General features: G+C 65.8%; 55 protein-coding genes, 2 pseudogenes and 1 riboswitch (1 of these 58 only partly in view). Of the genes and pseudogenes, 22 read left to right on the forward strand and 35 right to left on the reverse strand.

Annotated elements, in window-relative coordinates:
• On the forward strand, positions 1–620 hold the 3' portion of the coding sequence (locus ON44_RS31145; RefSeq protein WP_040696644.1) for an exodeoxyribonuclease III. It extends 196 nt beyond the left edge of the window; the window shows 620 of its 816 coding nt (coding positions 197–816); its start codon lies beyond the left edge, outside the window; its stop codon occupies positions 618–620.
• 3 nt (positions 621–623) lie between these two features.
• Here the strand turns inward: ON44_RS31145 and ON44_RS31150 are convergent, their stop codons facing one another.
• Together ON44_RS31150 and ON44_RS31155 are read right to left on the reverse strand one after the other, a co-directional pair.
• On the reverse strand, positions 624–1,205 hold the full coding sequence (locus ON44_RS31150) for a Uma2 family endonuclease (protein ID WP_040696646.1): 582 nt from the start codon (positions 1,203–1,205) through the stop codon (positions 624–626).
• Positions 1,206–1,341: 136 nt separating this feature from the next.
• A complete protein-coding gene (locus ON44_RS31155; protein ID WP_051182651.1) occupies positions 1,342–3,291 on the reverse strand; it encodes an acyl-CoA dehydrogenase family protein in 1,950 nt (649 codons plus the stop codon).
• Positions 3,292–3,457: 166 nt separating this feature from the next.
• Between ON44_RS31155 and ON44_RS31160 the strand changes: the two genes are divergently transcribed.
• The 3 genes from ON44_RS31160 (at position 3,458) to fahA (ending at position 6,649) form a co-directional block, all read left to right on the forward strand.
• Positions 3,458–4,084 (forward strand): TetR/AcrR family transcriptional regulator, encoded by a 627-nt coding sequence (locus tag ON44_RS31160; protein ID WP_040696773.1) that lies wholly within the window; start codon positions 3,458–3,460, stop codon positions 4,082–4,084.
• 136 nt (positions 4,085–4,220) lie between these two features.
• Positions 4,221–5,477, forward strand: coding sequence for a homogentisate 1,2-dioxygenase (locus tag ON44_RS31165; RefSeq protein WP_051182638.1), 1,257 nt, complete (start codon positions 4,221–4,223; stop codon positions 5,475–5,477).
• Positions 5,474–6,649, forward strand: coding sequence for a fumarylacetoacetase (gene fahA / locus ON44_RS31170; RefSeq protein ID WP_040696648.1), 1,176 nt, complete (start codon positions 5,474–5,476; stop codon positions 6,647–6,649). Before ON44_RS31165 ends, fahA begins: the two co-directional genes overlap by 4 nt.
• Positions 6,650–6,653: 4 nt before the next feature.
• Here fahA and ON44_RS31175 read toward each other — a convergent pair whose 3' ends face one another.
• Positions 6,654–7,415 (reverse strand): TetR/AcrR family transcriptional regulator, encoded by a 762-nt coding sequence (locus ON44_RS31175; RefSeq protein ID WP_245567406.1) that lies wholly within the window; start codon positions 7,413–7,415, stop codon positions 6,654–6,656.
• Positions 7,416–7,436: 21 nt separating this feature from the next.
• On the opposite strand from ON44_RS31175, the gene ON44_RS31180 reads away from it, so the two are divergent.
• Entirely contained in the window at positions 7,437–8,828 is a 1,392-nt protein-coding gene (locus tag ON44_RS31180; RefSeq protein ID WP_157187361.1) for a lipase family protein, read from the forward strand.
• Positions 8,829–8,964: 136 nt separating this feature from the next.
• Here the strand turns inward: ON44_RS31180 and thiC are convergent, their stop codons facing one another.
• Positions 8,965–10,590, reverse strand: coding sequence for a phosphomethylpyrimidine synthase ThiC (thiC, locus tag ON44_RS31185; RefSeq protein ID WP_040696652.1), 1,626 nt, complete (start codon positions 10,588–10,590; stop codon positions 8,965–8,967).
• Positions 10,582–10,707: riboswitch (TPP riboswitch) on the reverse strand. It overlaps the preceding gene by 9 nt.
• A 222-nt stretch (positions 10,708–10,929) precedes the next feature.
• Positions 10,930–12,036, reverse strand: a pseudogene (locus ON44_RS54150) (RNA-guided endonuclease InsQ/TnpB family protein); the annotation flags it as partial.
• A gap of 88 nt (positions 12,037–12,124) precedes the next feature.
• On the opposite strand from ON44_RS54150, the gene ON44_RS31195 reads away from it, so the two are divergent.
• On the forward strand, positions 12,125–12,319 hold the full coding sequence (locus tag ON44_RS31195) for a hypothetical protein (protein WP_040696654.1): 195 nt from the start codon (positions 12,125–12,127) through the stop codon (positions 12,317–12,319).
• On the opposite strand, the gene ON44_RS31200 is transcribed toward ON44_RS31195, so the two are convergent.
• A complete protein-coding gene (locus tag ON44_RS31200) occupies positions 12,312–12,794 on the reverse strand; it encodes a VOC family protein (RefSeq protein ID WP_040696656.1) in 483 nt (160 codons plus the stop codon). The two genes, ON44_RS31195 and ON44_RS31200, sit on opposite strands and share 8 nt — an antisense overlap.
• 67 nt (positions 12,795–12,861) lie before the next feature.
• Positions 12,862–13,269, reverse strand: a complete 408-nt coding sequence (locus ON44_RS31205) for a VOC family protein (RefSeq protein ID WP_040696658.1) — start codon at positions 13,267–13,269, stop codon at positions 12,862–12,864.
• A 58-nt stretch (positions 13,270–13,327) separates the two neighbouring features.
• Between ON44_RS31205 and ON44_RS31210 the strand changes: the two genes are divergently transcribed.
• Positions 13,328–13,789: a MarR family winged helix-turn-helix transcriptional regulator gene (locus ON44_RS31210; RefSeq protein ID WP_040696659.1), complete on the forward strand. Its 462-nt coding sequence runs from the start codon at positions 13,328–13,330 to the stop codon at positions 13,787–13,789.
• Between the two features lie 27 nt (positions 13,790–13,816).
• Here ON44_RS31210 and ON44_RS31215 read toward each other — a convergent pair whose 3' ends face one another.
• From ON44_RS31215 to ON44_RS31225, 4 genes and pseudogenes are all read right to left on the reverse strand, one after another.
• Entirely contained in the window at positions 13,817–14,011 is a 195-nt protein-coding gene (locus ON44_RS31215) for a hypothetical protein (protein WP_040696661.1), read from the reverse strand.
• Between the two features lie 31 nt (positions 14,012–14,042).
• Positions 14,043–14,228 (reverse strand): annotated as a pseudogene (locus ON44_RS54420) (hypothetical protein); the annotation flags it as partial.
• Positions 14,229–14,271: 43 nt separating this feature from the next.
• Positions 14,272–14,637 carry a VOC family protein gene (locus ON44_RS31220; RefSeq protein ID WP_040696662.1) on the reverse strand — a complete coding sequence of 122 codons (366 nt, stop codon included), beginning with the start codon at positions 14,635–14,637 and terminating at the stop codon, positions 14,272–14,274.
• Positions 14,638–14,752: 115 nt separating this feature from the next.
• Entirely contained in the window at positions 14,753–14,989 is a 237-nt protein-coding gene (locus ON44_RS31225; protein WP_157187362.1) for a hypothetical protein, read from the reverse strand.
• Positions 14,990–15,028: 39 nt separating this feature from the next.
• On the opposite strand from ON44_RS31225, the gene ON44_RS31230 reads away from it, so the two are divergent.
• Positions 15,029–15,268, forward strand: coding sequence for a hypothetical protein (locus tag ON44_RS31230; RefSeq protein WP_157187363.1), 240 nt, complete (start codon positions 15,029–15,031; stop codon positions 15,266–15,268).
• A gap of 180 nt (positions 15,269–15,448) precedes the next feature.
• On the forward strand, positions 15,449–15,925 hold the full coding sequence (locus ON44_RS31235; RefSeq protein WP_040696668.1) for a DUF1772 domain-containing protein: 477 nt from the start codon (positions 15,449–15,451) through the stop codon (positions 15,923–15,925).
• Between the two features lie 137 nt (positions 15,926–16,062).
• Here the strand turns inward: ON44_RS31235 and ON44_RS31240 are convergent, their stop codons facing one another.
• A complete protein-coding gene (locus ON44_RS31240) occupies positions 16,063–16,620 on the reverse strand; it encodes a TetR family transcriptional regulator (RefSeq protein WP_040696671.1) in 558 nt (185 codons plus the stop codon).
• A gap of 39 nt (positions 16,621–16,659) precedes the next feature.
• Between ON44_RS31240 and ON44_RS31245 the strand changes: the two genes are divergently transcribed.
• The 3 genes from ON44_RS31245 to ON44_RS47165 all read left to right on the forward strand — a co-directional run bounded on the left by ON44_RS31245 (position 16,660) and on the right by ON44_RS47165 (position 20,529).
• Positions 16,660–17,904, forward strand: coding sequence for a KasA/KasB family beta-ketoacyl-ACP synthase (locus ON44_RS31245; RefSeq protein WP_051182640.1), 1,245 nt, complete (start codon positions 16,660–16,662; stop codon positions 17,902–17,904).
• Between the two features lie 81 nt (positions 17,905–17,985).
• Positions 17,986–18,777, forward strand: coding sequence for a thioesterase family protein (locus ON44_RS31250; protein WP_040696673.1), 792 nt, complete (start codon positions 17,986–17,988; stop codon positions 18,775–18,777).
• A 246-nt stretch (positions 18,778–19,023) separates the two neighbouring features.
• Entirely contained in the window at positions 19,024–20,529 is a 1,506-nt protein-coding gene (locus ON44_RS47165) for an SH3 domain-containing protein (RefSeq protein WP_051182641.1), read from the forward strand.
• An 83-nt stretch (positions 20,530–20,612) separates the two neighbouring features.
• Here the strand turns inward: ON44_RS47165 and ON44_RS31265 are convergent, their stop codons facing one another.
• Positions 20,613–21,260 carry a TetR/AcrR family transcriptional regulator gene (locus ON44_RS31265; protein WP_051182642.1) on the reverse strand — a complete coding sequence of 216 codons (648 nt, stop codon included), beginning with the start codon at positions 21,258–21,260 and terminating at the stop codon, positions 20,613–20,615.
• Positions 21,261–21,345: 85 nt separating this feature from the next.
• On the opposite strand from ON44_RS31265, the gene ON44_RS31270 reads away from it, so the two are divergent.
• Both ON44_RS31270 and ON44_RS31275 read left to right on the forward strand, forming a co-directional pair.
• Positions 21,346–22,482 (forward strand): epoxide hydrolase family protein, encoded by a 1,137-nt coding sequence (locus ON44_RS31270; RefSeq protein ID WP_040696674.1) that lies wholly within the window; start codon positions 21,346–21,348, stop codon positions 22,480–22,482.
• Positions 22,483–22,727: 245 nt separating this feature from the next.
• Positions 22,728–23,351 (forward strand): NAD(P)-dependent oxidoreductase, encoded by a 624-nt coding sequence (locus ON44_RS31275; RefSeq protein WP_040696676.1) that lies wholly within the window; start codon positions 22,728–22,730, stop codon positions 23,349–23,351.
• A gap of 103 nt (positions 23,352–23,454) precedes the next feature.
• Here ON44_RS31275 and ON44_RS31280 read toward each other — a convergent pair whose 3' ends face one another.
• From ON44_RS31280 to ON44_RS31285, 3 genes are read right to left on the reverse strand one after another with little or no spacing between them, the layout of a single operon-like run.
• Positions 23,455–24,600, reverse strand: a complete 1,146-nt coding sequence (locus ON44_RS31280) for a GTP-binding protein (protein ID WP_040696679.1) — start codon at positions 24,598–24,600, stop codon at positions 23,455–23,457.
• A 44-nt stretch (positions 24,601–24,644) separates the two neighbouring features.
• Positions 24,645–24,800 (reverse strand): hypothetical protein, encoded by a 156-nt coding sequence (locus ON44_RS50620; RefSeq protein WP_157187364.1) that lies wholly within the window; start codon positions 24,798–24,800, stop codon positions 24,645–24,647.
• Positions 24,800–25,942, reverse strand: coding sequence for an LLM class flavin-dependent oxidoreductase (locus ON44_RS31285; RefSeq protein ID WP_040696681.1), 1,143 nt, complete (start codon positions 25,940–25,942; stop codon positions 24,800–24,802). The genes ON44_RS50620 and ON44_RS31285 overlap by 1 nt, the downstream gene beginning before the upstream one ends.
• A gap of 91 nt (positions 25,943–26,033) precedes the next feature.
• Here ON44_RS31285 and thiD point away from each other — a divergent pair, with 91 nt between their 5' ends.
• Positions 26,034–26,873: a bifunctional hydroxymethylpyrimidine kinase/phosphomethylpyrimidine kinase gene (thiD, locus tag ON44_RS31290; RefSeq protein ID WP_040696683.1), complete on the forward strand. Its 840-nt coding sequence runs from the start codon at positions 26,034–26,036 to the stop codon at positions 26,871–26,873.
• A gap of 176 nt (positions 26,874–27,049) precedes the next feature.
• Here the strand turns inward: thiD and ON44_RS31295 are convergent, their stop codons facing one another.
• Positions 27,050–27,772, reverse strand: a complete 723-nt coding sequence (locus ON44_RS31295; protein ID WP_040696685.1) for a TetR/AcrR family transcriptional regulator — start codon at positions 27,770–27,772, stop codon at positions 27,050–27,052.
• Positions 27,773–27,839: 67 nt separating this feature from the next.
• Positions 27,840–27,971, reverse strand: a complete 132-nt coding sequence (locus ON44_RS53535; protein ID WP_281005308.1) for a hypothetical protein — start codon at positions 27,969–27,971, stop codon at positions 27,840–27,842.
• A gap of 284 nt (positions 27,972–28,255) precedes the next feature.
• On the opposite strand from ON44_RS53535, the gene ON44_RS31300 reads away from it, so the two are divergent.
• The 3 genes from ON44_RS31300 to ON44_RS31310 all read left to right on the forward strand — a co-directional run bounded on the left by ON44_RS31300 (position 28,256) and on the right by ON44_RS31310 (position 32,277).
• Positions 28,256–28,894 carry a class I SAM-dependent methyltransferase gene (locus ON44_RS31300; protein ID WP_040696688.1) on the forward strand — a complete coding sequence of 213 codons (639 nt, stop codon included), beginning with the start codon at positions 28,256–28,258 and terminating at the stop codon, positions 28,892–28,894.
• A gap of 69 nt (positions 28,895–28,963) precedes the next feature.
• Positions 28,964–30,220 carry a bifunctional glycosyltransferase family 2/GtrA family protein gene (locus tag ON44_RS31305; RefSeq protein WP_040696796.1) on the forward strand — a complete coding sequence of 419 codons (1,257 nt, stop codon included), beginning with the start codon at positions 28,964–28,966 and terminating at the stop codon, positions 30,218–30,220.
• Entirely contained in the window at positions 30,217–32,277 is a 2,061-nt protein-coding gene (locus tag ON44_RS31310; RefSeq protein WP_040696690.1) for an ArnT family glycosyltransferase, read from the forward strand. Before ON44_RS31305 ends, ON44_RS31310 begins: the two co-directional genes overlap by 4 nt.
• A gap of 127 nt (positions 32,278–32,404) precedes the next feature.
• On the opposite strand, the gene ON44_RS31315 is transcribed toward ON44_RS31310, so the two are convergent.
• Entirely contained in the window at positions 32,405–33,178 is a 774-nt protein-coding gene (locus tag ON44_RS31315; RefSeq protein WP_040696693.1) for an SDR family oxidoreductase, read from the reverse strand.
• Positions 33,179–33,394: 216 nt separating this feature from the next.
• On the opposite strand from ON44_RS31315, the gene ON44_RS31320 reads away from it, so the two are divergent.
• Positions 33,395–33,784, forward strand: coding sequence for a hypothetical protein (locus ON44_RS31320; RefSeq protein ID WP_040696695.1), 390 nt, complete (start codon positions 33,395–33,397; stop codon positions 33,782–33,784).
• Between the two features lie 353 nt (positions 33,785–34,137).
• Positions 34,138–34,293 carry a hypothetical protein gene (locus tag ON44_RS50625; RefSeq protein WP_157187365.1) on the forward strand — a complete coding sequence of 52 codons (156 nt, stop codon included), beginning with the start codon at positions 34,138–34,140 and terminating at the stop codon, positions 34,291–34,293.
• Positions 34,294–34,317: 24 nt separating this feature from the next.
• Here ON44_RS50625 and ON44_RS31330 read toward each other — a convergent pair whose 3' ends face one another.
• The 7 genes from ON44_RS31330 to ON44_RS31360 form a co-directional block, all read right to left on the reverse strand.
• Positions 34,318–34,956, reverse strand: a complete 639-nt coding sequence (locus ON44_RS31330; RefSeq protein WP_051182643.1) for a TetR/AcrR family transcriptional regulator — start codon at positions 34,954–34,956, stop codon at positions 34,318–34,320.
• Between the two features lie 4 nt (positions 34,957–34,960).
• Positions 34,961–35,749: an enoyl-CoA hydratase family protein gene (locus tag ON44_RS31335; protein WP_040696707.1), complete on the reverse strand. Its 789-nt coding sequence runs from the start codon at positions 35,747–35,749 to the stop codon at positions 34,961–34,963.
• Between the two features lie 61 nt (positions 35,750–35,810).
• A complete protein-coding gene (locus ON44_RS31340; RefSeq protein WP_040696709.1) occupies positions 35,811–36,971 on the reverse strand; it encodes an acyl-CoA dehydrogenase family protein in 1,161 nt (386 codons plus the stop codon).
• Complete coding sequence (locus ON44_RS31345; protein ID WP_051182644.1) at positions 36,971–39,058, reverse strand: acetyl/propionyl/methylcrotonyl-CoA carboxylase subunit alpha; 2,088 nt, start codon at positions 39,056–39,058, stop codon at positions 36,971–36,973. The genes ON44_RS31340 and ON44_RS31345 overlap by 1 nt, the downstream gene beginning before the upstream one ends.
• An 83-nt stretch (positions 39,059–39,141) precedes the next feature.
• A complete protein-coding gene (locus ON44_RS31350) occupies positions 39,142–40,740 on the reverse strand; it encodes an acyl-CoA carboxylase subunit beta (protein ID WP_040696710.1) in 1,599 nt (532 codons plus the stop codon).
• A complete protein-coding gene (locus ON44_RS31355; RefSeq protein WP_040696712.1) occupies positions 40,737–41,927 on the reverse strand; it encodes an acyl-CoA dehydrogenase family protein in 1,191 nt (396 codons plus the stop codon). Before ON44_RS31355 ends, ON44_RS31350 begins: the two co-directional genes overlap by 4 nt.
• A complete protein-coding gene (locus tag ON44_RS31360; RefSeq protein ID WP_040696714.1) occupies positions 41,924–43,636 on the reverse strand; it encodes an acyclic terpene utilization AtuA family protein in 1,713 nt (570 codons plus the stop codon). The genes ON44_RS31355 and ON44_RS31360 overlap by 4 nt, the downstream gene beginning before the upstream one ends.
• A gap of 157 nt (positions 43,637–43,793) precedes the next feature.
• On the opposite strand from ON44_RS31360, the gene ON44_RS51395 reads away from it, so the two are divergent.
• Positions 43,794–43,937 carry a CG2302 family histidine operon protein gene (locus ON44_RS51395; RefSeq protein WP_169338115.1) on the forward strand — a complete coding sequence of 48 codons (144 nt, stop codon included), beginning with the start codon at positions 43,794–43,796 and terminating at the stop codon, positions 43,935–43,937.
• Positions 43,938–44,148: 211 nt separating this feature from the next.
• On the opposite strand, the gene ON44_RS31365 is transcribed toward ON44_RS51395, so the two are convergent.
• The 8 genes from ON44_RS31365 to thiO form a co-directional block, all read right to left on the reverse strand.
• Complete coding sequence (locus ON44_RS31365) at positions 44,149–45,078, reverse strand: adenylate/guanylate cyclase domain-containing protein (protein ID WP_373283224.1); 930 nt, start codon at positions 45,076–45,078, stop codon at positions 44,149–44,151.
• A gap of 369 nt (positions 45,079–45,447) precedes the next feature.
• Entirely contained in the window at positions 45,448–46,206 is a 759-nt protein-coding gene (locus tag ON44_RS31370) for an ABC transporter permease (protein WP_040696716.1), read from the reverse strand.
• The gene (locus tag ON44_RS31375) at positions 46,206–47,150 is read right to left on the reverse strand and encodes an ABC transporter ATP-binding protein (RefSeq protein ID WP_040696718.1); all 945 of its coding nucleotides are present in this window, start codon (positions 47,148–47,150) and stop codon (positions 46,206–46,208) included. Before ON44_RS31375 ends, ON44_RS31370 begins: the two co-directional genes overlap by 1 nt.
• A 364-nt stretch (positions 47,151–47,514) precedes the next feature.
• Positions 47,515–47,829 carry a hypothetical protein gene (locus ON44_RS31380; RefSeq protein WP_040696804.1) on the reverse strand — a complete coding sequence of 105 codons (315 nt, stop codon included), beginning with the start codon at positions 47,827–47,829 and terminating at the stop codon, positions 47,515–47,517.
• A gap of 198 nt (positions 47,830–48,027) precedes the next feature.
• Positions 48,028–49,185, reverse strand: coding sequence for a helix-turn-helix domain-containing protein (locus ON44_RS31385; protein ID WP_040696719.1), 1,158 nt, complete (start codon positions 49,183–49,185; stop codon positions 48,028–48,030).
• Positions 49,186–49,312: 127 nt separating this feature from the next.
• Entirely contained in the window at positions 49,313–50,086 is a 774-nt protein-coding gene (locus tag ON44_RS31390) for a thiazole synthase (RefSeq protein WP_373283226.1), read from the reverse strand.
• Complete coding sequence (thiS, locus tag ON44_RS31395) at positions 50,079–50,291, reverse strand: sulfur carrier protein ThiS (protein ID WP_040696722.1); 213 nt, start codon at positions 50,289–50,291, stop codon at positions 50,079–50,081. The genes ON44_RS31390 and thiS overlap by 8 nt, the downstream gene beginning before the upstream one ends.
• Positions 50,288–51,385 carry a glycine oxidase ThiO gene (gene thiO, locus ON44_RS31400; protein WP_040696808.1) on the reverse strand — a complete coding sequence of 366 codons (1,098 nt, stop codon included), beginning with the start codon at positions 51,383–51,385 and terminating at the stop codon, positions 50,288–50,290. The genes thiS and thiO overlap by 4 nt, the downstream gene beginning before the upstream one ends.
• A 57-nt stretch (positions 51,386–51,442) precedes the next feature.
• On the opposite strand from thiO, the gene thiE reads away from it, so the two are divergent.
• The gene (gene thiE, locus ON44_RS31405; RefSeq protein ID WP_040696724.1) at positions 51,443–52,150 is read left to right on the forward strand and encodes a thiamine phosphate synthase; all 708 of its coding nucleotides are present in this window, start codon (positions 51,443–51,445) and stop codon (positions 52,148–52,150) included.
• 153 nt (positions 52,151–52,303) lie between these two features.
• Here thiE and ON44_RS31410 read toward each other — a convergent pair.
• Positions 52,304–52,941: NUDIX domain-containing protein (locus ON44_RS31410; RefSeq protein ID WP_040696727.1), on the reverse strand; the 638-nt coding region annotated here is incomplete at its 5' end.

Consider the following 52,941-nt stretch of genomic DNA (forward strand, 5'->3'; position numbering starts at 1 on the left):
CCATCGCCTCACGCATCGGCCTCGACGATGTGGAGGCCGCGTTCCCGGACCAGCCCGGCTTCGACAAGGATGCGGCCGATTCGCTGATCAGCACCCCGATCGTGGAATCGCGCGCACTCGGTGCGACCTGCGGCGGCGTCCGGGTGTGGAGCCTCTACGTCCCCAACGGCCGCACCCTGCACGACCCGCACTACACCTACAAACTGGAATGGCTTGCCGCCCTGCGCGCCAACGGCGCCCGGTGGCTCGCCGAGCATCCGGAGGCGCAGATCGCCCTGGTCGGCGACTGGAATATCGCCCCGACCGACGACGACGTCTGGTCCGTCGAATTCTTCGCCGATAAAACCCACACCTCCCAACCCGAACGCGACGCCTTCAACGCCATCGTCGAAACCGGCTTCGCCGACGTCATGCGCCCCTACGCCCCCGGCCCCGGCGTCTACACCTACTGGGACTACACCCAACTGCGCTTCCCCCGAAAAGAAGGCATGCGCATCGATTTCATCCTCGCCTCCCCCACCCTCGCCGCCCGCACCAAGGACGCGATGGTCGACCGCGAGGAACGAAAAGGCAAGAGCCCCAGCGACCACGCCCCGGTGATCGCCGAATTCACCGACTGACGTTCAGCGGACCCAGTTCTTCAACGGTTCCGTCTTCAGCTCGACGTCCACCGGCTCGGGCAGTTTCACCACGGCACCGAACGGCACCGTAACGATCTGCTCGTACCGATTCCCCTTTGGCTTGCTGTATACGGAGACCTCACACGAATCTCGATCTATGAGCAAATATATGGGTATGCCGGTGTCAGCGTAGGCGCGCGGCTTCTCATGCCTGTCACGCCGATCGGTGTCCCGGTCGTCCGACGTCACCTCGATAGCCAGCAGAACTGACTCGGGATCGGCCCATTCCCCTTGGCCCACAAATGCGTCAGCATCCGCCAGCACGCCGTCCGGCCGAGCACGACCTTTCCGATAGCGGTCGATCTTCAGCCCTCGTTCCGGCGTTACGAACAGCTCAGGACGGAACATCAGGAAGACCCGGATCAACCACTGAATGATCCGATCATGATCCCCATCCGGCATCGCCTTGACCCCCAGTTGTCCATCGATGAGCTCGAGCCGCAAACCCTCCGCAATGCGATCGGCCGCCTGAGCAAGCTCCTCGAACTGCTCGGTTGTGATGACTGACTCATGCACGGCGGTCATGTCCTAACACTACGGGGGCGAAATCGATGAACGGAGATCATTCGCAGGACAACACCAGAATATCGTCGTAGATGCGGCGTGTTGGCTTCCGACTATGTTCGGGCGCGTCCGGGCTGCCGTTCCAGCGGACCTCAGATCAAGGGTTCATTTCGTAACCGTCCGCGTGTGCTCGGGCATGCGCGAGCACTTTGTCGAAGCGCACGCGCGAGGGGATCGGGCGGCGGACGAGGTCAAGGGCGCGGGTCTGTTGGGATTTGGTTGCGGCGGGCTTGGTGTGCAGGGTCAGGGCGTTCTTGGAGAATTCGCGGACGAAGATGTCGAAGAGCTGGTCGAGCACATCCGTTGTGGTGCCCTCGATTTCGGCCTGCTCCAGGATCAGCTGGGCGTAGGGCACCGCAGTGAACAGTTCGCCTAAGGCGAAGAGGAAATCTACGTCGCGCTGTTGTATTGCGGTCGGTGCGGCAGCGGCCAGGAGGGTCTGGAAGGCGAGGGCCTGTTCCAGGAAGAGGGCGACATTCGGTATGTGCGCGAACTTTTCGAAGACGGGACGCCAGTCGCGGAAGCGGATTCGGCCGAGGCCGCTGCTCGGGCCCTGCCGGAACAGGAATTCGTCATCGGCGGTGTCGCGGCGCGTCGGCACGGGATCGTAGCTGGCACCGGCCAATTCGGCGCGCAGCTTGGGTACCGCCGCGCCGGCGCGCGGGGTGAGCTTGCGGCTCGACCAGCTCAGCGCACCGGAAATCGCCCGAACCGTCCCCTTCGGCGCGACACCCGCGCCGGGCAGGTAACGCAGCGCGGCCAATCCGGCATCGGCGGGATGGAACATGTAGTTGGCCATGAACTTCAGCGACAGCGCCATATTCACGTGCACCGTGCCCTCGAGCCGCGGCAGTCCGAAGAGCCCGAGCATCGCCATCGGGAAGTACATATCGTTTTCGAAACCGCGGGCCGCGATCACATCCGCGAGATCCTCGGTGATCCGCTGCCCCTGCCGGGTCACGGTCATTTTCTCGATCGCATTGAACAGCAGGTAGCGGCGGTCGTTCGGGGATGCGGAGCGCATGTAGTCGATGGCGCGCTCGCTGTAGAGCTTCATACCGAGCAGCCGCGCGTAGGAATCGGTAACCAGCGATTGCACCTGAGGGAACTCGGTTACCCGGTGCCCGAACAGGATTCGGTTCTCGGCATGGGTAATCGCCTCGTAGAAGGCGTGTTCACAGGCGCCGACCGCACCGAATCCGAGATTGAACTTGCCGACATTGACCGTATTCATCGCGGCGTGGAAAGCATCTTCGCCGCGATGCAGGATGTCCTCCTCGGCGACCGGATATTTCTCCAGATCGAAAGCCGCCACATACATCTGGCTGTCGACGACGTTGCGGCGCAACTTGTAGCTCTTGTGTTTGCTGTCCGCGACGAAGAACAGATACCCCTCGTAATCCTCCTGCGTCGGCTTGCTTTCCAGCGCCTTCGCGCTGTCGATGATGGGTTTGTCGGCCCGGCGACCGAATACCGACACCATGCCCGCCAGATTGCCGTTGCCGATGTAATGCTTACTGCCGGAAGCGGTGTAGCCGCCGCCAGGCTTGGGCGTGAGCACCATATCGGTCGAATAGACGTCCGCGCCGTGCTCCTTCTCGGAGAGTCCGAAGGCGAAGATCTCACCGGAATCCAGCAGCGCGGCGGCCTTCTGCTTGGCGGCCTTGTTCTCGCTCTGCCAGATCGGGCCGAGCCCCAGAATGGTGACCTGCCAGACGTACCAGTAGGACATGCCGTAGAAGCCGAGGATCTCGCTCATCATCGCGATCCGGCCGGTATCCCAGCGCTTGTTCGGATCGCCATTGGCCTCGGCAGCCGGGGTGAGGAAGGTGGCGAAGACCCGCTCCCGCTTCACGAAATCGAGGAAGTCGGCGTACCAGATCCGCTCCCGATCGTCATGCTTCAGCGCCGCCTTACCCCTGGCTTCGAACCACTGCACGGTGGCCCGCAGGAGTCTGCGGGTCTCCGCATCGAACTCGGCGAATTCGCAGGTCTTCGGGTTGAACAGGGTTTCGGGCCCACCCGTCACCCGGCCACCACCCCTCATCGAGTCGCGTTGCGACGCTGCATTCATAGCTGACTCCTCATTGATCCGGACATATACCGGCCACTTCATTCACGACTGTAGCATTATTGTTCGTCGATGTAGGAATTCGATCTTCAGGCCCGGTACCAGGGCGAACCCGGTGAGCAACGCTGATATCTTGGTGCCCATGGGTAGCGAGACAGCGGTGCAGCCACGGCAGCGGGCACAGCATTTGGGCCCCGAGCGTCGCCGCCCCCAAGTGCTCGACACCGCACTGGCGATTGCCGTGGAGCACGGCGTCGCGGCGGTAACCATGGCCGCGATCGCGGAGCGGATGAATGTGACCCGGCCCGTGGTGTATGCCTGCTTCCCGGATCGCGTCGAGCTGATCGAGGCGCTCATCCAGCGCGAGGAGAGCTTCCTGGTCGGCGGAGTGCTCGAGGTGCTGCCGCCCCGCGATGTCGACGCGGATGAGACCGTTTTCGTCGACGGCTTCCGCGCCCTGCTGGAGAAGGCGGCCGAGCGACCGGATGCGTGGCGGCTGCTGTACGGCAATCCCGATCCGGCCGTTGCGGATTCGTTCGGGCGCGGTCGCCGGCTCGCCATCGAGCGCTGCACCACGCTGCTGCGACCGACGCTGCGCGCATGGGGCACCGAGGACGCCGAGCGCAAGTTGCCTGCGCTGATCGAGCTGTGGGTATCCGCGGGTGAGGGCGCGGTGCGCACGCTGCTGGCGGGCGAGGGCGGTTGGGATCCGCAGAACCTCGGGGCCTTTGTCGGGGCGGCCGTGTACCGCGCATTGCGTCACGCCTGACAATTGTTCAGCACTTCACGCCAACGCTAGGCGAAATGCCGCAGAAGACCGCAGAGGACCGACAAAATGTCCACCGTACCGGCACCTGCGGCACTACGATGGAAGCAAATCCAGCGGTCCAGCCGGAGGTGCGGTCATGGCGTTCTATCGGCAGATGGGAGCGGTGCCGCCCAAGCGGCACACCCAGCATCGTGACGACCAGGGACGGCTCTATTACGAAGAGTTGATGGGCGAGGAGGGCTTCTCCGGCGATTCCTCGCTGCTGTATCACCGGGGCCTGCCGCCCGCCATTGTCGATTCGACGGTATGGGAGCTGCCGGACCAGACCCTCACCCCGAATCATCCACTGCGCCATCGACATCTGCGCCTGCACAATCTCTTTCCCGGCGATACCCCGGCCGGAACCGATCCGGTTACCGGCCGTCGACTGCTGCTCGGCAATGCGGATGTGCGGATCTCGTATGTGGTGGCCAAAGGTGCCTCACCGCTGTACCGCAATGCGATCGGCGACGAGCTGGTGTACGTGGAATCCGGTGCGGCCGTTGTCGAAACGGTCTTCGGCACCATCACCGCCCGGCAGGGCGACCAGGTGCTGATTCCGCGCGCGACCACGCACCGCTGGCTACCGAGCGGCCCGGAACCGCTGCGCACGTATGTGATCGAAGCATCCAGCCACATCACTCCGCCGAAGCGCTATCTTTCGAAATTCGGTCAGCTGCTGGAACATTCGCCGTACTGCGAGCGGGATCTGCACGGGCCAGGAGAACCGCTGGTCGCCACCGGAACCGATATCGAGGTGCTGGTGAAGCATCGTCCCGGCGGTCAGGTGGTCGGCACGCGCATGATCTATGCGACCCATCCGTTCGATGTGGTCGGCTGGGACGGCTGCCTGTATCCACTTACCTTCAATATCGCCGATTTCGAACCGCTCACCGGCCGGGTGCACCAGCCGCCGCCCGCCCATCAGGCATTCGAGGGAATCAATTTCGTGGTGTGCAATTTCGTACCGCGCAAGGTCGACTACCACCCGCTATCGATTCCGGTGCCGTACTACCACTCCAATGTCGACAGCGACGAGATCATGTTCTACTGCGGCGGAAACTACGAGGCGCGCAGGGGTTCCGGCATCGGGCAGGGTTCGGTATCGGTACACCCCGGCGGTTATGCGCACGGTCCGCAGCCGGGCGCGTATGAGCGCAGTATCGGCATCGATTTCTTCGATGAACTCGCGGTCATGGTCGATACCTTCCGACCGCTCGAACTCGGCGAGGGCGCGCTGGCCTGCGAGGATCCCGGATATGCGTGGACCTGGTCCGGTCGCGGACCGCAATCCGACGGACACCGGCAACCGAATCGGCGCCCGCACGCGAATCAGCGCCGTGGGCCCGCATGAAGACCCGCATCGAGGTTCCCGACAACGCCCTCTTCGGTCCGGACAATCTTCCCTATGGCGTCTTCGCGCCGGAGGGCCAGGACTTCCGGGTCGGTGTGCGACTCGGCGAGCAAGTCATCGATCTGGCTGCGGCACTGGAGGATCCGGTATTCGCCGAGCCGAGTCTCAATGCCTTCATGGCGGCGGGGCCACGTCGGTGGCGGGAGGTGCGCAACCGGATCCGCGAACTGATCGATCACGAAATCCCCAGGGAGGCAGTGCATCTACTGCACGATGTGCGCACCAAACTGCCAGTAGAGATCGGTGATTATGTCGATTTCTACGCCAGCATCGACCATGCAACGAACCTCGGCAGACTGTTTCGCCCCGATGCCGAACCGCTGCTGCCCAATTGGCGGCATCTACCGGTCGGATATCACGGGCGTGCGGGCACCGTCGTCGTCTCGGGTACCGATATCATTCGGCCGCGCGGGCAACGCCGAACATCTTCCGACACACCAGTTTTCGGTCCATCACAGCGTCTCGATATAGAGGCCGAGCTCGGATTCGTGGTCGGAATCGGTTCCGAACTCGGCACACCCATCGATATCGACCAGTTCGCCGAGCACGTCTTCGGCGTCGCACTGGTGAACGATTGGTCCGCGCGCGATATCCAGGCCTGGGAGTACCAGCCGCTCGGACCGTTCCTCGGCAAGTCCTTCGCGACATCGCTCTCGGCCTGGATAACGCCGCTGGCCGCCTTGGAGACCGCCCGCATTCGGCTGCCGAAGCAAGAACCCGAGCCACTGCCCTATCTGCGGGGCAGCCAGCAGTGGGGACTCGATATCGACCTGGCCGTGCACTGGAACGGTCAAACCGTCTCGCATCCACCATATTCCCGGATGTACTGGTCACCGGCGCAGATGCTGGCGCATCTCACCGCGAATGGGGCCGCCACGCGCACCGGCGACCTCTACGCGTCCGGTACCGTCTCCGGATCGGAACCGGACCAGCGCGGGTCCTTCATCGAATTGTCCTGGGGCGGAGCCGAACCCGTCACGGTGAACGGTCTGCACCGAACCTTCCTCGAGGACGGCGACGAGGTAGTCATCACGGCATCAGCCCCGGGTTCGCATGCGCGCCGCATCGGCCTCGGTGAGGTCCGCGGGCGCATCTGGCATGCGCGAAACTGAGCGTTCAACGCGCGGCAGTTCGAACCCCCGCATCGACAACGGCGATGAACCGCTGCAGATCCTCGATCAGCGTATCGACCATATCGGGCGCGCCACCATCGTCATGATGGTGCAGCCAGTCCGCGACGAGTTCGAACATGCCGCCAATAGTCGCCAGCGCCAAGGCGATTCGCCTGCGCTGCTCCTCCGGATCCGATGACGCCGCACCCGACCACTGCTGATCGATAAAGGCCGCCGACCAGCGCCGATTACTGCGCCGTTGCTTCTCCACCGCAGGTGATATGCCGCCCGCCTCGCCGAATGTCACCTTGGCCAGCCGCGGATCATCGGCAATGGCATGCACGAAGGCCGCGATAATGGCTTGCGCGCGCTCCGGCCAGGGCAGTTCGGCGGATGCGGTGGCCGCCTCGATGGCCCGCTGCTGAATCTGCTCGGTGATGTGCGTGAGCAGCGCGACGTAGCACGCTTCCTTGCTGTCGAAATGATCGTAGAAACCCTTGGTCCCGACGAACGCGCGCTGACAGATCTGTTCGATCGACGTACCCGAAAAGCTTTGCTCGGCAAATAGTTCGGTGGCCGCTTCGAGCAGTTGGCTGCGCCGTTGCGCGCTGCGCTGCTCGGCATCGAGACCACGGATGCGGCGCCGCGCCGGAGTCGGATCGGGCCGCGCGGCGGATTTGCTGCGGGTCATACCTCGACCATAGTCGGAGCAGTTTAAGAAAGACTTCTTGTTGGTAACAGGAAGTCGTGTTGTAATCACTGTCACGTCGATGAGGAAGGGACAGACGTGTCAGTGATCAATGAGGATCCGACCCGCACGCGTCGGCGCGGATTGCGCGCGGCGGCCGCGCTGGTATCGATGGCGATGGCATTGATGGCCGGGGGTGTCACGGCCAAGCCCGTAGCCGCAGCGCCTGTGCCGCAACAGGATTCGTTCTATCAACCGCAGGAGGGCTTCGAGGCGCAGGAAGTCGGCGCAATTCTGCGCTCGCGCGAGGTGCATCTGGCGGTGCTGACCGTACTGCCGCTGAGCGTGCGCTCATGGCAGCTGCTCTACCGCAGCACCGATCTGTTCGGACAGCCGACGGCCGCCGTCAGCACCGTGATCCTGCCCGCGGGTGCGGATCCGAACCGGTCGCGTCCGCTGGTCTCGCTGCAGTTCTACTACGACAGCGCCAGCATCGCCTGCTCGCCGTCGTTCGTACTGCAGCAGGGCGCCGGACTGCCGGGTGTCGAAGGCATCCACTCACAGAGCGAGCTGATCGCGATCGCCGCGCTGATCAGCCAGGGCTGGGCCATTTCGGTGCCGGATTACGAGGGCCTCGACGGACACCTCGCGGTGGCCGAGGAGCCGGGATATATGACCCTCGACGGCATTCGGGCCGCCGAGCGATTCGAACCGCTCGGCCTGGACGGCGCGAATACCCCGGTGGCGCTGTGGGGTTATTCCGGCGGCGGCATGGGCAGTGGCTGGGCCGCCGAGATGCAGCCGAGCTATGCGCCGGAGCTGAACGTGAAAGGTGCGGCGCTCGGTGCGCCGGTTTCGGATGTCGAATCCCTGCTGCACGTCAACGGATCCATGTTCTCCAGCCTCATCGGGATCGGTGTCTCCTCGCTCTACAACGCCTACCCGAAGTTCCGCGAGGCGACTGATCAGTACCTGACGCCCGAGGGCAAGGCGCTGATGAACCGAACCAACTCGCAGTGCCTGCCACGCAATGCACTGACCCAGATGTTCACCGATTACCAACGGATTCTGACGATTCCGATCGCGCAGTACCTCGCGCTACCGGAAATCCGCGAGGTCTTCGACGCGACCGTCCTCGGCAAACACACCCCGACCGCGCCGCTGTTCATCTATCAGGGCGTCCTGGACGAGGCCGTTCCGATCTGGACTACCGATCGCCTGAACCAGCAGTGGTGCGCGGACGGTGCGTCGATCGTCTACAAACGCGACCACCTCAGCGAACACCTGACCCTCCCGTCGCTGGGCATGGCCGACACCTTCAACTGGTTGAAGTCCCGCCTGACTCCCGATGCGCCGGATCAGGTCGGCTGTCGCACCGAGAACGTGGTTTCCATGCTCGCCGATTTCAATGCACTGCTCACCCAGATCGAGATCAACCTGAACGCCACCTTCGGCGCCCTCGGTTTCCCGATCGGCCCGCGCGAACGCTGATCACGCAACCGCTCGGCACCAATTTGTGCGAATCCACTCCTGAGCGGCGGATTCTTCGTGTACCTTCCAGTGAGAAGCCCCGGACCACCCGTTGGTCCGGGGCTATCGCCATTTCAGTGGCCGCCTCGAGTGCTACTCACGACACGACCGGCAAATACACCTGTGCGCCGTGGTCGGCGAATTCGGCGGACTTCTCCGCCATACCGGCTTGCAGCGCTTCGGTCTCGGTGAGCCCCTGGCGCGCGGCGTATTCCCGCACGTCGGCGGAGATGCGCATGGAGCAGAACTTCGGTCCGCACATGGAGCAGAAGTGGGCGGTCTTGGCGGGTTCGGCGGGGAGGGTTTCGTCGTGGTACTCGCGGGCGGTATCCGGATCGAGGGAGAGGGCGAACTGGTCGCGCCAGCGGAATTCGAACCGTGCCTTGGACAGCTCGTTATCGCGGTCCTGGGCGTGCGGATGACCTTTGGCGAGGTCGGCGGCGTGCGCGGCGATCTTGTAGGTGATCACGCCGACCTTGACGTCGTCGCGGTTGGGCAGGCCCAGGTGCTCCTTGGGAGTGACGTAGCACAGCATCGCGGTGCCCGCCTGGGCGATGATCGCCGCGCCGATGGCCGAGGTGATGTGGTCATAGGCGGGTGCGATATCGGTGGCGAGCGGGCCGAGGGTGTAGAACGGCGCCTCCTCGCACAGCTCCTCCTCCAACCGCACGTTCTCCACGATCTTGTGCATCGGCACATGCCCCGGACCCTCGATCATGACCTGCACGCCATGCGATTTCGCGATCTTGGTCAGCTCACCGAGGGTGCGCAGCTCGGCGAACTGGGCCTCGTCATTGGCATCGGCGATGGAGCCGGGACGCAGGCCGTCACCGAGGGAGAAGGTCACGTCGTACTTCGCCAGGATCTCGCAGAGTTCGGCGAAGTTGGTGTACAGGAACGACTCCCGATGATGCGCCAGACACCATGCGGCCATGATGGATCCGCCACGCGAGACGATGCCGGTGACCCGCTTGGCGGTCAGCGGCACGTAGCGCAGCAGCACACCGGCATGCACGGTCATATAGTCGACGCCCTGCTCGCACTGCTCGATTACGGTGTCGCGGTAGATCTCCCAGGTGAGCGCGGTCGGATCGCCGTTCACCTTCTCCAGCGCCTGATAGATCGGCACGGTGCCGACCGGGACGGGCGAGTTGCGCAGGATCCATTCGCGCGTCTCGTGAATGTTCTTGCCGGTGGACAGATCCATGATGGTGTCCGCGCCCCAGCGGGTGGCCCACACCATCTTCTCCACCTCCTCCGCGATCGAGGAGGACACGGCCGAATTGCCGATATTGGCATTGATCTTCACCAGGAACTTTTTGCCGATAATGGTCGGCTCCAGCTCCGGATGCTTGTGGTTGGCCGGGATGACCGCGCGACCGGCGGCGACCTCGTCGCGCACCAACTCCGGCGTGACGCCCTCGCGCGCGGCGATGAAGCGCATCTCGGCGGTGATGATGCCCTGACGCGCCCAGGCCAGCTGGGTCGGCGGACCGTCGACCTCGGGCTTGGTCCAGCCGTCGCGCAGCTTCGGTAGACCGGCCTCCAGATCGATGGACTCCGGGTCGTCGGTGTACGGGCCCGAGGTGTCGTAGACATCGAAGTGCTCGCCATTGGTCAGATTGATCCGACGCACCGGAATGCGCAGGTCATCGACCTCTTGGTAATGCTTGACGCTGCCTTCGATCGGACCGGTGGTCACGGAATCGACAGGTGTGCCCATGAATATCCTCCCTACGCCGGCATTACCCGGTCAGGTTCATACGGTCGACGGCCCTGAACGCCCGAATGGGCTAGCCGTCCTCTCAGCCCGCTGGTGCGAGCCCCCGTTGGTGTGTGAAATTTTCCCGCCCGACGATACCTTTCCATGTCCGCGCTCCACCGGGCACGCTGCTACTGCTACTGCTGCTGCTGCCGGTAGATTCCTCAGGTTGATTCCTCCCCCGTCTGAACCTGATGTCGGGGGATTCTTGGCTCGAGCTGCCGGCGTGCTCGGCGAGCGCGCAGGTCTTGTGCTCTCAACACCAGCAGGGTGGAAACCAGCCCTGTTGATCATGACGAACGCGGAGTTCTTGTCCCTCGGGGACACGTGTCCGCAGCTCTCACACCGGTAGGTGCGTTCGGACAGCAGGAGGCGGTGCTTGGCTCTCGCCCCACACATCCGGCAATCCATCGACGTGTAGGCGGGATTCACCAGCCGCACATCCCGGCCGTGCTTACGGCCCATCTCGAGCAGCGCTGCCTTCGCCGCGCCTATCGCCGCGTCGGCCGCCTTCCGCGCCATCGTGCTCTTCGCGAGGAACTTCGGTTTGAAGTCTTCCACCGCGACCTGATCGAACTCTCGCATCACGGTTTTCGCCCATTTGCGGGCGGTGTCCTGCCGCCGCCGCGCCACCTTTTTGTGCAGCTTCGCGGCCTGATGTTTCGCCTTCCGGTAGCCTCGCGAACTCGGTTGCCCGCAGCGCGGTTTCCGCCGCGCCATCATTTGCTGATATCGGCCAAGTTTCGCTGCGGCTTTCTTCCCGTACTCGGGGTGGGGCAGGTCGTGGAGGTCGCTGGTGGTAGTAGCGATCTCCTTCACGCCCCAGTCAATTCCGATGGCCTGACCGGTCATGGGAGGCCGTTCTGCCTGTGCGGGGATGACGAAGGAGCAATACCAGTGTCCGACAGTGTCGCGATAGACGCGAACGCTGGACGGCGCAGCGGGCAACTCCCGCGACCACACCACCCGCACAGCCACGCCCCCGGCAAGGTGCAGGCAGCCGTCCTTGATACGGAATCCGCGGAGGGTGTAGTTGAGGGTCGGGCCAGCGAGATCCTTCTTCTTGAAACGGGGCATCCTCGCCCGGCGACGTTGGGGGACACGGTCTTTGATGTCCTTCAGCGCCTTGACTCGAGAGCGGCCGAAGTCACGGATAATCTGCTGCTGCGGCACCGACGCCCCGCCCCGCAGCCAGTCGTGCTCGGCCCGCCAGCCGGTGAGCTTCTTGTCCAGAGCGGCGGAACCGATCTCCTCCCCACTCTTGCGAGCTTGCTTGGATTCGGCAACACATTGGTTCCACACCCATCGGCACCGGTCCCACTCGGCGAGCAGAGCGCGGCGGGCGGTGGTAGAGAGCCGGAGCCGATAGGTGTACCGCACGCTCCCTGCCGCCTCTATATCGCTCACATGTTCGACCGTAACATTGGCTGCATGCGGCCGGGGGGCACTTCGCGGGGTCGGACTGAACGACGGGCATACACGCTACATTTCTCTGGTGAAATTCACCCTGGAGGTAGATCTGGATGTCCTGCCCGACGGCGTGGCCGCGCCGGCCGATCTCGCCGATGAGCTCGGCCGGATCCTGCGCTATTGGGGCGGAAATATGAAGCACTACCAGATCACCGAGGGTGACAGCTCTGCGATCTACAACTCCGGATACCGCGAGGTCGGCTCCTGGCAGATCAGCTGATCTTGCCCTCGTAGGCGTCCCGCATGCCTTGCAGGTCGATCTTCTGCATACCGAGCATCGCCTGCATGGCGCGGTTCGCGGCCTCGCGGTTGGTACTCGTCAACAGGGTGTCGGCTTCAACAGGCCAGATCTGCCAGGGAATACCGTATTTATCGTTGAGCCAACCACATTCGATCGGCTGGCCGCCGTCGGCGAGCAGTGCCGTCCAGAGCCGGTCGACCTCGTCCTGACTGTCGCAATTCACCAGCAGCGACATGGCGTGGGTGTAGTGGTAATCGCCGCCGCCGTTGATGGCGGTGAACTTCTGACCGTTGAGTTCGAAATCGACGAGCATCGTCAGTCCGGCTTCGCGCGGCCCCACCTCGGAGTAGGGCACGACATTGGTGATCTTCGAATCCTCGAACAGCGAACAGTAGAACTCGGCGGCCTGCTCGGCCTGGGTGTCGTACCAGAGGTTCGTGACGATTTTCTGCATGGTGGTCCTCCCGATCGGTGTGCCTGTATTAGTGCCGACGGTGCTGGCGGACGGAATTCATCGCCCGTCAGTAGGACTGGAGCTCGATCAGGGTACCCGCTGGGTCGCGCAGGTGTCCGGTGCGCAGGTTCGGACCCCAGTTCGGTCGATCGGCCGCGGCGGCTGCCAGGGTCGCGCCGTTGCGCAGGCAGAGGTCGAGGCCCGTGTCGACGTCGGGTACTCGGCAGACGAACATCACGGCATCTTGCGCGGGTGCGGCGGTGACGGGCAGATCGGTGGTGCCGACGACTTCGGCCATCATGCTGCGGTCGAAGAGCACGAGTACTGCTTGGTCGTCGACATCCCAGTTTGCGTAGGGGCCCGCCGCGGTGCCCTTGATCAGCTTCGCGCCGATGAGCTCAGGGAGGACGGCGCTGTAGAAGTCGAAGCATTCGGCGAAACGGGTGACGAGCAGTCTCGGGTAGAGAGCGTCCACGCTGTCTCCTAATTAGTAGGTGCGAACCTATCGTAGGTTCTACCCTATAATTTGTCGCATGGACTCCGCGCATGCACTTCCGCCGAGCCTGGTCGGGCTCGAGACCTACCTGCTGTCACGGGTGGGCAAGGTCGCGCGGGGGCGGTTCGCCGATCGGCTTGCGGCGCGCGGGCTTCGGCTGTGGCATATGGCCGTGCTCGCCGCGCTCGCCGATTTCGGGCCGCATGCGCAGCGTGATCTGGGCATTCGGCTCGATATCCATCCGAGCGACGTGGCGAAGATCGTCGACGAATTGGCAAGTGCCGGTCAGGTCGAACGCACTCGCGATCCCGCCGACCGTCGTCGAATGTCGGTGCGGATCACCAGGACCGGCCGGGACTTGTTGCGAGCCCTCGACAAGGAGGCGGGACAGGTACGCGACGAGATTCTCGCTCCGCTGCGTCAAAATGAACGAATTGTGCTGGCGGACATGATGCTTCGGCTATTCGAACACACTCACCCGGACACCGGCGCGGACTGACCCCTCGTCGGTCCGCGCCGGAGATCTTCAGTTCGACGCCGCTTCCGGGCGCAACAGCACATTCAGGTCGATCGCGATATGGCGTCCGATCATCAGTTCCGGCGCCCGGATACCGATTTCCCGCCGGTCCAGCACGGCATGGGCGAGCAGGCGGACGGTGTCATCGGGACCGAGGACGAATCTGGCTACAGTGCAGACGAGTTCGACCCGTCGCCCGCGCACCCGCGCGCTCCCGGCAACTCGCCACTCATCGGGAAGTGAAGCCGAGCAATGTCTGCATTACCGCCAAAGTCACCAATTCCGCGTCCGACAGCCGCATCGTGAAGCCCACATCCGGACGCGACGGACCCAGATCGGGCGCACTCTTCAAAAGGTCATCGGTCTTGACATAAAGTGCAGTCGCGAGGGCGCAACACGCACAAGACTGGCTGTGTGGCAATATGTTTCGGCCACGGCGGGTGTCGACCTCGGTCACGACCGGATCACCCTTCGAGGAACTCGAGGCGATTGCCGACCGGATCATCGGTATGAAAACGGCGACGGCCGGGGATTTCTGCCGGGTCGGCCCAACGTACCGGATACCCGGCCGCCTCGACTGCCGCGGCCGTGGCGTCGACATTCACCACAAATGCCGGGTGCGCCTTGCGGGCGGGCCGGAAGTCCGCCTCGATGCCCACATGCAGCTCCGCGTCCGGACCGCCGCGCCCCGGCACCCGGAACCAGCATCCACCCCGCACCGCGAGCTGCGGCGGCTTGGACAGTTCGGACCAACCCAGCACGCCGGCATAAAACGCACGCAGTCGATCTTCCGAGCCGGCCGGCGCGGCGATCTGAACATGGTGAAGCATGGGTCGACCCCTCCTGCAGCTCACTAAATTCAATACAGGACAATCGTACTGCTAGCAGGAGGCCATCGAGATCGGTGCCCGAGCGCGCCAGCCGCTGGCCCGGCTGTGGAGCTATCTATGGCAGGCCTCGGCCGCATTCCAACTCGGCGATCTCGGCCTGGTCGACCGAGCGATCATCGAACTCGAGCAGGTCGCCGAGCGGGGACGCCTGCCGGTCGCCCGCTGGCATCGGCATCGACTCGATGCCAGCCGCGCCGCACTGACCGGTGATTTCGCCGCCGCGGACGAAAGTAATAACGCCGCGTTCGAACTCGCCGTCCGGATGGGCGGCGAGTCGCTGCTCGGTTTGCACCACGCGTTTCGCAGACCGATGAACATGGTGCAGGGATATGTGTCCGAAACCGAAGCCGTCGAACGATTCGCGGCGATGCGCCATGCGCCGCAGATACCGTTGATCCGGATCTTTCTACCGATGACACGCGCCATGGCCGGCGATCTCGACGAGGCACGCGCGCTGTTCCAGGAGTTCCGGGAAATGCCCGGCACCTTTCAGATCGGTCCGCATTGGCTCGGGCTGCTCTGTGGTCGTCAGGCGACATCGAAGACGTTGCGCGCAATGCCGAGGATTTGAGCGCGCGTCGAATCATCCAGGTCCGCAGCGATTCCACCGCACCGCCGACCGAGCCCTCAGCGCAAGCCCGAGAAGGCCACGGGCGATCGCGCCGAGCGCGGAATCTCGATATCGCTTGACCAATAGTTCTAGCGTTGCTAGATTCTCTATCAACGCTACAAGAACAGAACGGAACAGCTCATGATCACCACACTCATCCAGGTCGTCGCCATCATCTCGGTCCTCGCGAACGCCGTCGTCTACGGCACCGATGCCTGCTTCGCACTGATCACGCGGTCGGTGTACGACAAGCTGGACGACCGGACCGTGACCATCTCGGCGGGCTGGGGTCACTACTACGGCGACCGCCGGATGCCGATCGTCGGCATCAGCGGTGTGGTAACCGCCGTTGTGGCAACGGCTCTCGCGGCGATCGGCGGCCACGCGGCAGCCGCGATCGCGGCGGGTATCGCCGTCGTGGCGCTGGTAACCTGGCTCGGCATCTATGTTCGGGTCGCGAAGCCGGTGAACACCCAGCAGACCGCCGCGGCACACTCGGGCGTCATTCCGTCGGACGCCCGTGCACTGCAGGACAAGTGGAACAGCGTGATCAACGGCCGGGTGGCCCTGCAGTTCATCGCCGTCGCCGCACTCTGCGCCGCGATCGCCCTCGCCTGACGCACCTCACCGAGAACCCTGTGTCGGCCGCACTTCGCAGGTGCGGCCGACACAGGGTTTTCGTATGCCCGAGGGGTCGTTGGACCAGGGGTTCATCAGCACCTCTACCAACAAACCGGCTGCACCGAACATGATGTCTAGCGGATGGTTTGGTCGATCAACCTGCGCGCCGCCCGGTCGGTGCGCTCCACATCACCGGTTATCAACCGATCCTGAATGATGCCGCGCAGCCCCGAAACCAACAGCGTGGCAACGGCTTCCGGATCGTCGATGGATTCGATTCGACGCAGCGCATCCGCCAACGTCCCGATGAAGGTCGCGATCGCGGCATTCGCGTATTCGCCATAGGGATTACCCGGCACACACGCCGCCCCCAGCACCTGCAGCAGCACCCGCACACTCGTCGTGGCCTCCCCCGCGATATTCACCGCACAGAATTCGCCGAGCCGCTCGCGCAGCGAAGCCGCATCGGAGACCCCCGCGAAGACCGCGGCTATATCCGGGCGCTGCGTCGTCAGCGCCTGCACCAGCAGTTCTTCCTTGGTGTTGAAGTAGTGGATCAGCATGCGCGAGCTGGTGCCGAGTTCGGCGGCGAGCGGGCGCAACGACAGGTCACCGAGGCCGTGGGCAGCGATGTATTCGACGACGCCGGCCAGCAAGTCGGCGCGTTTCGCGTGGTCGAGTGGACGGGCCATAAGTTGACTGTAGCGATTGGTACAGGTATTCATGACATCGTGACTGTAACAATCGCTTCAGAAACTCGCCCGGCCGTCGTGGTCACCGCGGTCGCCGCGACCACATCGATCGCCGATGACATCGACGCGACCTGGTCCGGGCTGCTCGCCGGGCGCAGCGGTATCGGCATGCTCGCCGACGATTTCGTCGCCGAATACGATCTGCCGGTCCGCATCGGCGGCAAGTTGAAGTCACGGCCGGGCGATCAGCTCACCCGCGTCGAACAGCGCCGCCACTCCTATGTCGAGCAGATGGCCCTGGTGCTAGGCCGCAAGGTCTGGCGCAATGCGGGCGCACCCGAGGTCGAAGGTGAGCGGCTCGCGGTCGTCATCGGCACCGGGCTCGGCGGCGGCGATGCGCTGATCAATGCCGTCGATTCGATGCGCGACGGCGGCTACCGGAAGGTGTCGCCGATGTCGGTGCCGATGGTCATGCCGAATGGTCCGGCCGCGACGGTCGGGCTCGAAATCGGTGCCAAGGCAGGGGTTTTCGCGCCCGTCTCGGCCTGTTCCTCCGGTTCGGAGGCGATCGCGCATGCCTGGCGGCTGATCACCACCGGCGAGGCGGATGTCGTGCTGGCCGGTGGCGTCGAGGGGCATATCGATGCGGTGCCGATCGCGAGTTTCGCCATGATGCGGGCGATGAGTACGCGCAATGACGAGCCGGAGCGGGCATCGCGGCCATTCGACCGGGATCGCGACGGGTTCGTCTTCGGCGAGGCGGGGGCACTGCTGGTGCTGGAGTCCGAGCGGCATGCGCGGGCGCGCGGGGCGCAGATTCACGGCCGGGTGCTTGGCGCGGGGATCACCTCGGACGCCTATCATATCGTCGCATCGGAGCCGGAGGGCATCGGTGCCGCGCGCGCTATGCGCAAGGCGATATGCACTGCCGGACTGCAGGTTTCGGATATTCAGCACGTCAATGCGCACGCCACCTCGACATCGATCGGCGATGCGTCGGAAGCCAACGCCATCACCGCGGTGACGCCGGAGGCATCGGTCTACGCGCCCAAATCCGCACTCGGCCATTCGATCGGTGCGGTCGGTGCGCTCGAATCCATCCTCACCATGCTGACACTGCGCGACCAAATCGTCCCGCCCACATTGAATCTCGACAATCGGGACCTGGAGATCGACCTCGATATCGTGGCGGGCGCGCCCCGCGAGCAGCGCATCGACTTCGCACTCAACAACTCCTTCGGCTTCGGCGGCCACAATGTCGCCCTGGCCTTCGGCCGCGCGTAGCGATAGCGGCTCGTTGCCGCGGAGTAGCGTCGTAGCAGAATCGTTAACCGTACGAACAACCCAGGGGAACGGGACAACGACGTGGCCGAGGCCTTTTACACCCCAGATCCGGCGAACCCGAATCGGTTCGTCTCGACCGAACTGACCCGCGGTCCGTGGTCACCCGATGCCCAGCACGCCGGGCCGCCATCCGCGCTGCTCGGGCACACGATCGAGCGCTGCGAGCCACGGGCCGGATTCCAGGTCGGGCGGGTCGCGGTGGAAATCCTCGGTCCGGTTCCCCTGGAGCCGCTGACGGCGGAGGCGCGGGTGGCCCGCCCCGGACGCAGTGTGGAGCTCATCGAAGCGACCTTGTCCACAGATCGCGGACCGGTCATGCGGGCGAATGCCTGGCGATTCAAACTCGCCGAGCCGGAGCTCGAACTGCCCGAACAGTTCCTGCCGACCGGCGCCCGTCCCGGACCGGATCAGGCGGTGCCCTCTCACTTTCCGTCGACCCAGCCCGTCGGTTTTCACACCGGCATCGACTACCGCTTCGTGTCCGGGTCTTTCGCCGATCCCGGCCCGGCGATCTGCTGGATCCGGCTGAAATATCCGATCGTCGCCGGTACCACGCCCAGTCCGCTGGAACGCACACTCGCCGCGGCGGATTCGGGCAACGGTGTCAGCCGGGTGCTGGATTGGAACCGATACCTGTTCATCAATACCGATCTCACGGTCACTCTGCACCGACAGCCGGTCGGCGAATGGGTCTGCCTGGACGCCGCCACCTATCCGCAACCGCACGGCATCGGCCTGGCCGAGTCGGCGCTCTTCGACGAGAAGGGTCCGCTCGGTCGCAGCACCCAAACCCTGTTCCTCGGCCCGCGCTAGGACGGCTTCAACCTGCGCGGTCGAAGATCGCGGCCGTGCGCGGATGCCTGGTGCGCGCCGTCGGGGTCGGGTTAACCGGCAGACTCGATCAATGCCGTGATCGGTCCGAACTTCGCAGGTCGATACCGCCGCCCGGCCTGTTGCTGAGCAATCGCCGCATGTGAAACCATAAAAGTGATTCGGTCGACCCGAGACGCCCACCGAGCCGCCTTCGCGCGGCGATCCGGACGCGGGAAGGAGTCGACGATGTTGATGCGTTTCCGACTGGACCCGGACCAACTCGCCGCGGCCATATCCATCGCCGGGCTGAAGCCGGGACCACGGTCCGCGCTGCCGCTGACGACCCCACCGTCCGACCCGGCAGCAGCGCTGCGGGACACCGGACTGCTCGAAGCGGACGACCGACTCACCGGACCGGCGAAAGGAGCACTGCGGATCGCCGCCGATCCCGCTCATACCGCCGCCGTCACCGCCAACCGCGTCGGGCAGGACGACCGGACAGCGGCGCTGCTGCTGTGCGGAGACGAAGAAGGCACCTTCGTCATGCAGGCCGAGACCGGCGACGACGGCTTCGATTTCACCGTCGTGCCATCTCTTACCCAGGCCACCATGCTGGTCGACCAACTGCTCGATCTCACCTCCTACGGCCCCGGATTCGCCTCACCCCCGATCGACCTCGATCTCATCACATTCGCCGCACTGCTCGCCGCCGCCGATGCGGCACAAGAGGCCCGCCTGGCCGGGGTCCTGAGTCGAAACGTCGCGGCCGGACCGCTCGAGCTGCGAGCGCTCGAGCTGGAGGAGCAACTCGCCAAGGGGCTGGCCGCGGGCGACACTCGTTGGGCCTTGTCCGCCGCCCAGGGCGCCACACCGGTCTCACTGGCGGCGGCGGCCGGCCGGATGACGGAGGGACTGGCGCGGCTGGCGTCGCTGAGCCTTGTTCGACTGGAGGCACTCGGCTGCTACCGATTCACCGATGCCGGGACCGCGGTGGCACGGTCGTTCGGTCAACTGTTGACGACCGGGAGCATTGTCGTAATGAACGGTGCGGCAACGAAACAGGACGCGCTCGCCTATTTCACGGTGTTCCGATCGACGTTCTCGACCCGGTTCGCATGCTGGCGCGAGCTTGCGGCGCGCAATCCGCGTGCCGAATTGTTGGAGACCACAACCGAAGTCGCGCTCAGGCTGGTGCGCGATGTGCTGGATCCCGCCGTGATCAAGCCGTTCGCCGGTGGCATACCGGCATTCGACGCATCTGCCGTACCCACGGAAGCGGTGCCGGTGGTCGAGCGCGGCAGCACTCCGGCATTTCATCCGACGCACCAGGTGCCCGCCAGCGGCATGCCGGCATGGGCCACTCCCGACTCGACCCGGCCGCCCGTCGCCCGCATCGAACCGCGCGTCGAACTCCAGATCCTCGATCGCTCCGGCGACTGGGTGCATATCGCCTGCAATAACGGCTGGACCGCATGGGTCGACGGCCGCGCCATCGAACCCCTTGCCGCCCTCTGGTACCCGACCCACCTGGTACCCGAGGGCGGATTGGACGCATGGGCCGCGCCTGATCCGAGCCTCGGCCCCATCACCAGCATCGATCCTGGCGTCGAACTCCAGATCCTCGGCCGCGCCGGAGACTGGGCGCATATCGCCTGCAATAACGGCTGGACCGCATGGGTCGACGGCCGCGCCATCCAACCCCTCGCACGGCCCGGTGCACCCTGGACATCCACCGGCGACAGGAACGTCTGATGACCAGGGATTGGCGCACATCACCTGGATTTCGCTGACCTCGACGCCGCGCTCGACCAATTCGGCGTGGGCCTTGCGGATCGCTATACGCGCGGTTGCCAGCGCCACGCGAATTCACCCGCCTCCGGCGGCGGACCGGGCAGTTCACCTTTTCCCGAGAGCCCCGCGATCAGCATGGCGAGCACGCGTCTGCGCAGTTCAGTGGTTCGGGCCTGGTCCGGCATGGCGATGGCCGCGCACGATTCCAGGACGAGACCGAGGTCACTGGCATTGGCATCCGCGCGTAGCCGACCAGAAGCGTGCGCCCGCCGGACCAGTTCCTCGGTGACCTCCCCCGAATGCGTGACGTCCGGCAGCATCGACTCGTCCGGGGTGAAGGTGCCCGCCAAATGCACCGTCAACGAGTGCACATCCGCGTCGACGACCCGTTCCAGGAATCCGATCAGACCGTGCCAGCCGTCCGAATCCTCCAGTGCGGCATCGGCTTCGGCGTTGTAGCGGCGTAGGCCCTGGTGGCAGAGGGTGCGCAACAGCACCTCTTTGCTCGGGTAGCGGCGGTAGAGGGCGCTGATACCCACTCCGGCTCGCTCGGCGACGGCGGCGATGGGGGCGTTGGCGTCGGCGAGGAAGACCGCGCGGGCGGCCTCGAGGATGAGCCCGTCGTTGCGGGCGGCCTGCGCCTTTCGGCCGGGCAGACCCTTCTGAGCTGGGGCATCGGATGTCTTCGGCATGAGTTCAGATTAGCACTTGAAACGGAATGATCCGTTCTGATACTGTTCAAACAGAACGAAGCATTCCGTTTCACAAGGAGTAGAGATGACCGCCATCACCCCCTTCCGCATCGACGTCCCGCAGGCTCAGCTCGACGACCTGGCCGACCGGCTGTCCCGAGCCCTCTACCCGAACGAATTGCCCGGCGTCGGCGACGCCTACGGCGTACCGAACCAGCGGGTGCGAGATCTCGCCGAGTACTGGCTGGAACGCTTCGACTGGCGCGCGCTGGAGGCGAAGCTGAACTCCTACCCGCAGTTCACCACTGAGATCGACGGCGAAGATATCCACTTCCTGCACATCAGGTCCTCCCGGCCGGATGCGCTGCCGGTGATCCTGACCCACGGCTGGCCCGGTTCGGTGCTCGAATACCTCGATGTCATCGCGCCGCTGACCGAGCCGGAATCGGCCGATGAGCCCGCCTTCCACCTGGTCATCCCGTCGCTGCCAGGATTCGGATTCTCCGGGCCGACCCGCAGCACCGGATGGGGCACCGCCCGCACTGCCGCGGCCTGGGCGGAGCTGATGGGCCGACTGGGCTACGCGCGCTACGGCGCCATCGGCAACGACGGTGGCTCGATGGTCTCACCGGAGATCGGACGGCTGGATTCCGATCGCGTCGTCGGAGTGCATGTGACGCAGCTGTTTTCGTTCCCGTCCGGTGATCCATCGGAGTTCGAGGGGCTCTCCGAGGAGGATATGGCGGCGCTGCAGCACCTGCAGTGGTTCCACGAGAACAAGATGGCCTTCAACGCCTTGCACAGCCAGCAGCCGCAGACGCTGGCGTTCGCGCTGGCCGATTCGCCGGTCGGATTGCTCGGCTGGAATGCGCAATTGTTCGGCGAGAGCCTCGACGAGGAGTTCGTGATCGGCAATGTGGCCATCTACTGGCTGACCGGAACGGCCGGGTCGTCGCTGCGGTTCTACTACGAGAATGCGCACACCGCGCAGCAGCCGAGCGGACCGACCACGGTGCCGACCGGATTGGCGATGTTCAAGGGTGATTTCCAGTCGATTCGCCGGTTCGCCGAGCGCGATCACAGCAACATCGTCAGCTGGAATTCTTATGACGTCGGCTCCGTCCAAGGCGGCCCGAACGATGCGGCCGGACACTACGCCGCGCATGAGGCACCGCAGGTGATCGTCGCCGATATCCGGCAGTTCTTCGCCAAGCTCGGCTGAGCGCACACAGCGCAACGGCCCGCATCCGTTTTCCGGACGCGGGCCGTTGCCCGTTTCCCAGCAGAGACCCTCTCGTATGTCTTCGAGACGCACGGCCATGGTTCGTCTCGTTCTCCGCTGTTGTACTGGATTCACCAACAGTTCAACAGCTTTCGACACCCGCGGTGCGAGCGTCAGGCCCGGAGGCGGCAGCCTGCGTAACCACGTAGGGCCCGGGAGCACCGCAAGTTCAACAAGGAGAAACAATGCGAATCGCAGTCTTCGGAGCCACCAGCACCGTCGGTCGTCTGGTCGTCGAGCAGGCGCTCGCGCAGGGGCACGAGGTCACCGCCTTCACACGCAGCGCGGCCGGTATCGAGCAGCGGCACGAGCGGCTGCATATCGTGGAAGGCAATGTGCTGGACACGAATTCGGTCGAACAGGCCGTCGTCGGTCAGGATGCGGTGCTGATCTCGCTCGGCGCGGGCCGCAAGGGCGTCATCCGGGCCGCGGGCACTCGCGCGGTAATCGAGGCGATGAACCGTACCGGCGTGAAGCGCCTGATCTGCCAGACCACCCTCGGCGTCGGCGACAGCGCGGGCAACCTCAACTTCCTCTGGAAGTACGTGATGTTCGGGATGCTGCTGCGCCAGGCCTTCGCCGACCACGTCCAGCAGGAAGAATACGTCCACGCCAGCAACCTCGACTGGACCATCGTCCGCCCGAGCGCCTTCACCGACGGCCCCCGCACCGACGCCTACCGCCGCGGCTTCGGCGCCGACGAAAAGGGCCTCTCCCTGAAGATCGCCCGCGCCGACATCGCGGCGTTCATGCTCGAGCAACTCACCGACGCCACCTACACCCGCCGGGCCCCGGGCATCTCCAACTGAGCCCACAAATGCCGCCCGAACTCGGCAGCGTCCGCGCGACCGGCCCACCCGGTTCGAAACCCACGCCCGATCCGGTGCGTGGGTTTCGGCCGTCGACGGGCGCTCAGTGCTGGTGTAGGTCGCCCCAAGTGGGAAAGGGGTCGGGGTAGGTGGACCAGGTCGTCGGGCCGGCGGCGAATTCGGCGTTGGTCAGGAGGGCGGCATCGAGGAGTCCACGGATGTGGTCGAGGTCTAGTTTGACGCCGATGAAGACGATTTCTTGGCCGGCGGGGACTTCCAGCGAGGTCCACCAGGCGGCGGGTTCGAAGGTCAGGTTGGGGCCTGCCTGGGACCAGACGGCGGCCAGAGCGGGGCGGGTGGCAAGCCAGCAGAAGCCCTTGCTGCGGAGCATGCCGCGCAGTTGGGCGAGGGCTTCGGCCAGGCGTTCGGGGTGGAAGGGGCGATCGGCGGTGTAGGTGAGGCTGCGGATGCCGTATTCCTCGGTTTCGGGGGTGTGGCCACCCGCGAGTTCCTCGGCCCAGCCGTCGGATTCGGCAGCGATGACCGGGTTGTAGCGGCCGGTGGCGAGGACTTCCGCGAGATCTACCGCGCCCTTTTCAGTCCGCAGGATCTTGGCGCGTGGATTGAGGCGGCGGACCGTGGCCTCCACGGTTCCGGCCGCGTTGGCGCTGACCAGATCGGTCTTGTTGACGAGCAGGACGTCGGCGAATTCCACCTGGTCTACGAGCAAGTCGGCGATGGTGCGCGCATCTCCCTCGCCCGCTTGCAGATTCCGCTGCGCCAGCGCCTCACCACGAGCGACCTCGGCGAGGAAGGTGGAAGCGTCGACGACCGTGACCATGGTGTCCAGGCGGGCGATATCGCCGAGTTTGAAGCCGTCCTCGAACTCCCAATCGAAGGTGGCGGCGACCGGCATCGGCTCGGAAATACCGGTGGATTCGATGACCAGCTGATCGAAGCGGCCTTCGCGAGCCAGCCTGCCGACGGCTTCGATCAGATCCTCGCGCAGGGTGCAGCAGATGCAGCCATTGGTCAGTTCGACCAGCTTCTCCTCGGTGCGATCCAGATGTCCATGCCCGGCGACGAGCGCGGCATCGATATTGACCTCGCTCATGTCGTTGACGATGACCGCGACGCGGCGGCCGTCCCGGTTGGCCAGGATGTGGTTGAGCAGGGTCGTCTTACCCGCGCCGAGGAAGCCGGACAGCACGGTGACGGGCAGCAGGTCAGGGGGCGATGATGTGGTCACACATTAATGATAATGGTTTTCATTTAGATGTGGCCGGGCGGGCATCAGGCGGCCGCGGATTTCACCGCCGAACCGATCTCGCGCCGCAGTGCGGCGAACTCCGGGGAGGCGCGCAGCTCGTCGGCGTCGACATCGGTGCGCGGCAGGTCAACCGCCGGCGAATCACCCTCGGCCACAGCCGGTTCGGCGGAGGCCACCATCAGGACGACGCGACTTCGAGACCAGGATGTGCCGCGACCGGCGCATCCGGATGCCGCCACAGCCCGCGCGCCGCCAGCCGCGGCAGCACACCCTCACCGAACCAGTAGGCCTCCTCCAGATGCGGATATCCGGAGAGCACGAACTCGTCGATGCCCAGGTCGCGGTATTCGAGGATGCGCTCGGCAACCTCGTCGTGGCTGCCGACGAGCGCCGTGCCCGCACCGCCGCGCACCAGCCCGATCCCGGCCCAGAGGTTCGGGTAGATCTCCAGCGCGTCACTGGACCCCTCGTGCAGCGCGAGCATCCGGCGCTGTCCTTCGGATTCGCTGCGCGCCAACGACTTCTGGATATCAGCGACCGCCGCGGGATCGAAACCGGCCAGCAGCCGGTTCGCCTCGGCCCAAGCCGCCGCCGCGGTGTCGCGAGTGATCACATGTAGCCGGATGCCGAAACGCACCGTGCGGCCCTCGCGCTGGGCCAGCTTGCGGACCCAGGCGATCTTCTCCGCGACCTGCGCGGGCGGTTCACCCCAGGTCAGGTAGACATCGGAGTGCTTGGCCGCGATGGTGCCCGCGATCGGCGAGGATCCGCCGAAGTACACCTCGGGCACCGGGTTCGGCGGCTGTGTCAGTTTCGCGTCGGCGATGTGGATGTGCTCGCCGGTAAGGCTGACGGTCTCCCCCGCCCACAGCTTCCGCACGACCTCCAGGAATTCGCCGGTCCGGACGTAGCGGGAGTCCTTGTCCAGGAAGTCGCCGTAGGCGCGCTGTTCACTGGACTCGCCGCCGGTGACCACATTGATCAGCAGTCGGCCGCCGGTCTGGCGCTGGAAGGTGCTCGCCATCTGCGCGGCCAGCGTCGGCGAGAGGAAACCCGGACGCAGCGCCACCAGGAACTTCAGCCGCTCGGTGGCCTGGCTGACCATGGCGGTGGTGAGCCAGGCGTCCTCGCACCACGCACCGGTCGGCGTCAGGACCGCCGCGAAGCCGAGCGACTCGGCCGCCGCGGCGATCTGGCTCAGGTACGCCACGCTCGGCGGCCGGTCACCGGCGGAATTCGTGGCGTTCGCACCGTGACCACCGCCGACGACATTGCGGCTGTCACCATTGGTTGGCAGAAACCAGTGGAAGGTGAGGGACATTGGACCGATCCAACCGAAGTGGATACGCCCCGACCAGGGAGGCGATCGGTCAGATCCGAATCCTTCTGGGCGAGTCGTTAGGGTCTGGGGTGTGAAACTGCTGCCGCTGGTGCCCGACGGGCAGACCCCGGTTCGTGTCCTTACTATCGCCGGGACCGACTCCGGCGGCGGCGCAGGCATTCAGGCCGATTCGCGGACCATGGCCATGTGCGGGGTGCACGCGTGTGTCGCGGTGGCCGCGGTGACGGTGCAGAACTCGGTCGGGGTGAGCGGGTTCCATGAGATTCCGCCGGGGATCGTGGCCGATCAGGTGCGGTCGGTGGTCGGGGATATCGGGGTCGGGGCGGCCAAGACCGGGATGTTGGCCTCGACCGCGATCATCGAGTCGGTCGCGGCGGTCTGCGAAGAGGTGGGGATCGGACAGGGCCGCACACCGCTGGTGGTCGATCCGGTGGCGGCGTCCATGCACGGCGATCCGCTGCTGCACGAGGAGGCGTTGGACGCGGTGCGGCACACGCTGATCCCGCTGGCCACAGTGGTGACGCCGAACCTCGACGAGGTGCGCCTGATCACCGGCATCGAGGTCACCGATGATGGCTCCGCGCGGCGGGCGGCCGAGGCGCTGCACAAGCTCGGGGCGCAGTGGGCGATCGTCAAGGGCGGACATCTGCGGTCCTCGGAGGTCAGCACCGATCTGCTCTTCGATGGCGACCAGTTCCTGGAGTTCACCGCACCGCGAATCAGCACGGGTAACGACCACGGTGGCGGCGATACGCTGGCCGCGGCCATCGCATGCGCCCTCGCCAACGGTTACTCGGTGCCCGATGCCGTCGCGTTCGCCAAGGACTGGACCTACCGATGCCTCGCCGCGTCCTACAACCTCGGCGCAGGCCACGGGCCCGTCTCCCCGCTCTGGCGCCTGTCCTCATAGACATCGGTTCGGCGCCGAAACTTGTCGGTGGGTGGGTTCATACTGAGGGCATCGCAGCCACCGTTGGCCTCGACGATGCGGTCAACGAGAACACTGGCGTTCGAGGTGGATGCGGTAGCCGACCGCCACTGGCGCGCCCGCGGTCGGCGCCACCGGTGGGTTCGATCGAATATTGTCTATTCGCTGGAAAAAGCCAGGTGCAGTGGCAGATTCGCGTCGATACCGATGCCGTTCAACCGTGCGTTGGCCTCGGCCAGCGCGGAGATGATCTCGGCCAGATAGGCGACGAACTGCTCCGTCGGCATCGTATGCGCCTGTAGGCGGTTCGCGCCCAGCCACCAGTCGGTGGCCGAGGCCACCGCGCCGAAGACGGAATAGTTGACGAGTTCGACGCTGGACACTTGCACGGACTTGTCCGCGAGCAGTCCGGTGAACAGATCGGCGGCCCGCTTGGCCGACCGGCGCGCGGACTGCAGCGCCCGCTCGGATTCGTCCGCCCGCCGTGTGAAGTGGCTGTGCAGCATGAACCGGAAGACATTGGGATGTTCGGTCACCACGAGCACATATTCGGCCGCACCGCGCCGAATCAACTCGCGCGCTGAATCATTGGTCAGATCGGCACTCGCGACGATCCGTTCCCACAGCATGTCGCGAACCCGGTCGACGATGGCGTTGTAGAGGTCGGTCTTATCCTCGAAATGCCGGTACAGCTTGGGTTTCGCGGCACCGGCCTCCTTGGCGATATCGCCCATACTTACCTCGGGCCCGAACTTGTCGAGCGCGCGGAAGGCCGCGTCGACAAAATCCGCGCGCACCTTGCGCCGATGCTCACGCCACCGCTCGGTCCGCGCATCTACCCGTTTGGGCGGCACCTCATCTACATCCCGCCCGCTGCGCATCACGAATCCGACGGTACCAACACCTCACTCGACCTCGGTCGGCTCGGTCAGCGGCGCCCCGCCGGCGTCAGCGCTTCTTGGGAACGATCGTCTCCCCGCCGGCATCTCCGCCCGACTTCGCCTTCTTCTCCGCTCGCTTCTCCTTGATGGACTTCCCGGACTTCTTCGACATTGCGCTGCGCGGAGATTTGTCGGACATGCACGTCCTTCGATTGGAGACCTGAGCGGTCCCGATCCCAAGACCGTACGCTACGCCGAGCCGCCCGGAACCCGATCGACCTCCCACGCCGCCGCAAGCTTGTCGCGTCGCCGTACCGGCACGGGTTGTCCACCGGGCTCCGATCTGCGCAGCTTCAGCGTGAGCAAGCGCCGACCGACTGTTGCTGAAACGGCAAAGAATCTGGCGCCGCTTCGGGCTCCGCGGACATCATGCGATCAGGGCGGATATCCCACCGCCCGGTAACTCGGATGGGAGATCGACGGATGACCGACAGCACCGCAGCGCAGCCTGCTCAGGAGTTCTGGGAAGAGTTCTATCGAGATCGGGATCAGGTTTGGACCGGGAATCCCAATCCGTTGTTGGTGCGGGAGGCCGTGGAGCTCGAGCCGGGGACCGCGTTGGACCTCGGATGCGGTGAGGGTGCGGACGCCGTTTGGCTCGCGGGGCGTGGGTGGCGCGTTACCGCGGTCGATGTGTCCCCGACAGCGCTGCGGCGTGCGGCTGCGCATGCCGATGCGGCGGGCGTCGGGGAGCGCATCACGTTCGCGGAACATGATCTGGCGCAATCGTTTCCGGACGGAGAGTTCGATTTGGTTTCCGCGCAGTTCTTTCATTCGCCGGTGGCGCAGGAGCAGGAGCGGACGAAGGTTCTGCGGCGGGCCGCCGAAGCGGTGGGCGTCGGCGGGGTTTTGTTGATTGCTGGGCATGCGGGGTGGCCGTCGTTTGTCGAGGATCGGCATGACGTGCACTTTCCGACGATGGATGAGGTGCTCGACGGGCTGGCTCTGGGGCCGGATTGGAACGTGGAGACCAAGGATGCGGTCGAGCGGGAAGTCACGTGGCCGGAGGGGCAGGTGGGGCTGCGTACCGACACCGTGTTGCGGATTCGGCGGGTGCGGTAGGCACGGTCCCCAGGAACCTCACAGGTAGGGCCCAGCCAGGGTCCAGCGCGGTTCGCGAGGGTGGTCACCATGACCGAATCGACGACCGCCGCGCACCGGGCGGAAATGACCGAAACGGTGATCACGCCCGTGCTGGACGTCGTGATCCCCGTCTACAACGAAGAGGCCGACCTGGGTGTCTGCGTGCGGCGGCTGCACGCCTACTTGCGCGACGGGTTCCCGTTCCCGGCGCGGATCACCGTAGCCGACAACGCGAGCACCGACGACACCATGCAGGTCGCGCAGCTGCTCGCCGATGAACTCGCTGACGTGCGGGTTGTGCACCTCGATGCCAAGGGCCGCGGCCGCGCACTGCGCGCGGTGTGGGAGCACTCCGACGCCCAGGTCGTCGCCTACATGGACGTGGATCTGTCCACCGACCTCAATGCGCTGCTGCCCCTGGTCGCTCCGCTGATCTCGGGCCACTCCGATCTGGCCATCGGCACCCGGCTCGACGCGGCGTCGCGTGTGGTGCGCGGACCCAAGCGCGAAATCATCTCGCGCTGCTACAACCTGATCCTGAAAGCCTCACTGCAGGCCCGCTTTTCGGATGCGCAGTGCGGTTTCAAGGCGATGCGCACCGATGTGGCGCGGCGGCTGCTGCCGCTGGTGGAGGACGGTGAATGGTTCTTCGACACCGAGCTTTTGGTGCTCGCCGAGCGGGCCGGACTGCGTATCCACGAGGTGCCGGTCGACTGGATCGATGATCCGGACAGCCGGGTCGACATCATCGACACCGCGCGCAAGGATCTCCTCGGCGTGTGGCGACTGCTGCGCGGACTGACGACCGGTGCGCTGCCGTTGGACGAGCTGCGCCGCTCGGTCGGCCGTGAACCACTGGTTCCCGGTGTGCCGTTGGGGATGGTCGGGCAGGTGGTGCGGTTCGCGATAGTCGGCGTCATCTCCACGCTCGCCTATATGCTGCTGTACCTGGTGTTGCAGCCCATGACCGGCGCGCAGGTCGCGAACTTCGTCGCGCTGCTGATCACCGCGGTCGGCAATACCGCCGCCAACCGCGCCTTCACCTTCGGGGTCCGCGGATCGAATGGCGTTGTGTCACACCAATTCCAAGGTCTGCTGATATTCGGTTTCGGCTTGTTGGTCACCAGCGGATCGTTGTTCGCCTTGCACCGTTGGGCACCCGACGCCGCCGTTCATCTGGAATTGTTCGTACTCGTGGTCGCCAATCTCATTGCCACGCTGATCCGATTCGTCGGCCTGCGCTGGGTGTTCCGTAACCCGACGGCCACCCGCACGGCGCTGGTCACCGAGGGCGGAAAACAGTGACATCTACGCTCACGCCACCGTCGACAGCGGTACCGCCGCAATCGCGCCCCAAGCGCGAGATCGGCTGGGAATACCCGGCATTGGCCGTACTGCTGCTCGGCACCGGAATCGCCTACCTGTGCAACCTCAGCGCCAGCGGATGGGCGAATTCCTTCTATTCCGCCGCGGTACAGGCGGGTTCGGAATCCTGGAAGGCCTTCTTCTTCGGCTCCTCGGATGCGGCGAACTCGATCACCGTCGACAAACCACCGGCCTCGCTGTGGTTGATGGAACTGTCGGTGCGGGCATTCGGGCTGAATTCCTGGAGCATCCTGGTTCCGGAGGTGCTGCTCGGTGTCGCCTCGGTGGCACTGGTGTGGGCAACGGTGCGCAGGCCCTTCGGCCCGGCCGCCGGACTCATCGCCGGACTGGCGCTCGCGGTGACGCCCGTCGCCGCACTGATGTTCCGGTTCAACAACCCGGACGCGCTGCTGGTATTCCTGATGATCGCGGCGGCCTGGGCGATGACCAGGGCGGTCGAGGACGGGCGCACCCGCTGGCTGGTACTCACCGGTGTCTTCATCGGATTCGGATTCCTCACCAAACAATTGCAGGTGCTGCTGGTAGTGCCGACACTGGCGCTGACCTATCTGTTCGCCGGACCGCCCAAACTCGGCAAGCGGATCCTGCAGCTGCTCGCGGCGGGTTTGTCGATGATCGTCGCGGCCGGCTGGTGGCTGCTCGCGGTCGAACTGTGGCCGGCGTCTTCGCGACCGTGGATCGGTGGGTCGCAACATAATTCGATCGTCGAGCTCACTCTCGGCTACAACGGTCTCGGTCGCTTGAACGGCAATGAACACGGCAGCGTCACCCCCGGCGGTGGCGATATGCCGGGCGGCGGCGGTGGCGGCGGTGGCATGTGGGGCAGCACCGGCATCACCCGGATGTTCGAACCAGCGCAGGGCGGTCAGATCGCCTGGCTCATCCCCGCCGCATTGGTCGCGCTTCTAGCGGGAATTCTGTTGCGCGGCAAGGCTGCTCGCACCGATGGACGGCGCGCGGCGCTGATCCTGTGGGGCGGCTGGCTGCTGGTGACCGGGCTGACGTTCAGCTTCATGGCGGGCATCTTCCACCAGTACTACACGGTGGCGCTGGCTCCGGCGGTCGCCGCGTTGGTCGGTATCGGCGCGGTTCAGCTGTGGCGGGAACGGCACCGACTGTGGGTTCGATTGTTCGCGGGGCTCGCGGTCGGTCTGACCACCGCGACGTCGTGGATGTTGTTGTCGCGCAGCTCGAGCTTCGTGCCATGGTTGCGCTGGGCGGTGCTGGTGGTCGGTGTGCTCGCGACCATCGCGGTGCTGCTGCCCGCACCGCGGAAGGTGGCGCTGGTCGCGGCATTGGCCGCCGCATTCACCGGATTCGCCGGGCCTGTCGCGTATTCCGCTCAGACCATTTCGACCGGACACGAGGGCGGGATCCCGTCGGCGGGACCGAATGTCGGGATGTTCGGCCATCGTCCCGGCGGCGAGGGCGGCTTCGGGGGTCCAGGCGGCTTCGGGGGTCCAGGCGGTCCCGGCGGCGGTATGCCCGGTGGACGAAACACTGACGGCCGCAATACGAATGGCGCTCAGGGGCGAGAAGCCAATATACAAGGCACCAACGAGGCCGCAGGCAATCCGATGATGGGCGGCCCCGCCGGTGGTCTACTCGGCGCGAGCAGGCCGAGCGAGAAGGTCATCGCACTGCTGGAAAGCAATGGCTCCGACTACACCTGGGTCGCCGCCGCCACCGGCTCCAACAGTGCCGCCGGATTCCAGCTGGCCACCGAACTGCCGGTCATGCCGGTCGGCGGCTTCAACGGCAGCGATCCCTCACCGACGCTGGATCAGTTCAAGCAGTATGTCGCCGACGGAAAGATCCACTACTTCATCGGCAGTGGCAATCGCGGCGGCGAGGGTGATGGATTCGGTTTCGGCCGCTCCGGCACCAGCAGCGAGATCAGCAAGTGGGTGGAAGAGCACTTCACCGCGACCGAAGTCGACGGCATCACCCTCTACGATCTGACCGCCGCGCACTGATCCGCTGTGGTGGGATCCGCACCCTGTTGGGAAACCCACATCGGGTGCGGATCCCGACCAACAGTGCGGGGCTGGCGCGCAAAGCAATTCGCCCGGTGCGTGTGCCCCGGGCGATTTGCGGTGTCGGTTAGGCGTAGGTGGCTTCGAGCCACTCGGCGAATGTCGGACCCGCCAACTTCGCGTGCGCACCCGGCAACAGCCCACCGTTCTCGAACTGCGCGCGATCCGGGTTCGCCGGATCACTCGACTCGATCACCTGGGCAGGCGCACCGAGCTTCGCCACGAGCAGACCTGCCGCACCCGCCATGGTCTCCGGCTGTGGTCCCGCGATCTCGGGGAACGGTCCGTCGAGCGACTCCGGCGCCGGATGCACCGCCAATTCCACCAGCGCCTCGGCCACCGCACGCGCCGCGACCAACTGGGTGCGCATCTTCGGCAGGTAGGCGACCTCGCCCTGGGTCCCCCACTGCACCATCACCTCGACCAACTCGTGGAACTGCGCGGCCCGCAGAATCTGCACCGGCAGCGGCCCTTCCAGCAGCGCGGCCTCATGTGCCAGCTTCGCGGCGTTGTATCCGGCGAGCGAGCCATCGATGCCGATGATGGACACCACGACCAGCCGCTCGACACCGGCCTTCTGCCCCGCTTCGTGCAGGTTGCGCGCCGCGGCCCGGAAGAATTCGGTCGCGATGGTCTGGTCCGCGGACGGCGTGCTCGATGCGTCGATGACGACATCCACCCCGTCGAGCGCTTCCACGAGCCCGACGCCGGTCTCGATATCCACCCCGTTGGCCCGGGAGAATGCGACGACCTCGTGCCCCTGCTCGTTCAGGACATCCACGACGTGGCGGCCCAGCCGTCCGGTCGCTCCGGCCACCGCGATCTTCTTGATATTCGACATGGTTCCTGCTCCTATTTTCGCTGCGCTGTTGCGCTTTCACAGTGAGGACGACGCAGCGCGCACGAGTGTGACATGCCGTTTCGGACCGTTCCTCGAGATCCCTTTACCTGCTTCCTCGAAATCCTCTTAATGCGGCATTCATTCGAAACCCTTTCGCATGCCGCGAACTCCGGGAATGATGAGCCAGTTGCGCCAACTCCGACCATCAGGAAAAACGTGAGAAGCATTTCGAGATTCGTCCTAACCGTCATCGGCGCACTCGTCGCCATCGCGCTCACCGTCGGCTTCGCGTCGACCGCATCGGCCGCACCGGGCGAAGCGCCCCAGCCGACCGCACCGGTCGCGACCGCACCGATCGCCGCGGCAGCCGAACCGACCCCGCAGGCCGACCTCATCGGGCAGTGCCTGGCGCCCGGCGACACCATCGAGGTCCGGACGCTGGTCGGCGGTCTGCTCGGCGCCACCATCGGCGGCATCGCGGGCCTGCCCCTCTTCTTCGTCGGCGCTATTCCGGGACTGGTCATCGGCGGACTCCTCGGCGTCCTGATCGGTTCCACCTCCTACGCGGTCGACGAGGGCCATATGCAGCAGGCAGGGCTCTGCTGACAGCGAATTCCCTTTAGTGGCAAGCTGTTAGCGTGCGGGTATGAGTTCGACCGCCGATCGATTCATCGACGCCGTATTCGATTTCGAGAGCGCGGTGCACGCGCAGGACCCGGACGCTCAGCAACAAGCTCATTCGGAACTGCATCGCCACTACCAATCGGCGACTCCGAAAGAGCTTGCGCAGGGCGGGAAGCGGCTCGCCGAGCTGCTGCCCGATGTGCCGACGGGACCGCGAGCGAATATCGCGGTCCTCATCGGCGCGTGCGTCGAGGGTGGGGCGGATCCCGTGGCTTGCGCACCCGGCGTGCTGGCGAATCTCGCGATAACACCGGACGGCGCAAAGGAATTCGCTGGTGCTGGATCCACCTCCGTACCAACGCAATTGGCCAGCCGGACGCTTCTATCCGCATATGGTCGGCGATCTGACGCTGGAGCGGGTGCTCACCGCTGACGAGACGGCCGCCTGGTTCCGGCATGTGTCACCGGCGAAGGATTCCAACGAGGACTGAGTCGCCCGGCGACTCAGCCGGGCGTCAGGGCGGTGGGGCGTGCAGTGCGGCGTGCAGCGTGGCCGCCCATTGCGACACGATCTGCTTGCGACGCGCCGAGTCGTCGGTCAGGACATCGGCCAGCCCCAGTCCACGCGCCATATCGAGCGTCGCCTGAACGAGGTGATGGGTAACCGGATCACCGTCGTCCACGCCCAACGCCTCCACGGCCCGTCGATGCGAAATGCGCCCGAACTTGGCCTCCAGCGGCACAATTCGCTCCCGCAGCGCTGGATCGGCGGCCGCATGCGTCCACACCTGCAGCGCCGCCTTGAACAGCGGGCTGGTGTAGGACTCGACCAGCCCGGCCACCACCGCCTCGGTGCGCTCGACGCCATCGGCCAGCGCGGCCACCGTCTTCGCCTCGCCCTTGGCCTGCTGGGTACGGGTGTCGAACATGTACTCGAGTGCGGCGGTGATCAGGTCTTCCCTGGTCGGGAAGTGATGTTGGGCAGCGCCCCGTGACACCCCGGCCCGTTCCGCGACGACCGAGACCGTGGCCGCCGCCCAACCCATTTCCGCCAGGCAATCGATGGTCGCCTCGAGCAGGCGCTGCCGGGTGGCCCGGCTGCGGTCCTGCTTGGGTTCGTTGGGCGCCACTGGGGGCCTCGAGATCGCTGCCATGGCGCTATTCTGCCCAGCTCGGTGGACGGCGCTGCAGGAAGGCCAGCATGCCCTCGTGCACCTCGGGCGTACCGAAGAAGCTCGCCGAGCGGGTGGCGAGCTCCTCGGCGGAGCTGTCGAACTCGGCCAGGATGCCCGCGTTGACCAGTCGCTTGGCCTCGGCGAGACCCTGCGGGGAGCCCTTGCGCAGCTCCGCGCACAGCCGGGCCACCTCGGCCGCCGGATCGTCGGCGGTGATGGTGACCAGGCCGATCTGCTCGGCGATATCCGCGCCGAACTTCTCGCCGGTGAGGTAGTAGCGACTGGCGGCGCGCGGGCTCAGCCGCGGCAGCAGGGTCAGCGAAATCATGAACGGCGCCAACCCGATTCGCACCTCGGTGAGTGCGAAACTGCTGCCGGGACCGGCGACGACGATGTCACAGGCCGCGACGATGCCCATGCCACCTGCGCGCACATTGCCGTCGATCTGAGCAATGATCGGCTTCGGTGTTTCGACGAGCCTGCGCAGTACACCGATCATCACCCGGGTGCGCTCATCGGCGGCCACCGCCGGATCGGCATTGCTGGCCTCGGTGAGGTCCGCGCCCGCACAGAAGGTATTGCCGGTGTGCGCGAGCACGATGCCACGGACGGCGGGATCCGCCGCGGCATCGTCGAGGCTCCGCAGCAGCTCGTCGACCAACCGCGACGACAGCGCGTTGCGGTTGTGCGGCGAATCCAGGGTCAGCGTGGCGAACCCGTCGCGCACCTCATACCGCACGTACGGAGCGGTAGATGTCGACCCGCCCGTCATCCGGCCACCCCCCTCATCGAGTCGCGATGCGACGCTGAATTCATTTCCGGCCTCCTCTGGGTCAGTACGACTTGGGCAGGCCAAGGGAGTACTGGGCGACAAAGTTGAGCACCATCTCCCGGCTGACCGGCGCGATGCGGCCGATGCGGGCCGCGGCGAGCATGGCGGCCAGGCCGTACTCCTTGGTGAGTCCAGCGCCGCCGTGGGTCTGAATGGCCTGATCGAGCGCCTTGATACTGGCTTCCGCCGCAGCGTATTTCGCCATATTCGCGGCCTCGGCCGCACCCATCTCATCGCCCGCGTCGTAGAGCGTCGCAGCCTTCTGCATCATCAGCCTGGCCAGCTCCACCTCGACCTTCACCGCGGCGAGTGGATGCGAAATGCCTTGGTGCGCACCGATCGGCGTCTTCCACACCGTGCGTTCCTTGGCGTATTCGACGGCACGATCGATGGCGTAGCGCCCCATGCCGACTGCCATGGCGGCGCCCATGATGCGCTCCGGGTTGAGGCCCGCGAAGAGCTGCATGAGTGCGGCGTCTTCCTTGCCTACCAGGGCATCCGAGGGCAGACGCACGTCATCGAGGAACAGCGTGAACTGGTGGTCCGGCTCGATGATGTCCATTTCCTGCGGCGTCTTGACCAAGCCCGGGGTATCGGTGGGCACGATGAACAGCGCGGGCTTGAGCTTGCCGGTCTTGTGGTCCTCGGTGCGCGACACGATGAGCACTGCCTCGGCCTGGTCCACGCCGGAGATGAAGATCTTGCGGCCGTTGAGGATCCAGTCGTCACCGTCGCGACGCGCAGTGGTGGTGATCTGGTGCGAATTCGAACCGGCGTCGGGTTCGGTAATGCCGAAGACCATCTTGGCGGTTCCGTCGGCGAGTTCGGGCAGCCACTTCTGCTTCTGCTCGTCGGTGCCGTATTTGGTGATGATGGTGCCGCAGATGGCCGGTGAGACCACCATCAGCAGCAGGCCCGCGCCCTGCGCGGACAGCTCCTCCATGACCAGCGCGAGCTCGTACATGCCCGCACCACCGCCGCCGTACTCCTCCGGCAGATTCACGCCGAGGAAGCCGAGTTTGCCTGCATCATCCCACAATTCGGTGAGCGGTTCGTTCCTGCGCGCCTTCGGCAGCACGTAGTCACGGAAGCTGTACTTCGCGGCGAGCGCGCCGACCGCGGCCCGTAGCGCCTTCTGCTCGTCGGTTTCGATAAAACTCATCAGTTCTCCTGGGATTCGGTGGGATCGACGACGGCGAGCACGGCGCCGACATCGACCTGCTGGCCGACAGTGACATTGAGGGCGCTGAGCACGCCGGCGGCGGGCGCGGAGATGGTGTGCTCCATCTTCATGGCCTCCAGCCACAGAATCGGCTGGCCCTGTTCGACGGCGCTGCCGACCTCGGCGCCGATGCGAATCACGCTGCCCGGCATGGGCGCGAGCAGGGAACCGTGCGCGACCTGATCGGCCGGATCGCTGAAGCGCGGCAGTCTGCGCACCGATACCGGCCCGAGCGGGGAATCCACGCAGACCAGATCGCCGTAGCGGGCGATATCGAATTGCCTACGCACCAGGCCGCGTTCGCCCGGAACCGCGAGGACCACGCGCTCGGGCCCCGCCTGCACCAATTCGAGTCCATCGTGACCATCCACCGCGACACCGGTTCGGGTGAAGCGGTAACCGATGTCATGTATTCCGCTGGTGCGGCTCTCGTACGATTTGCGCTGCGACTGCGACGGCAGATTTCGCCAGCCCGCGGGCAGCCCGCCGCCGACCCTGGCCGCCTTCCGGTTCGCCGCGGCATCCGAGAGTGCGGCGGCGACGATGGACAGTGCCTCATCGGCCTCGCTCGCCAAAGGTGCGGAGAGCGAATCCAATCCGTGCGTTTCGAAAAAGGCGGTATCGGTGTCTCCGGCCAGGAACGCCGGGTGCCGCAGCACCCGCACAAGCAGATCGCGGTTGGTCACCAAACCGTGAATCTTGGCTCGCTGCAACGCCGTTGCCAGCAGTCGTGCCGCGTCGCCGCGAGTGTCGGCGTAGGAGATGACCTTCGCGAGCATCGGGTCGTAGTGCACACCGACAACCGAACCGTCCACCACACCGGTATCCAGACGCACGCCCGGTCGATCGAGAACATCGAATTCGGTTACCACCGAAGGGATATCGAGCCGGTGCACCGTCCCGCTCTGCGGCTGCCACTCGTTCGCGGGATCCTCGGCATACAACCGAACCTCGATCGAGTGCCCGTGCAGTGGTGGCGGCACGGCAGCCAATTCGCCGCCGGCCGCGACCTCCAACTGAGACCGCACCAGATCCAGTCCGGTGGTGCATTCGGTGACCGGATGTTCCACCTGCAGCCGGGTATTCATCTCCAGGAAGAAGAAGTCACCCGCCTCGTCGGCGAGGAATTCCACGGTCCCGGCACCGGTGTACCCAATCGCGCTGGCTGCCAGCCTAGCCGCCTCGAACAGCCGCTCGCGCATGCTCTGTCCATCGGCCACGCCTGCGTGGTCACGCTCCGCTGCCGCCTCCTGGCCTGACGCGCGCATGGCGTCGATCCGCTCGACCAGCGGGGACGGTGCCTCCTCGACCACCTTCTGATGGCGGCGCTGAATGGAGCATTCCCGCTCGCCGACGGCCCAGATGGTGCCGTGGGTATCGGCCATGACCTGGACCTCGATATGTCTGCCGGTCTCCAGGTACCGCTCGCAGAACACCGTCGGATCGCCGAATGCCGATTCGGCTTCCCGGCGCGCGGCGGCGATCTGCGGTTCCAGATCGGCGAGTTCGCGCACCACACGCATGCCGCGCCCGCCACCACCGGCGGATGCCTTGATCAGCACCGGCAGCTGCGCCGCGGTCACCTCGTCGGGATCGAGTTCGGCGAGTACCGGCACTCCGGCCGCGTCCATCAACTTCTTGGAAGCGACCTTCGAACCCATCTGCTCGATGGCCTCGACCGGCGGCCCGATCCATACCAGTCCGGCCGTCAGTACAGCCTGTGCGAATTCCGCGTTCTCGGAAAGGAATCCGTAACCGGGATGGATGGCGTCGGCGCCGGTGGCCAAGGCGGCCTCGATGATCAGCTCTGCGCGCAGGTAGGTCTCGGCGGGTGTATTGCCCGGAAGACGTACCGCCGCATCGGCTTCGGCGACGTGTGGTGCCGAGGCATCCGCATCGGAGTAGACCGCGACCGTGCCGATCCCCATGCGACGACAGGTCGCGAAAACCCGGCGGGCGATCTCACCACGGTTGGCTACCAGAACATTGGTGAAAGGCCCACCCGTCACCTGACCGCCGGCCGTCATCGAATCGCTACGCGATGCTGGCCCACCCGTCGCCCGACCACCGCCCCTCACGGAATCGCTACGCGATGCTGTCATTTCGTCCCTCACATCCGGAAGACGCCGAAGCCATCGGCACCCTTGACTGGGGCACTGTGAATGGCCGACAAGGCCATTCCCAATACCGTGCGGGTATCACGGGGGTCGATCACACCGTCGTCGTACAGCCGCCCCGACATGAACATCGGCAGCGACTCGGCCTCGATCTGCGCCTCCACCATCGCGCGCATCCCGGCATCGGCCTCCTCATTGAACGGAATGCCCTTGGACTCGGCGGCGGCCCGGCCCACGATCGAGATCACACCGGCCAGCTGCGCGCCGCCCATGACGGCGGATTTCGCGCTGGGCCAAGCGAAAACGAACCGCGGATCGTAGGCGCGACCGCACATGCCGTAATGGCCCGCACCGTAGGACGCGCCCATCAGCAGCGAAATATGCGGCACCTTCGAATTCGAGACCGCGTTGATCATCATCGCGCCGTGTTTGATGATGCCCTTCTGTTCGAACTCCTTGCCGACCATGTAGCCGGTCGTGTTGTGCAGGAACAGCAGTGGCGTATTCGACTGGTTGGCCAGCTGGATGAACTGGGTCGCCTTCTGCGACTCCTCCGAGAACAGCACGCCGCGCGCATTGGCGAGAATGCCGACCGGATAACCGTGCAGCTCCGCCCATCCGGTGACCAGGCTGCTGCCGTAGAGGGGTTTGAATTCGTCGAAATCGGAGCCGTCGACGACGCGGGCGATCACCTCGCGTGGATCGAACGGAATCTTCAGATCGGCCGGGACGATACCGAGCAGATCCTCCTGGTCGTACAGCGGCTCGATCACCTCGGCGCGCGGTGACGGACCCTGCTTCTTCCAGTTCAGGCGCTTGATAATGGAGCGGCCGATGCGGATCGCGTCCTGCTCGTCGACCGCCAGATAATCCGCCAGACCCGAGACGCGCGCGTGCATATCCGCGCCGCCGAGCGATTCGTCATCGGATTCCTCACCGGTGGCCATCTTGACCAGCGGCGGCCCGCCGAGGAATACCTTGGAGCGCTCCTTGATCATCACCGTGTAGTCGGACATGCCCGGAATGTAGGCACCGCCTGCGGTGGAATTGCCGAAAACCAAAGCGATGGTGGGGATTCCGGCCGCCGATGCCCTGGTGAGATCACGGAACATCCGCCCGCCGGGTACGAAGACTTCCTTCTGCGTCGGCAGATCCGCGCCGCCGGATTCGACGAGTCCGATCACCGGCAGTCGGTTCTGCATGACGATGTCGTTCATGCGCAGGTTCTTGCGCAACGTCCACGGATTCGAGGTGCCGCCGCGCACCGTGGGATCCGGCGCGACGATCATGCATTCCACACCCTCGACAATGCCGATACCGCACACCACGCTCGCCCCGACGTGGAAGTCGCTGCCCCACGCGGCAAGTGGGCACAGTTCGAGGAATGGTGAATCCTCGTCGATGAGCAGTTCGATGCGCTCGCGCGCGGTCAACTTGCCGCGCTTGCGATGCCGGGCCAGCTTATCCGGGCCACCGCCCGCGACGGCCTTGGCGAATTCGACCTCCACCTCGGCGAGTTTGCTGGTCATGGCCTCGGCCGCCGCCGCGTATTCCGGCGATGCGGTATCGAGTGTGGTGCGTAGTGTCGTCAAGACTGGTACCCCAATCGTTTCGCCGCCAGTCCGGTCAGGATTTCCGTTGTGCCACCGCCGATGCCGAGAATGCGGATATCGCGGTACTGCCGCTCGACCTCGGATTCGCGCATATAGCCGAGGCCGCCGAACAGTTGCACGGCCTGATTGGCCACCCATTCGCCCGCCTCCACGGCGGTGTTCTTGGCGAAGCAGACCTCGGCGATCAAATCGGTTTCGCCATCGGCGCTGTATCTACCCACCCCGCCGACTGCGTCGGCTACCGTCCCCCAGTGCTGCACCACATCTCGGGTATAGACGCGGGCCACGTCGATGCGGCGCGCCATTTCGGTCACCGTGTTCTGCACGGCCTGCCTGCTGATCAGCGGGCGACCGAAGGTCTCCCGGTTGCGCACCCAGTCCAAGGTCAGGTCGAGGCAACGCTGGGCCTGTGAATATGCCTGCACCGCGAGCCCGACCCGCTCGCTGACGAACGCGCCGGCGATCTGATAGAAGCCGGAATTCTCCGGTCCGACCAGATTCTCCACCGGCACCCGAACATCCACATAGGACAGTTCGGCGGTATCGGAGGCCAGCCAGCCCATCTTGTCGAGCTTGCGGCTGACCGTGAAGCCCGGCGTGCCCTTCTCCACCACCAGCAGCGAAATTCCGCCGGAGCCGGGGCCGCCCGTGCGCACGGCGGTCACAACGAAATCGGCGCGCACACCCGAGGTGATGTAGGTCTTCGCGCCATTGACGATGTAATGGTCGCCGTCGCGGCGCGCGGTGGTGGTGAGGTGGCCGACATCGGAGCCGCCACCGGGTTCGGTAATGGCGAGCGAGCCGATCTTCTCCCCGGCCAGCGTCGGGCGTGCGAAGCGCTCGATCAGGTCTTCGTTGCCCGAGGCGATAATGTGCGGTACCGCGATACCGCAGGTGAACAGCGAGGCGAACAGGCCGCCCGAGCAACCGGCCTGATGCATTTCCTCGCAGACGATCATGGCGTCGATACCGTCACCACCGGAACCGCCTGCGGATTCCGGGAATTGGATGCCGAGCAGTCCGAGCGCTCCGGCCTTCTTGTGCAGTTCGCGCGGGATCTCGCCGTCGCGCTCCCAGGCGTCCAGGTACGGAAGAACCTCGCGCTCGGCGAAACCCCTTACGGTGGCGCGCAATTCGCGCCGTTCCGGCGTATTCCACGGACTCATAGCAACTCCAATGGGATATCAACATGACGCGAGCGCAGCCATTCGCCGAGCCCCTTGGCCTGCGGATCGAAGCGGGCCTGGTAGGCCACACCCTGTCCGAGCAGACCCTCGATAATGAAGTTCACGGCACGCAGATTCGGCAGCACGTGCCGGGTGACGGTCAGCGGCACGGCTTCGGGCAACAGTTCCTTGATCCGCTCCACCGTCAGCGTATGGGCAAGCCACCGCCACTGCTCATCGGTGCGCACCCACACGCCGATATTGGCATTGCCGCCCTTGTCGCCGCTGCGGGCCAGCGCGATCGCGCCAAGCGGTGCTCGGCGAGTTTCGTTGGCGGGCAATGGCTCCGGCAGTTCCGGCTCGGCCACGTCGGCCAATTCCAGCGTGTCCGATGCGGGTGCGATATCGACGCGAGTGCCTTGCGGGAGCACGGCCGCGTGCGGCACCTCGGCGGCATCGACGAATCCCGGTGTGTACACGCCGTACGGCGAACCATTGCCAGGCAGGCTGGTGAAGTTGGTACCCGGATAACTGGCCAATGCCAGCTCGACCGCGACATTGGAGAAGGAGCGGCCGACCTTGTTCGGATCCGGATCACGAACCACACAGCGGAGCAAAGCGCTTGCCTGTTCCTCGGTTTCGGCATCCGGCCGGTCGAGACGCGCCAAGGTCCAGGTCAACTCCGCGGGCCGCACGGGCAGCCAGGACTCCAGCTGTCGTTGCGCCAGTTCGGCTTTCGCCTCGATATCGAGTCCGGTGAGCACGAACTCCATCTCGTTGCGGAAACCGCCGAGAGTATTGAGCGAAACCTTGAGCTGCGGCGGCGGCGCTTCCCCGGTCACCCCGCTGATCAGCACCCGATCCGAACCCTCTCGATTCAGCTCGATCGTGTCCAGCCGCGCGGTGACATCCGGCCCCGCATAACGCGCACCCTGGATCTCGTACATCAGCTGTGCCGCAACGGTATCCACCGTAACCGCACCACCCGTGCCCTGATGTTTCGTAATGACGCTGCTGCCATCCCTGCGCACTTCGGCGATCGGGAATCCGGGCCGTCCGAGATCGGCCAACTCGGTGAAGAACGCGAAGTTACCGCCGGTGGCCTGCGTGCTGCACTCGATGACATGTCCGGCCACCACCGCACCGGCAAGCTGGTCGTAATCCGTTCGCCCCCAACCGAAATGAGCGGCGGCCGGGCCGACGATCACGGAGGCGTCGGTGACCCGACCGGTGACCACGATATCCGCGCCCGCATTCAGACATTCGACGATGCCCCAGGCACCGAGATAGGCATTCGCGGTCAGCGGTGACCCGAGGCCGAGCTCGCCCGCACGACTGAGCAGGTCGTCACCCTCGACGTGCGCGACCTTGGCATCGAGTCCGAGATCCGCCGCGACCTTGCGCAGCTTCTCCGCCAACCCGGCCGGGTTGAGTCCGCCCGCATTGGTGACGATCTGAACATTGCGTTCCAGTGCCAGCCCGAGGCAGTCCTCGATCTGCCGGACGAAGGTCTTGGCATAGCCGAGACTGGGATCCTTCATCCGGTCGCGGCCGAGGATCAGCATGGTCAACTCGGCGAGGTAGTCCCCGGTGAGCACATCGAGCTGCCCGCCCTCGAGCATCTCCCGCATGGCGCTGAGCCGATCACCGTAGAACCCGGAACAGTTGCCGATTCGGATCAGCTCCGGATCGGCGGCCAGCATACTCATCAGCTGGAAGGCCCTCCTGTGCGGCGAACCGTCCCGGCGCGCCGCGTTGTGACGCCGGTGGAGTCCGCGTTCCGGAGTCCAGCATCACACCCGGTCCAGAAAAAAGCAAGCACGCGTGCTTGTTAATCGGATAGAGGGCGCGAGGCAGAATGGCTGGATGTCGTCCGTCATCCTGTTCGCGCTGGCCGGGTTCCTCCTGGGCGGGGCATACTCCACCTGGAAGACCGCGCGCCCGCTCGCCATCGCCTTGGTGGTGCTCGCCGTCCTCGCCGCCGCCGGTGCGGTCGCCTGGTTGATGTAGACATCCCACCGGTCACTCAGCCACAACGGAGCGAGTCTTACGAGCAACCCGTCCGCGGCCCGTCTCGCGTCCGCGCCGAAGGCGCGGCCATCGAACACAGCCGAGCCGTCGAAGCGCATTCGCCGCAGGCGCGAGTCTCGACGGCTCGGACGCGAGACACAGGGGGCCGCGAACACGCAGCGCCGCAGGCGCTGCCATCAGACAGAGCTAATCAAACAGAGTTCTTGGACAGACGGAAGATCCGCAGATCCTCCGGCACGCCGGTCAGTGGTGCGGCGAAGAAACTGCGCCTATACGGCTTGACCGAGAACCCGAGTTCCTCGAGCGTCTCCGGCGCGACGGACTGCAATGTCGCGTGCGAAAGCATGGTGTTGCCGTTGCCGCCGGCCTCCATCACACGAGCGGCGATCGTCACATCCACGCCGAGCCAGTCGCCGCCGATCTCACGCGGCGAGCCGGTGTGCAGACCGACGCGCATCTGCGGGCGATAACCGCGCACACTGACGTCGGCCAGATTCCGTTTTGCCTGCACAGCGGCACGCACCGCACGATCGGCCGAGGTGAACACGGCCATCACGCCGTCACCCATGCGCTTGACCACCTGACCGCCGCGATCGGCGATCGGCGGCTCGATGGCCTTGGCAACCCCGCGCAACAGTTCGAGGGTCGCCTCATCGCCCGCCGAGAGCGACCAACTGGAGAACGCCACGAGGTCCGTGAACATCACAGTTATTTCTTCGCTACCTCGACCGCGACCGACGCGCTCCAACATGGCCTGCCAGACCTGCAGTGCGCCGAACCCGATTTCCCGGGCCGCGCTAGGCGTATCGCCGACCAACTTATCCGCCGCGCGCGCCACCGCGCGGGCGCCACCTGGACCCGAAACCGAAAGCGGGTCACCGAAAGACGGGTCACCCGGCAGCTGTTCACGCGCCTTGCGCAGCACACCGATGATGTCGGGTCGCTGGTTCGCGGCATTCATCAAGGCGGAGAACTGCCCGCGGCGCATTCCCGAGCCGGGACGACGAGCGGATCGGTCCTCATCGGCGGGCACCAACGGTATGGTCACCTCGGACGGAACGCCCCCGTTGTCTTCCGGTTCCGGCCCCGGCTCAGCACCGCCGGAAGGTGTTTCGGTCACGCCCCGAGCGTATCTCAGCCGACCAACCGTCGGCGGGTTACTTATTGTCGCCACCTGCGCCCCCTCGATCAGACTGAGCGGGCACTACGCCGGGTCCGCCAATGGGTAACTCACTGGTTGCTGACTCCGAGAGTAGCCAGCATCGATTCTGGATGGAAGCGGTGCCGGGCTTAGTTTCCGGGATGTTCACATACTGCCTGGATTGCCCGGATACCAACACCGGCCCGGTGTGGAAGGGGATTCACACACCGGGCCGATGTTCGCATCGTCCACCGGGCAGTGGCGGACAGTGCGCGGGGCGCTCGGACCTCCCGACAAGGTCGGCACCCGTCACCCGAGCGGCGAGGGAGGGCAACTCGGGTAGTTCAATCATGCATCGCGTTGGTTGACCATAACCAGTGCACCGCCGAAGACAATCGCGACGAAAGCCGCGAAGTAGAGCAGGCCGCCCCACGGTCCCCAGTGCCAGTTCGCCGTCGATTCCGAGGCGCTGTAGAAGTGGCTCGCATTCGCGAAGGGCAGGAACGGCTGCACATTGCGCCCGAAGCTGCCGAACGCGCCGAGCAGCGGCTCGATCAGCAGGGGCCAGAGCACGATCAGCGAAATCGCCGCGGCCGACTGCCGGACCAGCACACCGATACCGACCGCGAGAATGACGCTGAGCAGGGCATAGATCGGAATGCCGTAGATCTCGCGCCAGGCATCGCCACCGGAGAGCGTCAGGTTGTTGCTCGCGTCGCCACCGATCGCCTTGGCGATCGCGAAGGCGGCGAAGGCCAGCACGATGGTGAGCACCGCGCCGTACACGCCGACCAGACCCGCCTTGGTCGCGATCACCTTGGCGCGATGCGGTGTCGCCTGGTAGGTGGTCCGGATGATGCCGAAGCGGTATTCGCTCGTCACGGTCAAGGTGGCCATGATCATCAGGACCATCACGCCGAATCCGCTGATCCCGCCGACCGCGGTGGCGACGGTCAGGTCGAGCGCATTCTCCTTGCCCGACGACGAGCGGGCCACCGCCGCGAACAGCGCGGCCAGGCCGAGAGCGAGGACCACCACGATCGCCGAGCACCACCACGGCGACCTGGTCGAGGTGAGCTTGATACGTTCCGCTGCCAGCACGCCCATCAGAGCGCACCTCCCATCACCTGGTCGAAGCCTTCGCCGTGGTACTGCACCGCGCCGCCGGTCATCCGCATGAATGCCTCCTCCAGCGAGGCCCGCTGCGGCGCCAACTCGTACAGGGTGATGTCGTTCGAACCGGCCAGCTTGCCGACCGCGTCACTGGTCACCCCGGCCACGACCAAAGCCGCGCCGTCCTGGCCCGTGCCGTCCTCGCGAACGGTCATGCCATTGGAGGTGAGCAGGCTGCGCAATTGCTCCAGCTGCGGACTGCGCACGCGCACCGACTGTTCCGAGGCGCGCTCGATGAATTCCTGGGTGGTCGAATCGGAAATCAGCTGACCGCGTCCGATCACGACCAAATGCTCTGCGGTCTGGGCCATTTCGGAGAGCAGATGGCTGGAGACCAGCACGGTCCGCCCCTCGGCCGCGAGCCGCTGCATGAATCGGCGGATCCAAAGGATGCCCTCGGGGTCCAGGCCGTTCACGGGCTCGTCGAACAGCAGTACCGGCGGATCGCCGAGCAGCGCCCCGGCCAGGCCGAGCCGCTGCGACATGCCGAGGGAGAAGCCACCGGCATTCTTACCCGCCACCTCGGACAGGCCGACCAGCCGCAACACCTCGTCCACGCGGGACATGGCGATTTCGTTGGAGGCGGCCATCCACTGCAGATGCGCGCGGGCCGAACGGTTCGGATGCACCCACTTGGCATCCAGCAGCGCACCGACGGCGCGCAGCGGATGGTCCAGCTCGTGGTACGGCTTGCCCTGGATCAATGCGGTGCCCGCGGTGGGCTTGTCCAGGCCGAGGATCATCCGCATGGTGGTGGATTTACCGGCGCCGTTCGGCCCAAGAAAGCCCGTCACCTGTCCGGGTCGAACGGTGAAGGAGAGATCTTGAACCGCGACGGTCTGCCCGTAATGCTTGGTCAGGCCCCTCAGCTCGATCATGGTGACCAGCTTTCCTCATCGCGCGGCCACGCGCGTCATTAAATGGTGCCGAGTTCAATCATCCTCGAGGATGACGAGCGATCCCATCGGCCCCGAGCCGCATCAGGGAATCACCCCGACCGATGCGCCCGTTAACGAGCCGGGGCTCCGAGCGGGCCGCCACATACCAGCCGCTGGACGTGAGCGGCGACTGTGGGCCGCAAACCCATCGTTGTTTCTGGAGCCGACACCCTGCTGTGTCGATTGGGCCTTGTCTATTCGTCGTCCTCGTCATCGCGGCCATGGGTCGGCCAGCAAACCGCGCCGACAAGCACCGCCAGCGGCAACCCAACCGCCACAGCCAACTCGAACGCAACCGTCGCGCTCACCGCCGCGGCCCGGCAGGCGCGACCGCCGCCCAACGATGGAACGACAGCCGCGGCAGCACGATCTCCACGTCGGCCACGCTCATGATCGCATTCACCGCAAGCACATTCAGGTGTTCGAGCGACGGCGCGATCACCGCATCGACATCAGCACAGCGCACCTGGTCGACCAGCGGAAGCGGCGACAACTCCGGCGGCCAGATCAGCGCATATCCGAGCCGCTGCGCCAGGCGCCGAACCTGCGCCACATCCCAGTCCGCCGCCGGACTGACATCGAGGTCGACCCATCCCAACGCGGTCGGCTCTTCTCGCATCGCATGTACCCCCTCGTCGGCGTGATGGACACCCGCCGCCGAGGTGCCGAAGACATCGACCCGGCGGCGCGTGCTACCTCGAGCGTCACACCGGGGACCTACGGCACTCAATGGCACTTTGCCGAGCAACATTGCTGAAGTGCCACAACGAAGTCACGCGGCCATAAAGCAACGGGCAGACGAAAGAGGTTGGTGCGCTTAGTATTCCAAGCGAACCAGATCGGCCAGCTCGCGCATTTCGTCGGTAAGAGTGCGCCGCCGGGCAATGATCCTGCCGACCAGATCCCGGGCCATCCGCTGCTCGATCAACCACGGCCGGGCTTCACGAGACAGGCGGAACAGGGTCTCGAACGCCGCGTCGTAGCGGCGTAGCTCGATATGCGCGTGGGCGACGTCCAGCAGATGCCGGTTTCGGTTGTCCGACGTCGGGCGAAGTCCCGCCGGTACGTTGCGGGCGAGTCGTAGCGCCAGGTCCGGCCGATCGTCCACAACCGCGTTCTCCACCCGCTTCATCGCGACCGTCGCTACGTCGAAAGTTGTCCAATACTGGTGGTAGCCGCTCGGTTGGCGGCGGACCGCGACCGCTCCGGCCTGGGCGAGACGCATCATGTCGTCGGCCTCGTCAGACCGGTTGTCCCTGATGGCTGCGGCCGACGCCCGTAACAGCAACCAACCCCAGGTCGAGATCTCCTCGGTGGTGGCCACCGACAGTCGCGGCTCAACCCGATCGGCCCATTGCGTGGCCAGCTCGCGGACCTTTTCGAACTGCCGCTCGACCAGCAGCAGCCAGCACAGGGTCACCACAGCCGACGCCGCGTCCAGCATGTTGCCGGTTGCTTCGGCTTCGGCCAGGGACCGCTCTAGCGCTACGCGTGCCGGCTGTAGCTGGCGGGTCTGGACCAGCACCGAACCTGCGAGCTGCAGAATCCGCGACCGCATGAGTGGAGACCCGGCGTAGCCGTCCTCGATCAGCCGAGGCAAAACGGCGGCGAGCCGCTCGTATTCGTTATCGTGGTACAGCTTTACGGCCCCGGTGAGGGCTTCCGCCATGGCACGGTCGGCTACTGCCCCACCGTCCTGCACATGGTTCGGCGACAGGACGGCCGTACGGGTCGGGAGCCACAGATTGCCGCCACCACTCTCCGGTGCCCCTGGGTTCGGGCCGAGCAACACCGACACCGGACACTCCAGCGCGACGGCCATCCGGCGCAGAGTTTCGATCCGGGTGTCGTCGCGCTCCCCCTGCTCGATCTTGCGGACCAGCGACACCGAGACGTTCGAAGCCTGTGCAAGCTCCCGCTGCGTCAGTCCACGCCGCTTCCGAACCGATTGCAGGCGTTCGCCGAGATCCGCCATGACCCGAGCCTACGGGCATGTGCGTGCGGCCGTACGAGTATGCGCGGCTTCCGGCGCTCTCTTCACGCACCTGACCTGGGGATGCCGCCGAGCCATGCGTTAGCGCCTGACCAGGGGCACCCCCGACTCACCGAGCCGGTGAGGAGGCCTGGGCCCAGAAGCGTTTGGGAATGCGGCCCGCGCGACGGGCCAGGTGACCGGCATTGACCGCATCTTTCATAGCGGCCGCCATGAGGGCGGGTTGCTGAGCGCGGGTGACGGCGGTGGCCAGCAGGACGGCCGAGCAGCCGAGCTCCATGGCCAGCACGGCATCGCTCGCGGTGCCGATGCCCGCGTCGAGAATGACCGGGACGCCCGCGCCTGCCACGATCATCTCGATATTGTGCGGGTTGCCGATGCCGAGTCCGGTGCCGATCGGGGCGCCCAGCGGCATGACGGCGGCACAGCCCGCGTCCTCCAGTCGGCGGGCCAGGATCGGATCGTCGGTGGTGTACGGCAGCACGACGAATCCAGCGTCGACCAATTGCTCTGCGGCGGTGAGCAATTCGATCGGGTCCGGGAGCAGGGTGCGCTCGTCGGCGATCACCTCGAGTTTGACCCAGTTGGTGTCGAGCGCCTCGGCGGCCAGTTGCGCCGTGAGCACCGCCTCTGCCGCCGTCCGACAGCCCGCGGTATTGGGCAGCGGCATGATCTCGAGGCGTTTGAGCAGGTCCAGGACGCCGGTGCCGCCGACGGCGTCGACCCGGCGCATGGCGACCGTGGTGAGCTCGGTACCCGAGGCGACCAGCGCCTCCTCCAGCACGGTGAGATTCTCGGCGCCGCCGGTGCCCATGATGAGGCGGGAGCCGAACCGCTTGCCCGCAATCTCCAGCGCGTCAGGGGTTTCCAATGCGTCAGCCACCCTGAACCGCCGTCAGCACTTCGATCTCCCAGCCGCGGCCGACCGGCTCGTCCCAGCGGGACTTCGGGAAGACCGCACCGTCCACCGCGAGCGCGACCCCCTGGGACGGCAGCCCGAGACGATCGAGCAGTTCCCGCACCGTGAGGGATTGGTCGAATTCGTGGTCCTGCCCGTTCACGGTGACACCGATGGGGACCGAGGTCATCGAACTCCTCCTGCAGATGTAGCGAGTGACGGCGGGTGCGCCGTCGAAAAACGTTGGGGATCGGCAGCTTTCGCGTCATCGAGCGGTGTGCCGCCGAGCAGGCTCAGCACCGCGTCCACGGTGAGCGGCACCGCCAGCATGCCGTTGCGGCCGTGGCCGGTGGCCGCCACGATCCGGTCGGTGAGCCGTCCGATCAGTGGCAGGTTGTCGGGGGTGCCCGGCCTGGATCCGGCACTGGCCTCGGCCAATTCGTATTCGCCGATACCGGGCAGCACCGCCTCGGCGTCGGCGATCAGGTCGCGGACACCGGCGACGGTCACCGTCGTGTCGTAACCGGCCTCGTATTGTGTTGCGCCGACGACGATTCCGTCCGCGCGCGGCACCAAATAGACCTGCCTGCCGTGCACTCGCGCGCGAATCACGCGCTGTGGCGGGGGTGTCGCGCCCGGACGATGGCGCAGGCGCAGGATCTCGCCCTTCACCGGGCGGACCGGGAGACCGGGCCACAACAGTGACGATGCCGCGCCCGCGGCGAGCACGATTTGGTCGTGCGGCAGTGCGTTCACCGCCTCGACCGTTTCGGCACGTAGCTTGACTCCAGCTGTGCCACAAGCCTTTTGGAGTGCATCCAGCAGTCGTCGGTTGTCGATGGCGGGTTCGGCGGCGGCGCGCAGACCGGCGCGCACGGTGCGAGCCAGCGCGGGTTCCAGCGCGCGCACACCGGCTCGGTCGAGTACCTCGAGTTCATGGCCTCGAGCACCGACCCATTCGGCCACCGTGCGGAGATCGGCGGCATCCGCGCCATCCAGCGCGACGGTCAGGGTTTCATCGGCGACGAATACCGAGACACCGGTCGTCGATTCGAGTCGCGCGGCGAATTCGGGCCAGCGGGCCAGTGAGGCGGCGCCGAATTCCAGGACCAGATCCTCCCCCGGCCAGCCCTCGGACAGTGGTGCGAGCATCCCCCCGGCAACCCAGGAGGCGCCGGATCCGACGACGGGATCGAATACGGTGACCGACCACCCCGCCTCGGCCGCCCGCCAGGCGGCGGCGAGTCCGATGGCGCCGCCACCGACGACGGCCAGAGTCCGCATTCGATCCACCTGCCTCACTATTCGCATCCCCACGGTAGCGCGACTACGGTCGAGCACGTGCAACCCTCCCACCAGTTCCGGTCCCTACCGCCCAGGGAGCGTTTGGCTACCGCCCGGCTGTATCTCTGCACGGACGCACGCAGGGAGAAGGGCGACCTGGCCAGGTTCGCCGAGGCCGCGTTCGCGGGCGGTGTCGACATCATTCAGCTCAGGGATAAGGGTTCGCCGGGTGAGGCGAAGTTCGGCCCGCTCGAGGCCAAGGCCGAAATCGGCGCCCTCGCCGAATTGAAGGCCGCGGCCCGTAGGCACGGCGCACTGGTCGGGGTGAACGACCGTGCCGATATCGCACTCGCCGCAGGGGCCGACGTGTTGCACCTCGGACAGAACGATCTGCCGCCCTGGTACGCGCGACGCATTCTCGGACCCGACGTGGTGATCGGGCGATCCACCAACAACCGCGCGCAGGCCGGACTCGCGGCGGTCGACGAGAATGTCGACTATTTCTGCACCGGACCGGTGTGGGCCACGCCGACGAAGCCGGGACGTCAGGCGGCGGGCCTGGATCTGGTGCGCTCCACCGCAGACGCCCACCCGACCCGACCGTGGTTCGCGATCGGCAGCATCGATGCCGAGCGACTACCCGAGGTGCTGGCCGCCGGAGCCGAGCGCGTTGTCGTGGTGCGCGCAATCACCGATGCGCGCGATCCGGAGGCGGCGGCGCGGCAGCTGAAGACGGCGCTGCTGCAGAGAGCTCAGCTCGGCTGAGACTTGCTGCGCGGTCTCAGATGACGCTGTGCACCTCGGCTGAGACTTGCTGCGCGATCTCGGATGATGCTGTGCACCTCGGCCGGCCTGCTCTCGGAGCAGTGTCGCTTCAGAGCGTGCGCCTTCCGCGAAAAGTGCACGCTGAGCGCATCCTCAGGACAGCACCTGAACTCGGGTGAGCGACAAGATCGAATCGGCCGGGGTGGTCTCCGAATTCGCGGTTGCCTGCACGGCATCGGTCGCATCGAAATCCGCGTCGACGATGCGGGCGTAGGCACCGGGACCTTCGGCCTCGGCGTGCAACCAGACGAAGCCCTGATCGGCGAGGTCGACGGTGCGAGGCAGCGCAGCCGCGACCGTATCGGCGTCGTCCACGTCGATGTCGTCGAGGCAGACGCGCGCCGGAGCCGCCCGCAACGCGGGCCAGGAGGCGGCGAAGCCGGGGTGCAGCGGATGGCTGTCGACCTCGTCCTCGGGGACCCAGGCCAACGCACTGCTCTCCCGGTTGCGACTGGTCGGCAGGGTCATCACGGCATCGGCCACCACGGTGGTGTACGTCCAGCCGCTCAATGCCGTCGCGGTGATTCGCTCGCCGCGCACCCGAACATCGGCGGGATCGATGCCCGCCTCCTCCCATGCCTCGCGGACCGCCGCGTGCACCGGGGTCTCGTGGCTGTCGCGGGCGCCGCCGGGCAGCGCCCAGGTGCCGCCCTGATGACTCCACGGCGCGCGGTGTTGCAACAACACCGCGGAACCGCCGCCCGCGAGCGGGGCGCGCAGCAGAAGTCCGG

Origin of the sequence: Nocardia vinacea NBRC 16497, from assembly GCF_000308835.1 — a bacterium.
GTDB lineage: Bacteria > Actinomycetota > Actinomycetes > Mycobacteriales > Mycobacteriaceae > Nocardia > Nocardia vinacea.

Excerpts from the sequence above, each read along its gene's own strand:
- ON44_RS31150 (WP_040696646.1), bottom strand. The coding sequence starts at position 1,205 with ATGACCGCCGTGCATGAGTCAGTCATCACAACCGAGCAGTTCGAGGAG.
- ON44_RS31155 (WP_051182651.1), bottom strand. The coding sequence starts at position 3,291 with ATGAGGGGTGGTGGCCGGGTGACGGGTGGGCCCGAAACCCTGTTCAAC.
- ON44_RS31160 (WP_040696773.1), top strand. The coding sequence starts at position 3,458 with ATGGGTAGCGAGACAGCGGTGCAGCCACGGCAGCGGGCACAGCATTTG.
- ON44_RS31165 (WP_051182638.1), top strand. The coding sequence starts at position 4,221 with ATGGCGTTCTATCGGCAGATGGGAGCGGTGCCGCCCAAGCGGCACACC.
- fahA (WP_040696648.1), top strand. The coding sequence starts at position 5,474 with ATGAAGACCCGCATCGAGGTTCCCGACAACGCCCTCTTCGGTCCGGAC.
- thiC (WP_040696652.1), bottom strand. The coding sequence starts at position 10,590 with ATGGGCACACCTGTCGATTCCGTGACCACCGGTCCGATCGAAGGCAGC.
- ON44_RS31200 (WP_040696656.1), bottom strand. The coding sequence starts at position 12,794 with ATGCAGAAAATCGTCACGAACCTCTGGTACGACACCCAGGCCGAGCAG.
- ON44_RS31210 (WP_040696659.1), top strand. The coding sequence starts at position 13,328 with ATGGACTCCGCGCATGCACTTCCGCCGAGCCTGGTCGGGCTCGAGACC.
- ON44_RS31220 (WP_040696662.1), bottom strand. The coding sequence starts at position 14,637 with ATGCTTCACCATGTTCAGATCGCCGCGCCGGCCGGCTCGGAAGATCGA.
- ON44_RS31235 (WP_040696668.1), top strand. The coding sequence starts at position 15,449 with ATGATCACCACACTCATCCAGGTCGTCGCCATCATCTCGGTCCTCGCG.
- ON44_RS31240 (WP_040696671.1), bottom strand. The coding sequence starts at position 16,620 with ATGGCCCGTCCACTCGACCACGCGAAACGCGCCGACTTGCTGGCCGGC.
- ON44_RS47165 (WP_051182641.1), top strand. The coding sequence starts at position 19,024 with ATGTTGATGCGTTTCCGACTGGACCCGGACCAACTCGCCGCGGCCATA.
- ON44_RS31265 (WP_051182642.1), bottom strand. The coding sequence starts at position 21,260 with ATGCCGAAGACATCCGATGCCCCAGCTCAGAAGGGTCTGCCCGGCCGA.
- ON44_RS31270 (WP_040696674.1), top strand. The coding sequence starts at position 21,346 with ATGACCGCCATCACCCCCTTCCGCATCGACGTCCCGCAGGCTCAGCTC.
- ON44_RS31275 (WP_040696676.1), top strand. The coding sequence starts at position 22,728 with ATGCGAATCGCAGTCTTCGGAGCCACCAGCACCGTCGGTCGTCTGGTC.
- ON44_RS50620 (WP_157187364.1), bottom strand. The coding sequence starts at position 24,800 with ATGGTGGCCTCCGCCGAACCGGCTGTGGCCGAGGGTGATTCGCCGGCG.
- ON44_RS31285 (WP_040696681.1), bottom strand. The coding sequence starts at position 25,942 with ATGTCCCTCACCTTCCACTGGTTTCTGCCAACCAATGGTGACAGCCGC.
- ON44_RS31295 (WP_040696685.1), bottom strand. The coding sequence starts at position 27,772 with ATGCGCAGCGGGCGGGATGTAGATGAGGTGCCGCCCAAACGGGTAGAT.
- ON44_RS53535 (WP_281005308.1), bottom strand. The coding sequence starts at position 27,971 with ATGTCCGACAAATCTCCGCGCAGCGCAATGTCGAAGAAGTCCGGGAAG.
- ON44_RS31300 (WP_040696688.1), top strand. The coding sequence starts at position 28,256 with ATGACCGACAGCACCGCAGCGCAGCCTGCTCAGGAGTTCTGGGAAGAG.
- ON44_RS31305 (WP_040696796.1), top strand. The coding sequence starts at position 28,964 with ATGACCGAATCGACGACCGCCGCGCACCGGGCGGAAATGACCGAAACG.
- ON44_RS31315 (WP_040696693.1), bottom strand. The coding sequence starts at position 33,178 with ATGTCGAATATCAAGAAGATCGCGGTGGCCGGAGCGACCGGACGGCTG.
- ON44_RS31330 (WP_051182643.1), bottom strand. The coding sequence starts at position 34,956 with ATGGCAGCGATCTCGAGGCCCCCAGTGGCGCCCAACGAACCCAAGCAG.
- ON44_RS31335 (WP_040696707.1), bottom strand. The coding sequence starts at position 35,749 with ATGACGGGCGGGTCGACATCTACCGCTCCGTACGTGCGGTATGAGGTG.
- ON44_RS31340 (WP_040696709.1), bottom strand. The coding sequence starts at position 36,971 with ATGAGTTTTATCGAAACCGACGAGCAGAAGGCGCTACGGGCCGCGGTC.
- ON44_RS31345 (WP_051182644.1), bottom strand. The coding sequence starts at position 39,058 with ATGACGGCCGGCGGTCAGGTGACGGGTGGGCCTTTCACCAATGTTCTG.
- ON44_RS31355 (WP_040696712.1), bottom strand. The coding sequence starts at position 41,927 with ATGAGTCCGTGGAATACGCCGGAACGGCGCGAATTGCGCGCCACCGTA.
- ON44_RS31360 (WP_040696714.1), bottom strand. The coding sequence starts at position 43,636 with ATGAGTATGCTGGCCGCCGATCCGGAGCTGATCCGAATCGGCAACTGT.
- ON44_RS51395 (WP_169338115.1), top strand. The coding sequence starts at position 43,794 with ATGTCGTCCGTCATCCTGTTCGCGCTGGCCGGGTTCCTCCTGGGCGGG.
- ON44_RS31370 (WP_040696716.1), bottom strand. The coding sequence starts at position 46,206 with ATGGGCGTGCTGGCAGCGGAACGTATCAAGCTCACCTCGACCAGGTCG.
- ON44_RS31375 (WP_040696718.1), bottom strand. The coding sequence starts at position 47,150 with ATGATCGAGCTGAGGGGCCTGACCAAGCATTACGGGCAGACCGTCGCG.
- ON44_RS31380 (WP_040696804.1), bottom strand. The coding sequence starts at position 47,829 with ATGCGAGAAGAGCCGACCGCGTTGGGATGGGTCGACCTCGATGTCAGT.
- ON44_RS31385 (WP_040696719.1), bottom strand. The coding sequence starts at position 49,185 with ATGGCGGATCTCGGCGAACGCCTGCAATCGGTTCGGAAGCGGCGTGGA.
- thiS (WP_040696722.1), bottom strand. The coding sequence starts at position 50,291 with ATGACCTCGGTCCCCATCGGTGTCACCGTGAACGGGCAGGACCACGAA.
- thiO (WP_040696808.1), bottom strand. The coding sequence starts at position 51,385 with ATGCGGACTCTGGCCGTCGTCGGTGGCGGCGCCATCGGACTCGCCGCC.